A 57,671-nucleotide genomic window follows, 5' to 3' on the forward strand; every position below is an offset into this window, starting at 1 on the left:
TCAAAAGCCGTCTGCTTACCTGGCTTTACTTTGAAATGCCAAATGCCATCACTCTTTAAGTGATAAAAAGGATTAATAATATTATTGGCATCGTTACCTTTTTTAAGTCTATCGAAGTGAGCATTAAAAGCTTCTTTTAACTTATCATTAATAACAAATTCATTCTTGATAACCTGACCATTTTTTATCAGATCGATTACTGCAAACAGCAAGCACACCTTATGCGGCTTTGGATAACCACTGGATCGATCAACATTTAAACTACTGAGTTTATTCTGATAAAAAGCATTGATCACTTATTTATTACTCCAATAAATCCAGATGTACTTTTAAATTAATTTAACGATCAACCCGCTTCTAATTCCTTTAACTTCTTACCATCTTTTGTCTTCCAGGCAATGAGGCCATTTGCTGCCCCACCATGAATCATGGTTGCCGCCAGGCTTGGACTTGTAAACTCATGCTCTTTTGCAAAAAACAATCAGTCATCCTTTTGAACTAAAATTCCTTTTTTATCAACGCCTCTCTTTGCACCTTAGCTCTCACTGCTGATTTCCTATCTTCTAAAATTGCTTCTGAACCTTCATATACCACAAAACCATTTTCAGTACGGTTACCATAGGCCGTCACATTTTTTATCTTACACACCAAGCGATTCTTAGCTACCTTATTACTAACACTAGGTATCGAAAATAAGCTCGTTCCCATTACTGGTAACAACTTTAAGATACGATCTAAAAATATATCCATTTCTGCTTGATCAGCTTCTGGCAAACGTGCCCCACTACCCTGATTATTTTGAATAATACCTTTACCCGCCCTATTGCCAATCTCAATTAATTTACCTTCAAGATATTTAATATGTGCCTTAGTTAGATTTTCATCTTTACTAACAAAGGCAACAACCTGATTCCAGAATTCTTTATTTAAATGCTGTTTTAGTCGCTTCGTAACCTTCTCAGCTTCACCCACATAGACAGAGAGTTCGCCAGAATCAATATCATTACCTATTAGAAAATAAACACCAGGACCTTATTTACTATTTCTGCTGCACCAAAACCATACAACCCGTTGTTTTATTTAAAATCTTATAAACCGTACATATTAACACTATACATTAACACTTGATTTTATAGAGTTTAGGAGCCATGATGAACAATAGACGGGTAAATCCTGTTATGTGCCTAGCATGTTCCCTTCCAGCGGTTGGCAAGAGTGCTTAGATTATGACATAACAGGGGCCGTCTTTTTTATGCCTGTCTATTTCCCTAAATACTCCGTTTCAAAAGCTATCTTACCTGCATAAAATTGATACCATTCAGTATCACTATGCTCATACTTACGATAAATACCCCAACAAAAAGAATCTACTGCTTGCAACCCTGAACTTGCTTTAGAGTCTTCATGATGAATGTATAATGGAATATTTAATGGTAATCGTCCTTCCAACTGATTAGCTAAATATTTATTAAAATCTTCAATTTCAACCTTATTCTTGCACTTATCTACAATCATAGTTACCGCTGGATTAACTGAACTCAAATCAACCTTTTCTAATATAAAATTAGCAAGGTAATTATAAAGTTTCTTCCTACCAGCCTTATTAGTTAAATAGTCATAAACATTTCTTTTATTAAGCACAACTGTATAAATAGCCCAATCCTGATTTTTAATATGCCTGTAAAAATATTGTTTAGTCTTAATAGAATCACTCGTTGCATGCAATTCATCAACAACTCGCTTATTCTTCTTTTTATGGTTTACTTTATTTCTTAGCGTTTTACGAACAGATGTTTTAAAACTTATTACAGCATCTTTGTTATAACAAACAAGCAAGGTAATTACGAATTTTTGTGATGGTTTTTTATTTTTATAATCAAACCCTAAATCACCTGACTCATCTAGATAAATAAACATTTAACATCCTTGTTAATCACGGTTCTGGTTTGCCAACACCTTCACATGGAGAATGTTGCACCTCTTTTATCAGTTTTTTGCCAGTAGAGGTAATCATTCCAGGTGTGCTCTGAAAAATATGAGCTTCACTCGTCCAGGTACAGAATAGCGTACAATACAAACCCATGTGTAACAAGGAGTGATATGGAGGTACGGTATGCATTCCCACGCAGAGCATGGGAACGAGGACGGGGAATGCAGAGCGTGGGAACGAGGAACCTTATGCGCGTGAATTCTCCATGCCAGACTAGCCTAATACCGCCCCGCCGCCTCATAAAAAAGACGCTCCAGAGGCGCATAACAACCATGTTTCATTGCATGTTCCATTGCTGCGTAATACATTGCTCTATTCTTACCATCCAGTATTGGCGGCATTAATCGGGCGTTCAGGCACTGCACCATTACCAGGGCGCGACCCACACGTCCGTTACCATCGCCAAAGGGATGAATCAAAATAAAATATGCGTGTGCCCTGGCAATCGCCTCAAGCGTAACAGACTGTGCCTCTTTGTAGACCCACCGGTTTATTTCTTCTGCAATATCATCCGGCTCTGTGGTTTGTACACCAACTAGTTGCCCCATGACACGTATTTTTCTGGAATAGAAGCCAGCATCATCAAAAATACCTCGCATAAAATCAGCATGCAAGGTCTTGATGCCCTCCTCCGTGATTAACATCGGCTCACCGTTTTCCACAATCCGTTGCCAAAGCTGCCTGTGCGTTATAAAGGTATTGAAGCCTTCATGAAAGGTCTGCCTGCTCATATTACCGGGCAGTTTTTTCTCATCAATAATCTTGTCAAAATCAGCCTTGCTAATATCCGTTTCAATCTCAAGCGTGCCATAACTCAAGCGACGCAAAAAGGGGAGAAACAGCGCCTCATTGTGCGACATATCATCCGGTAACAAAACAGGCTCAAAGGATTGTCCGGGGTTATCCCACTCAGGAATCAACAAGTGCCTGCAATACAAAACATCAATATTCAGACGATTATCGGCAGAGATCGAATCAGGCCTGCTGCGCCAATTGAGAAGTGTCCTGCGAGAAATGCCTATTGCTTCCGATAGTTTTGTCGAATACTTAAAGACTACCTGTAGCTGGTCAAGCTTATCTATATAACTGAGTTTATTGTATTTCATTGAAATCACACCCAATATTCATTACCTTTTTACAAGATAACAAATATGGGAAGTTATATCAATATATTGCTAATGACTTCCCATTTACATTCCCATGTAGAGTATGCATTCCCACGCAGAGCATGGGAACGAGGAGGCTTATGCCTTAGAAGATTCTTCAATGTTTAGCTCTTCCTTAAGCGTATCTACTGTAACAGACTCCATGTTTTTTCCTGTACGGGTCTCTTGCATGGCAGTTTGGGTCTCATCATTTGGCAAAACCACATCAAAGGGTAAGCCTCGCCTGTAAACCACCATGCTGGTGAAGATATTTACTGCATCGGTAAAATTAAGCCCTAATTGCGTCAATATCACCTTGGCCTCACTCAACTTTTCTGCATCAAGGCGCAAACTGGTTTGTACTTTGTTCGACATAATTAAGGCTCCCGACTTACCATATACTCAATATTATATACCATTTGGTGTATAAATAAAGGGTGCGGTATGCATTCCCACGCGGGGCGTGGGAACGAGGAGACAAAGACCAAACAATGGTGCGCAGTGCGCACCCTACCCTCTGGCATTCAAATATGCTCGCTCCGATACATCATGCCACGCCATAACCTGCTTCCTGAATTTTCGGAAGCTGTCATAGACCTCTTTTGATAATGGGTCGTTATTGGCAACATCGGCGACAACCTCATCGGAGATCTGACGCAGGCGATTAAGGACATCATCGGGGAATTTTCTGAGATCAACCTTGTGCTTATTGACCAGGGTATCCAGGGCGGCGTTGTTGCGTGCGGTGTATTCGGCGAGCATATCCTGATTGGCAACACGACTGGCATTCTTTACGATGCTTTGCAGATCTTTGGGCAGGGCCTCGAAGGCTTCCTGGTTGATAAAGGCCTCGATGCTGCTGCCAGGCTCGTGCCAACCGGGGTAATAATAGTGTTTAGCCGCCTTGTATAGTCCAAATGCAAGATCATTATAAGGACCTACCCATTCGGTAGCATCAATGGTGCCGGATTGCAGGGCGGTAAATAACTCACCTCCGGGTAGGGAAACGGGGGTACCCCCGGCGCGGCGCAAGACCTCGCCGCCGAGTCCGGGGATGCGCATCTTCAACCCCTTGAGATCATCGATATTATTGATCTGTTTATTAAACCAGCCTCCCATCTGCACCCCGGTATTGCCCGCTGCGGTGGGGATCAGGCCGAAGGGTTTATAGACCTTTTCCCACAGCTCCATACCGCCACCATAATATAACCAGCTATTCATCTCCTGGGCGGTAAGACCAAAGGGAACCGAGGAAAAGAACTGTGCTGCCTCACTTTTGCCCTTCCAGTAATAGGCTCCACTATGCCCCATTTGTGCCGTTCCTCTGGAAACAGCGTCGAAAACCTCAAAAGCTGGCACTAACTCGTTGGCACCATAGACCTTAACCTGGATCCTGCCACCACTCATCTCAACAATCTTTTTAGCCAGATAATTAGCTCCAGTACCGAGCCCTGGAAAGTTTCTTGGCCAACTGGTGACCATCTTCCAGCGGATCTTTTTGGCGGCATGGACAGCGGGGGCGGCGAGTATGCCACTCACTGCAAGGGCGCTGCCGCTGGCCTTCTGGATAAAGTCACGTCTTTTCATTAGATCTCCGTTGTATGGATCCCCGCATACGCGAGGATGACAAGTTCCTGGGGGTTCCGTTATTAAGGTTCGTCTGGTGCGTAGTACTCACCCTACATAAATACGCTACGCTAACCCGACCTACATGTAAATATTATCTACAAAATATAGATATTACCTCTTGCGTCGCAGTTAAATTGTGGCATTATAGTAAAAAATTAGGTTTAGCTCTTAATGCTATGATTAATAGGATAAAAAGGATTTTGCGAATTATATGCATGAGAATCCCTGGTCTTCATTATCACTGAGCAAAAATTAACTGAGCACACGCCTATGTTAACAAATAATCTCGACGGACTTCGCGGTCGCTTTACTCTTTCTATTATTGCGGGTTTTGGGCTATCAATGGCGGCGGGTATTGCTGCTGCTATCCTGTTTAAAGCTCTCTCGCTGCCGGTTTTAATGGCATCATTACAAAGCTCGATATTTCCGCTCTATGTTATTGCGACCGTGGGCTGGGCGGCTATCCACTTCTCACGCTACCTAGGGCCTTTTATCTCCTGGTTACACCGTCACCCCGAAGGCGGTACAGCACCAAATAACCTGCACCGCCACCTTGATCGCTTCGGGCGTGATTACTGGGGATTATTTCTGTTTTCCTCACTAGCAACACCGCTGGCCTGTTTGTTATCCGGGGGGGTCAGCCTGGCTGATATTGAGGTGACGAATATCATCTATTTCACCCTGCTACAATTAACGGCGGCGGTACTCATCGGGCTACCTGCCTATCTCGCAGCACAAGATCGCCTTGGTCAGATTGTGGCTCACATGGGTCTGCACAAGGTACAACTCAGCATCAAATCCAAGATCATGTTACTCGGCGGCTTTGTCCCTCTGCTCTCATATTCCCTGTTATTGAACTACCACTGGACTCAAACCGGTACCCTGGACAGTTCGCTACTTTATATATGGGCAACACTGGCTATCACCACCCTCATTATTACTGGTCTGTCGATTCAAGGCATGGCACAGGCTCTACGCCCGGTACAGATGATGCTCAGTCGTCATGGCGCATCAACGCGTAATGAACTGGCTCAACTACGTGCCCAGTCAACCGATGAGATTGGTTACATGACACAAACCCTGGGCAAACTATTTCGTCGCCTGGGCGATCAGGAGTCTCATATCCGCACCGTAATTGATGGTGCTGCCGAGGGTATTATCGTCATTGATAGCAAGGGTGTGATTGATAATTTCAACCCGGCTGCCGAACAACTGTTCGGTTATCTCTCACATGAGATTGGTGGTCGCACCCTGTCCTGGTTACTACCCGACATCTTCGGTAAGGATAACCAAAAACCCAGGGGCATTACTCAAGCCATCGAGACCGCCGGACATCATCGTAATGGTGATGCACTCTCAGTATCGGTGCGCGTTAGTGAAATGATGATTAGTGGCAAGCATATGTATACCTGCCTGGTCGCCGATATCTCCAAACGCAAAAGTGCCGAGAATCAATTAATGGATGCCGAAGCACGTTATCGGGATCTGGTGGAGACCGCACACGATCTGGTATGGAGTGCCGATGTGGATGGTAACTGGACTTATCTTAATCGTGCCAGTTATGCCATCTATGGTCTGGAGCCAGGACAAATGCTGGGTCGCCCGATGTCTGATTTTTATTCTCTGGATCATGCCGATGAAAACAATAAGGTGTTTGAAAGAATTACCCAGGGACATGAACTGGTGCAATATGAAACCGTGCATACCGATGCTAATGGCAAGCCTCATCACCTGAGTTTTAACGCCAAGGCACACTATGACAATGAAGGTAACATCATCCATATCAGTGGTACTGCACGAGACATCTCGGAACAAAAGGCCTTCCAGAAACAACTCGAATTCCAGGCCGAGCATGATGCCTTAACCGGTCTGTTTAATCGACGTTATTTTCAACAGGAACTGGAACGCACCGTATCACGCGTTGCCCGTAGTGGTAATCCTTGCGCCCTGTGTTATATCGATCTTGATCAGTTCAAATATATTAATGATACCCTTGGTCATGCCGCCGGTGATCAACTGCTGATTGAGATTAGTAAGCTACTAATATCTTATGTTAGAGAAGGCGATCTACTGTCCCGTTTTGGTGGCGATGAATTTACCCTGTTACTGTATAACATCAATGCCGATGATCTCATGCTGGCCGCAGAAAACTTCCGTAGCCGTTTTGAAAAATATAAATTCTTCTACGACAGCAAGAGTTTTAACATTACCTGTAGCATCGGCATGGCGGTCATCGACGGACAGACTAATTCCGCTGATGAGGTGCTTTCTCATGCCGACCTCGCCTGTAACATGGCCAAGACACAAGGGCGTAATTGCACCAATCTCTATAACCCCAGTCTGCGAGATAAAGACGGCATGGCTGAAGACATGGGCTGGGCTGCCAGAGTTCGTGAGATGTTGGAACATGATCGCTTCCAACTGGTTTACCAACCCATTTTTTCGACTGATGATGGTCAGGTGCAGGACTATGAGGTACTGGTGCGCATGGTCTGCGAGGATGGTGGCGTTATTCTGCCCGGTGGCTTCATGCCTGCTGCCGAACGCTTTGGTTTAATCCACGCAGTGGATCGCTGGATTGTAAAACACGCCATACTAAAACTATCCGAACTACATAACAGTGGTCGCCAGGTCGCCTTCTCAATTAACCTTTCGGGTAAAGCCTTTGAGGATGAAACCCTGTTACCGATGATTCGTGATCTGATTACAGAGACACGCCTCGATCCCAAATGGATTACCTTCGAGGTAACCGAGACCGCAGCGATTGCTAACATTAATGCCGCCACGACATTTATTCATGCACTCAAGGATATTGGTTGTCAGTTTGCGCTGGATGATTTTGGTTCTGGTTTCTCATCCTTTGCCTACCTCAAACATCTCCCTGTCGACAGGCTCAAGATTGATGGCGCCTTTGTCCATGCTATGGCGAATGCACCGGTTGATCAAGCCATGGTTCAATCCATGAATCAGGTCGCCCATGCGCTGGGCAAGAAGACCGTTGCCGAACATGTTGAGGATGAAGCCACACTCAATCTATTAAAAGAGTATGGTATCGACTTCGTGCAGGGTAATCATATCGGTATACCACAGAATTCACCCGAGGTGATCTCACTCGCCGGGTATAAAGAAAAAAGCCCGCTGGCTACGGTAGTAGCGTTACCATCCTCACGTTGAACTCTGTCGGGTTACGCTGCGCTCAGCGTAACCCGACAAAAACTACATCGGGGTAAGCTTGGCGTAGGATAAGACTAACCACTTGGCACCCGCATGAGCAAAATTGACCTGGGCACGGGCATGACTGCCTTGCCCTTCTAAACCGAGGATGACACCTTCACCAAATTTTTCATGATGCACACCCTGACCGATGCGTAAACCAGTCCCGGTATCCTCCAATGGAAAAGGAATGCTGGGCTGTGCCAGCACCTTGGCGGAATATTGAGCGGCCTTATTCTGCACCCGAATATTCTCCAATAAATCCTGTGGGATCTCGCGTAAAAATTGTGAGGGTCGCGAAAAAGATTCCATACCATGTAAACGTCTACGCTCAGCATGGCACAAGATGAGTACCTTACAGGCACGGGTCATGCCAACATAACAAAGCCGTCGTTCTTCTTCTAATCGAGCCGGATCATCCATCGACATACGATGAGGAAACAAGCCATCCTCCAGACCACACAAAAATACTAGCGGAAATTCCAGACCCTTGGCGGAGTGCAAGGTCATCAACTGCACACATTCTTCATTGGCTGAACCTTGTCCCTCACCGGCCTCAAGCACCGCGTAGGCAAGAAAAGCCAGTAGCGGAGTCAGGCCTTCAATATCTTCATTCGGTTCAAACTGTCTGGCGGCACTAATTAACTCATCCAGGTTTTCAATGCGCGACTGACCCTTTTCACCCTTCTCCTTACCATAATGTTCACGTAGGCGACTGATCTCCAGCACATGCTCCATCTGTTCATCAAGCTGCAGTTCATCAATACCTTGTTTCATCTGCTGCAAAATATTGAGGAAACCTGTCAGAGCCTTACAAGCACGCCCATTCAATATCTTATTTTCAATAATTGACTGTACGGCCTGCATCAACGAGACCTCATGTTGTCTGGCATAATCTCGAACAGTTGCCACACTGCGTTCACCAATACCTCGCGGCGGATGATTGACTACCCGTTCAAAGGCAGCATCATCATTATCATTCGCCACCAGGCGCAGATAAGCCAGTGCGTCCTTGATTTCTGCCCGCTCGAAGAAACGCTGACCACCATAAACCCGATAAGGGGTGCCAGCCTGTAATAATTTTTCTTCAAACACCCGCGACTGTGCATTAGAACGATAAAGGATAGCGACATCACTACGCACATTGCCCTGTTCCAGCCAGGCCTGTATGCGTCCGATCACATAGATCGCCTCATCATATTCATTAAAGGCCGCGTACACTTGTACTGGATCACCCTGTTCACCATCGGTCCACAGGTTCTTGCCCAGACGACCTTCATTGTGTGTAATCAGCCCATTGGCAGCCGCAAGGATAGCTGCGGTAGAACGATAATTCTGTTCCAGACGAACGGTCTCGACGGCAGGAAAATCTTTGGAGAAACGATGGATATTTTCAATCTTTGCACCACGCCAACCATAGATCGACTGATCATCATCACCCACCACAAATAGATAGGATTGCTTACCGGCCAACAACTGTAGCCAGGCATACTGTATGGTGTTGGTATCCTGAAACTCATCGACCAGAATATGCTGAAAACGTGACTGATAATGCGCTAACAAATCCGGGTGGTTCAACCAGATTTCATGCGCACGCAATAACATCTCGGCAAAATCAACCAGGCCACCACGATTACACAACGCCTCGTATTCCTCGTAGATGCGTACCTGTTGTTTCAGGAAAAGGTCTTCATGGTGATTAATGTGTGCCGGGCGTATGCCTTCATCCTTACGGCCATTAATAAAATGCTGCACCTGCCGCGCTGGCCACTTTTCTTCATCCAGCTCCATCGCCTTTAACAAGCGCCGAATCAATCGATATTGATCATCCGAATCCAGGATCTGAAAGGTCTGCGGCAACCCGGCCTCTTTCCAATGGGCGCGTAACAGGCGATGTGCCAGACCATGAAAAGTCCCCACCCACATACCACCCACGGGGATACCAAGAATTTTTTCGATACGACCACGCATCTCGGCAGCCGCCTTGTTGGTAAAGGTCACAGCCAACACACCATAAGGTGAAACATGCTCAACTTGTATCAACCAGGCGATACGATGTACCAGCACCCGGGTCTTGCCACTACCGGCACCCGCCAACACCAGCCGATGTGCCGGGGGCGCACTAACGGCCTCACGTTGAGCATCGTTCAGGGAGTCGAGTAGGTATGAAACATCCATCCATGTATCTTACCAGAATACACCGCCCGGAATGCAGGGAACCCGGCTTCTATGCTAAAATGCCTACAATAAAATGACTTTTAGCAGGATTTATAGACACCATGCCGTCACAAGCCCCTCACTCTATGCAAATATTTTCCCGACTCATCTTCTGGAGTCGCTGGTTACAAGCCCCTCTCTATCTTGGTCTCATCATGGCTCAGGGGGTTTACGTCTATCACTTCTTTATTGAACTCTTTCATCTGGTAGCTGGTGCTGCAAGCCTGACCGAATCAGAGATTATGCTCATCGTGCTGGCATTGATTGATGTCGTGATGATCGCTAATTTGTTAATTATGGTCATCATCGGTGGTTATGAAACCTTTGTCTCCCGGCTCAACCTGGAGGAACACCCGGATCACCCACAATGGCTTTCACATGTAAATGCCACCACCATGAAGATCAAGCTCTCCATGGCGTTAATTGGTATCTCCTCTATTCATCTGCTACAAACCTTTATTAATGCCGAAAAGATGGCCTATGAAACTATCATGTGGCAAGTGGTTATTCATATCACCTTCTTGTTATCGGCCATCGCCATTGCCTATACTGATCACATTATGACACGCACCATGATTGAATCCGGTAATGCCACACACTAATATAGTATGGGTGCCAACCTATGCATGCCTTATATTATTCATACTATCTGCAAACAACGCTTATAGTGCTGAAGCCAGTGACATTCTTGAACAAGAGGTCATTAATGAATCCACTGGAATAGCGGGCTGGATCATCAAGGATGACACTTTCTTCCTGGAACTCAATCAGCGCGCGCCTCAACCCATGCGTGGTTTTTTTGAGGGTCGTGGTTTTAATAGCAAGATCGCCGATCAACTGGCTCGACACTGCACCTTTCAAGTTCATATACGCAATATTGCCGAGACCAGCAGCAATAATGAAATCATTTCCGATATGGCGGATTGGCGTGTTATTCATAACAATCAGAGCCAACCCCCCATCCTCAAACAGGAATGGTTAAGCCGCTGGCAGTCTGCATCTGAAGAGATTAGCACCGCCGCACGCATCGCCTTTCGCTGGGCAACCTTTCCCAGCCCACAGGCCTTTTCTGCGGGTGATTTTAACTGGGGGCTGGCCACCTTTGGGCCGGCACCCGGTGAGCCCTTTGACCTTGAGATTCACTGGACGCTTAATGGTAATAAGCAACACTATCGAATCAACAACATGAGCTGTCCAATTGATCCTGCTGTGGAGTAACACCATGAAACGACATTTCTTATTATTGCTGTGTCTGATGATAGCCTCTTTATCCGTCTATGCCCGAGGCTATATTAAGAAGATTGATCCACCACAAACACCCCCTGGTTTCACCTTAATGGATCTTGATGGTGAGCCACACCAGCTCTCGGACTACCTCGGCAGTACGGTTATTGTCAGCTTCTGGGCGAGCTGGTGTCCCCCTTGTCGCAAAGAGATGCCTTCAATGGAACGGGCATGGCAACGACTCAAGGGTCAGGGGGTTCAATTCCTTGCCGTGAATGTGGGCGAGAATGAAGAAACCGTCTTTTTATTTACCGCCGACTACGACATCAGCTTTCCATTATTACTCGATCTTGATGGCAAAATTACTGAACAATGGCCAGTGCAAGGACTACCGACCACCTTTGTGCTTAATCCCGCAGGCAAGATTGTCTACCAGGCAGTGGGTGGACGCGAGTGGGATGAGCCTGAATTACTAAAACTGATTAGATCCTTAAAACCTTAAATCATAGAACGCAATGTATCAAGAATCTCTTCCGGCTCCATCCGCAGGGTGTAATTCTTTTCAACATACGCGGCTTTGATACTACCATCCGTTGCAATCACATAGCTGGCAGGTATCGGCAGGGTATAGGAATCATCACCATTAGCCGCAGGCACATTAATACCCCAATCAGCATACAGAGGACGCATCGCCTCATCCAGGCTAAATACCAAGCCATACTCTGTTGCCACCCGATTAGCTGGATCGGCTAATACCGTAATGGCAGGATCCATGTCCGTCAGATGATCGACTGTAACCTGAGCCTGTTCCGGTGAGATAAACACCAGACCGGCACCCAGATTTTTAATATCGCTCAAGGCCTCACGCAAAAACTGGAATTCAAGATTGCAAAAGGGACACCAACTGCCTCGATAAAAACTCAGCACCACCGGCCCTTTTGCCAATAGCTGTGACAAACTTACGCTGCCACCACGTATATCTTGCAAGGTGAATTCAGGTGCCTGTTCACCCTTACCCGGTGCCTGACTACCCACATCCGATGACAGCAAACGCTCCATACTTGCACCGACGATCTGCTTGACTTCATCCGGCAACCCACCCATAAAATCATTCATCAAGGCGGCACTTGCATCCGCATAGTTTTTGTTAAAGGTCATGATTATCGACTCTCTCTGAAAAAATGTGTTTTCCCATACTACAATCTTGTCAGGCAAATAAAAACCCTATATGCCATATTAAAATACGTTAAAATCAACGCATGACTCAAGCTCAAGATAATTTAGCTCAAGATAATTTTTTCAACAAAATTGAAAAGCTTAATGCGATTGGTATTGCCCTCTCTTCTGAAAAAGACCTGAAGAAACTAATGGAAAATATCTTGGTCGCCGCCAAGAGCATTACCAATGCAGATGGTGGCACCCTGTATTCAATGACCGAGGATAAAACCCTGAAGTTTGAGATCATCCATACCGATTCCCTGCAATTCAGTATGGGTGGAACCAGCGACAATCCCATTCCTTTTGCCGATCTTGAGACCCATAACGAGGAAAATCGGCCCAATAACCACCTTATTGCCTGTTGCTGTGCAAACAACAATACAATAATCAATATTACCGATGCCTATGATGAAGAGGACTTTGACTTCTCCGGTACGCGTGCCTTCGACAAAAAAACAGGTTATCGCTCCAAGTCATTTCTCACCATCCCGATGCAGAATCACCATCAGGAAATCATCGGGGTACTACAGCTCATAAACAAGCTGGATAACGATGGCAATATCATCAACTTTAATAAAGAGGATCAAAAATTAGCAGAGTCATTGACCTCTCAGGCCGCTATTGCCCTAACCAATAACAAGCTCATTGAAGAGCTCAAGATGCTGTTCGAGTCCTTTATCCAGTTAATTGCTACCGCCATTGATGAAAAATCCCCCTATACCGGGAAGCATTGCCGCCGTGTGCCTATCCTTACCATGATGTTAGCCGAAGAGGCTGATCAATCTGACAAGGACTACCTCAAAGACTTTCAACTATGCAAAAAAGAGCACTATGCCCTTGAGATTGCCGCCTGGCTGCATGACTGTGGCAAGATTGTAACCCCGGAGTATGTGGTTGATAAGGCTCAAAAACTGGAGACCATCTTTGATCGCATAGAGCTAGTCGATGCACGCTTTGATAATCTACGACAAATCAACGAAAACAAGCACTTAAAGAAGCAAATAGAGCATCTTGAAGGCAAAATCACGGAAGATCAATACCAATCATTCAAGCTTGAGCAGCAACAGCAATGTCAACAACTGGATTCAGACCAGGCCTTTGTCAGGGCATGCAATACAGGTGGGGAATTCATGTCAGCAGATGATCAGGCAAGGATTCAAGCCATTGGTCAATACACACTAACGGATGACTCTAATTTGCTGACCGAGAACGAGATTAAAAACCTTAATATCACCAAGGGCACCTTAAATAATCAGGAACGCGAGATCATCAATAATCACATGGCAATGACCATCAAGATGCTAGAAGCACTGCCTTTTCCGGCGCACCTGCAGAATGTCCCCGAATATGCTGGCGGGCATCACGAACAAATGAATGGTAAAGGTTATCCCAAAGGACTGCACCGGGAACAGATGTCGATACCCGCCCGAGTCATGGCTATTGCCGACATCTTTGAGGCTCTAACCGCTAAAGATCGCCCCTATAAAGATGGCAAACCACTGTCCGTGGCCTTAACAATTTTAGGGAAAATGAAGCAGGAAGGGCATATCGACCCTGATTTATTCGATTTATTCATCGAAAACAAAGTCTATCTACGTTATGCCGAAGAGCATGTCGACCCATCACAGATTGATATCAGCGAACCATCCGAGATTCCCGGGTACCCCTTCAACATGCCTGATCAGGCATGAAATGGTGCTTATAATGCAAGAATCTCTGGCTTCTTGCCAGAAAGGTAATCATTCAGACTAACGGTTGGCAGCTTAAGGCTATCCACCAGGGGATACATCTCACACTTCTCACAGGCGCGTAACATAGGCTGTGAACCCGCTGGCACCTTCCCTACGGGGCGATTTCTTAACTTTTGGCAATTTCCGGTTTGCATATAAGCCTGTTGCGGCACACAGTAAAACATCAAATCCTGGCTCAAGGTTCTCTCCCCATTATAAACTTGGTCATTATTCTTTAATTGCCAGCCTTAAAACGACTTTACTAGCAAAAAGCTTACCAAGTATACCATATTTTTGTGAAGATTATAATTCCATTTTATTTTCAGTGGGTTAGTACCCTATAATTAACACTTAATGGCTGAATATTGTGCAATTACAGAAAAATTGATCACAGGCAGCATATAAGTCACTTGCTATTTCAATATGTTATTAACAAGCAGGGCAGCAATCCCTTGTTTATAGGTGGTTTTTGCTATACTTTAGTTGTGAGGATTATGGATAGTCGGAAAATGGTCGTGTTAGCACTGGGTTCTTCGCCGTTCATACAATGTTAGCCATCTAATGATATAGCATTCACTTTTACTGGCGTACTTTCAATACGAGATTCCTTTAAGCGTTATGGCATGGATGGTAAAGAGAATTTTTGAAGGTTACTTTGACAATTTCACAATAGAACGCAATGGCTAATCGGGTAAAGTATATAGCCCCTGGGGTTTTAAGTAGTCGAGCCACGGAGCTATTGGCTGATTCTGAAGACAGGTCAAAGAACTTCGACAGATCAATATCAACAGCAAAACATCAGCCTTGCTTAATGATGCCTTGTAGTTTCAAGGCGCGAAGGTATTTTTGATACAGGTCGTCAAATCGTTTTTGTTCAGCAGGTTTCATGCTAAACTCCCCTATAATCATTAAACTCGGATAGGTAACAGGGGCTCAGTACGGAATGTGGAGTCTTACTACCGCGTAACGGCTTCGTGCAAAAAGCCGTGCGCTGGTTATTAAAAACGTTATGTGTTTTCGAAGAACAATTTCATTTTCGAACCGGTGAATTCGAATGTGTAAAGTTTAATATTTCACCAATTAACTTGAGAATATATTATGAGTAAAGGTACAGTAAAGTGGTTCGATGCAGGAAAAGGTTTTGGTTTTATTACTCCTGAAGATGGCGGTAAAGATCTTTTCGTTCATCATTCAGAAATTCAAAGTGGTGGAGATTATGCATCCCTTAATGACGGACAAGCAGTAGAATTTGAAGTAGGCCAAGGTCAGAAAGGACCTTGTGCTAACAAAGTTGTAGCAATTTAGTAATAAAAGCATAGCTTGGCCGGCGCAAACGATGCGTCGTCAAGCTGGCTTCCAATTATGTGTCCGAGTTACCCACAATTGGTATATATTTAGTATCTTATCAATAAAGTCAAAGGAGAGATTTATGGCTAAAGGTCAAGATTCAAAAAAGGCAGTTAAAAAGAAACCTGAAAAAACGTTGAAAGAAAAACGCGCAGAGAAAAAGGAAAAAAAGGTGAATAATCGATAGCCGTTACACGTAAAGGGATAGTTAGTAGTGGTATCGGAGCTGAGAAATGAATTCAAATAACCGTTTAACGTGTTTCTAAGGGCGGTATAGCTGAGAGCTTTCATGGCAATAAACATCATTAACGTACAGGTACGCAATAGTGTACAAGAGAAACTCATCCAGCAAATTAGTATGTAATTAGCAGTAAAAAACCTATTCCACCGTCACCGACTTCGCCAGGTTGCGCGGCTGATCGACATCGGTCCCTTTCAGCACAGCCACATGGTAGGAAAGCAGTTGTAACGGGACGGTATAGACTATCGGTGCCACGGCATCTGTCTCATCGACATCATCCACTTCAATAACATGAACGTAATCCTCTTCACTGATACCGGCATTTTGATCGGCAAAGACATAAAGCTCTCCACCACGGGCACGCACCTCTTGCAGGTTGGATTTCAGTTTTTCCAGTAGTGCATTATTGGGGGCGACGGCAATGACCGGCATATCGGCATCCACCAATGCCAATGGCCCATGCTTTAATTCACCGGCAGCATAGGCCTCGGCATGAATATAGGAGATTTCCTTCAACTTCAGCGCACCCTCCATAGCCACCGGATATTGCACCCCACGGCCAAGAAAAAGGGCATCCTGTTTATCGGCAAATCGTTCTGACAGGCGCTTGATCTGATCACTCAAAGTCAAGGTGTGTTCAATACGCGCAGGCAGGGCGATTAATTGCTGCACAATCTGTTTTTCTTTCTCCTGATCCAGACCATGATGCTTGCCAATCGCCACCACCATTAATAATAAAACCGTTAACTGTGTAGTAAATGCCTTGGTCGATGCCACGCCAATCTCGGGGCCGGCACGGGTCATCATTACTAACTCGGATTCGCGTACCAGTGAACTCTCAGGCACATTGCAGATTGCCAGGGTATGTTGAAAACCCAGTTTTTTTGCCTCACGCAAAGCGGCCAGGGTATCTGCAGTCTCACCCGACTGCGATATGGTAACGAACAGGGTGTTGGGGCGAACGACATGGCTACGATAACGAAATTCACTCGCCACCTCAATCTCACAAGGGACACCTGCCAACGCCTCAAGCCAATATTTTGTCACCAGACCCGCGTGATAACTGGTGCCACAGGCAACAATTTGTACCTGCTGTATTTTTGCCAGAATCTCGCTGGCCCCTGGGCCAAAGGATTCACTGAGTACACAGCCATTGCCGAGTCGCCCTTCCAAGGCATCGGCAATCACCCTGGGTTGTTCATGAATCTCCTTCATCATATAGTGGCGATATTGACCACGCTCAACCGAATCCATGGATAGCTCGGATACCTTTTCCTGACGCTCTACCTTCGATCCGGTAACATCAAAGACCTGCATGCCCTCAGGTGTAAGATCAACGATATCCCCTTCTTCCAGAAAGACAAAACGCTGGGTAACCGGGAGCAAGGCCGGAACATCCGAAGCTATAAACATTTCACCAATACCCACACCGACGACCAGAGGGCTGCCACTGCGTGCCGCAATCAGACGACCGGGTTCTGCATTACTGATGACACCGAGACCATAGGCACCCTTCAAATCCTTAATAGTAGCCTGCACAGCCGCGAGTAAATCCATTCCCTGTTGCTGATGATAATGAATCTGATGGACAATCACCTCCGTATCGGTCTCCGAGGTAAACTCATAACCCTGCTTGAGCTGTTGCTCACGCAACTCATCATGGTTCTCAATGATACCGTTATGCACCACAGCCACATTATTACGACAGACATGGGGATGAGCATTAGCATCAGAGGGTTTACCATGGGTTGCCCAGCGGGTATGAGCAATACCGGTCACACCTTGCACCGGATTCTGCTCAATCGCAGCCTCCAATTGTGATACCTTACCCGTTGCACGAACACGCTGAATAGCCTGCGCATTATTAATTAATGCCACACCCGCAGAGTCATAGCCGCGATACTCCAGCCGCCGCAGACCTTCCAATAATATCGGTGTTACATCACGCTGTGCTACTGCTCCAACAATCCCACACATAAACTTTACCTTTTTACCGTAAATTCGTCATTCCCGCGCAGGCGGGAATCCATTACAACCGTGGTGCGTGGTACGCACCCTACCCCTTGTTTCTACTTCAAGAGACAGGGATTACTCTTCTCTAACAGAGACCGTTGCCCGCAGGGATGCGGGCATCGAGCCTCGAACTCACCAAGCACAATCACTTCTTCTTAACCGGCCGCTTCCACCCAATAATATTCTTCTGCGATACCCGGCTAATACTCAACGTGCCCTCCGGCACATCACCCGTAATCGTCGCACCCGCACCCACGGTCGCCTTATCACCCACCGTCACCGGTGCCACCAACTGAGTATCCGAACCAATAAAGACATCATCACCGATAATGGTACGATGTTTATTAGCCCCATCATAATTACAGGTAATTGTACCCGCCCCAATATTCACCCGCTGGCCTATCGTAGTATCACCAATATAACTCAGATGATTAACCTTACTGCCACTACCAACATCAGATTTTTTAATCTCAACAAAATTACCCACATGGACATGATCAGCCAGATTCGCCTCCGGACGCAGACGCGCAAAAGGCCCGACCTTTGATGAGTGCCCCACCTTGGCATCCTCAATCACACAATTCTCCAGAATAATTACATCATCCTCAATGACTGAATTACGAATAACACAATTGGCACCAATACGAACATTGTTACCAATAACAACATTGCCCTCCAGAATGACATTGATATCAATCTCGACATCCTGACCGGCACTCACAATGCCTCGAACATCAATCCGTGCAGGATCACGCAAGGCAACCCCTGCCATCATCAATTCAAGTGCCTGCTGCTTCTGATAATAACGTTCCAGATGTGCCAATTGTCTGCGATCATTCACACCAAAGATCTCTTCCGGGTAATTCGGGTGTTCGGTAGACACCTCAATACCATCCGCCACTGCCATAGCAATGACATCCGTCAGATAATATTCACCTTGTGAATTGTTACTACTCAAGGCAGATACCCAGCGCTTCATATGCTTTGCCGGTGCCGCCATAAAACCAGTATTCACCTCGCTAATCTGCCGCTGCTCATCGCTGGCATCCTTATGCTCAATAATAGCCGTAACCTGCCCCTGTTCATTCCTGACAATACGACCATAACCAGTGGCATCATCCAGCCTGGCAGTTAATAGACCCATCGTCTTATCGTTACAGAGAGAATAGAGACGAGTAAGGGTGGCGTGACCAATCAATGGCACATCACCATAAAGAATCAACAGAGTATCCTCATCCGAGATGCCATCCAGCGCCTGTGCCACCGCATGCCCCGTACCCAATTGTTCCTTCTGTTCAAACCACTCCACCTCACGATGAGAGCTTGTATTAATAACCTGCTCCCCACCGTGACCATAGACCACACGAATTTGATGCGCACCCACCGACTCGGCACAATCAATAACATGTTCCAGCATGGGGCGATCCGCCAGTTTATGCAGTACCTTGGGAAGAGAAGAACGCATACGCGTACCCTGACCAGCGGCCAGTATAATAATGCTTAAACCCATAACGTCTGAATATTCCTCATTAATTGTATTATTTTATCAGCCTTGTAGCGACCAAGCATATACTATCTTAAGGAGGATTATCTATATTGGTGCGTGGTACGCACCCTACCGGGTGACACCAATCCTGGGTAGGGTGCGCACCGCGCACCATTAATCTGCGGTTAAAGGTTTTTTACCAAAACATAGATCCCCGCATTCGTGAGGATGACAAAGATGAATGCCTGTAAGCAGCCAGCCGATTTCGACACACAGAGATAATATGGGTTCGTGAAACGCTTCGAGGGGACACAGCAGATAAAGCCTGCTATGTCCCCGGTCTGTGCCAGCCTAAAAGCATACAAATAAAAAATTGCATATTTTCACAATAGTAATACTATAATGGTATTACATTTCTATTGGGTGGTAATAATTATGCGAGTCACGACAAAAGGGCAAGTTACAATCCCTAGAAATATAAGAGAAGTTTTAGGTATCAGCCCTGAAACAGAAATAGACTTCATTGAAGAAAATGGAAAGTTTTTTTTAGTAAAAACGGATGCTCCAGTGGTTAAAAGAAAATTTAAAAAATTTAGGGGTATAGCCACGGCAAAAATGTCAACCAATGAAATAATGGATTTGACAAGAGAATAATAATGAATGGCGTTTTTGTAGATTCATGTGTTCTACTCGATTTATTTACTGATGATCCAAGCTGGGGAGAGTGGTCAGAAAATATACTTGAACAGTATAGTCAGACAAACACTTTATACATTAACTCAATTGTTTATACAGAAGTTTCTATCGGTTTTAATAAAATTGAAGAAGTAGAAAAAGCAATTTCAAATCTTGGTATAAAAGTTTTAGAAATTCCCAGGGAAGCATTATTTCTCACGGGTAAGGTGTTTTTAAAATATAGAAAAAACAAAGGAACAAAAAATGCACCATTGCCAGATTTTTTTATTGGCGCACATGTTTCTGTAGAAAAGTTTAATTTAATAACAAGAGATATAAACAAATACAAAACATATTTTCCGCAGGTTAATCTTATTCATCCAGAGCATTAACTATGAGTGAATTATCAAAAAGATCGACGGTTTACTTTAAAGCTTGGGGGAAATTACCATTCGTATCGTAATACCTCAGATTACCAAGTACCTTATAATACAGGTTAGCCATCGATGAAACCGTTATAGTGGTAATTAATATGGCCGCACTTACCAATGTCTTTAATGTCTTCATTTTATTGACTTAAGAGATGGACTTAAACTGATTCCCTAACCATCAATATTATTATTTATTCCCAAGGCTGAAACACGCAATAATCATACCGATAATAATTATACTAGCAATATCAAGAAGTTACCAGTTATTTGAATTTAACAGATAAATCAAAGTGTAAAGTGAATCGACGATATTACACTATCCGAGGCTGGGTGGTTACAGACAGACAGCAGGGTGTTGGCCGCAGGGATGCGGCCATCAAGCCCCCAGGGATGGGTTCACGGCGGCCCTGATGAATGTCTGTAAGTAGCCAGCCGGTTTCGACGCACAGAGCATTAATGAGGTTCGTGGAACTCTTCGAGGGGACATAAGCAAGGCTTTATCTGCTGTGTCCCCTTAAGCACGTACCACAGGCTCAGAAATGTTGGCATGCGGGGATAACCCTGATGAATGCCTGTAAGCAGCCAGCCGGTTTCATCACACCGGGGGGTTAATGCAAACCAGGATTAGTAACAACGCCACTCTTTAGCTCTTGTTCGGTTGCCTCTCGAATGGACCCAACCTTGACATGAAAGTTTACTGTCTTGCCGGCAAAGATATGATTACCATCAACCGTCAGTGTATCATCATCAATCTTGCTAACATAAAAGGTGCGGCTTTCACCGTCCTCATTCTGCATCTCAACCTCGGCACCAATCTTACGGAACTCCTCGGGTACATTTTCAAGATCATCGGTAAAGGTTAAACCGGGATCATATTCCCCAAAACCATCTTCTGGAGCAAGACGCACATCAACACTATCACCTTCCTTACAGCCTTGTAAGGCAAGATCAACCTTGGCGAACAAACGGGTCTGTCCACCTTGCAGGTAGCTCACGGGTAGATCACTCTGTTCAAGGATCTCGCCATCCTCAGCACGAATGCTATAGGTGACGGAGATAATTCGATTTTTTGCTACACGTAGATTTGACATAAATTTAATACTATCTCATTAACTCAAGAGACAGGGATTGCTCCTCTTTAGCAGAGACCCTTGCCCGCAGGGATGCGGGCATGGAGCCTACATGGATGTATTCACGGCGTGTCTCTGATAAACAGGAGTGATTCATGTCTCGAACTTACCAGGACAGCCGTGGTTAATTATACTTTTGCTTTCTCTTTTGCCCGACGAATCGCATGCAGTTGTGCCGCAGCTTGAATCAGATCTGACTTCGCCTTGGCGTAATCAAAGTCTTCCTGCTTATCCGCCAGAATTTTTTCAGCCCTTTCCTTCGCCTCCAGTGCCGCCGCTTCATCAATATCCTTGGCACGCAAAGCGGTATCGGCTAACACCGTAACGACATGCGGTTGCACCTCAAGCAGACCACCCGAGACATAGAAAAACTGTTCCTCGCCATTCTCGGTTTGCACACGAACCTCACCCGGCTTCAAACGAGTCAACATCGGTGTGTGTCTGGGTGCAATACCCACCTCACCCATCTCGGCAGGTGCAAATACCATCGTTGCCAGGCCAGAAAAAATACCCGCCTCGGCACTTACAATATCAACATGTATGGTCATTGGCATCTTTACAACTCCATTACCCACTGCTTACAGGGTCTTTGCCTTCTCGGCAACTTCTTCGATAGAACCTACCATGTAGAAGGCCTGCTCAGGTAAATCATCATATTCACCCTCAACAATACCCTTAAAGCCACGAATGGTCTCTTTCAACGAAACATATTTACCCGCACTACCGGTAAACTGCTCAGCAACAAAGAAAGGTTGTGACAAGAAGCGCTGGATCTTACGAGCACGTGTGACCACCTGCCTGTCTTCTTCCGACAACTCATCCATACCCAGAATAGCAATAATATCCTTCAATTCTTTATAACGCTGCAAGGTACCCTGTACCGCACGTGCTACATCGTAGTGCTCTTGACCAACCACTAGAGGATCAAGCTGACGACTGGTTGAATCCAGTGGATCCACAGCAGGATAAATACCCAGCTCGGCAATATTACGCGATAACACCAGGGTGGCATCGAGATGAGCAAAGGTGGTCGCTGGAGACGGATCGGTTAAATCATCCGCCGGCACATAAACCGCCTGAATCGATGTGATCGAACCGGTACGGGTTGAGGTAATACGTTCCTGCAAAACACCCATCTCTTCTGCCAGGGTCGGCTGATAACCCACGGCTGAAGGCATACGACCCAACAGTGCGGATACCTCGGTTCCTGCCAGGGTGTAACGATAGATATTATCAACAAAGAATAATACATCACGACCTTCATCACGGAAGAATTCAGCCATGGTCAAACCGGTTAGCGCAACGCGTAGACGATTACCCGGTGGCTCATTCATCTGACCATAGACCAGTGATACCTTATCCAGCACACCACCTTCGGTCATTTCGTGGTAGAAATCATTACCTTCTCGAGTACGCTCACCAACACCGGCAAACACCGAATAACCACTATGCTCAACCGCAATATTACGAATCAGCTCCATCAGGGTTACGGTCTTGCCCACACCCGCACCACCAAACAGACCGACCTTACCACCCTTGGCGAATGGACAGATCAGATCAATCACCTTAATACCGGTCTCCAGCAATTCAAGACTACTGGCCTGATCAGCAAAACTTGGTGGGCTACGATGAATCGGCCATGCCTCAGCAGCACCAATATCACCCTTCTCATCAATCGGCTCACCCAATACATTCATGATACGACCCAGGGTCTTTTCACCCACAGGAACCGTAATCGCAGCACCGGTGTTGGTTGTCGTCAAACCACGACGCAGACCATCGGTTGAACCCATCGCAATGGTACGCACGATGCCATCACCTAACTGCTGCTGCACCTCAAGGGTCAGACCGGCCTCTTCAACCATTAGCCCATCATAAATATTCGGTACACTGTCGCGCGGAAACTCCACATCAACAACAGCACCAATAATTTCCACGACGTTTCCAGAACTCATGCGTGATTCCTCTTTCCTAAAATTTAATCTGTGTAAGCAACAACATTACTGCTTACCTGCGACTATACTGCCGCTGCCCCACTGACAATCTCAGAGATTTCCTGAGTAATCGCAGCCTGTCGAGCCTTGTTATAAACCAGTTGTAATTCATCGATCATATCACCGGCATTATCTGATGCCGCCTTCATGGCAACCATACGCGCGGATTGCTCACTGGCCTGATTCTCAACCACGCCCTGATACACCAGTGATTCGATATAGCGCATCATCAACGCATCCATCACCTCTTTGGAATCGGGTTCGTAGATATAATCCCAGTGATGCTTGAGATTTTCATCCTCTACTCGCTGTATCGGTATCAACTGCTTAACCGTGGGCGACTGCGTCATAGTATTAACAAAATCATTATGTGCAATATACAAGGCATCAATCCGACCCTCGTTATGTGCATCCAGCATCACCTTCACACTACCAATCAAGTCCTGAATACTGACCTGATCCTTAATCTGTGTCACCTTGGCAACAATATTGCCACCGTAACGCTTGAAGAACTGTGCCGCCTTGGAGCCGAATACAGTTAGATCAACCTCATAACCCTTAGCATTCCATTCTGCCATGGATCTGGCCACGGTCTTGAACAAATTGGTATTCAAACCACCACACAGGCCACGATCGGTCGAGACCACGATCAAACCCACGCGCTTGATCTCTCGTTCCTGTAAATAAGGATGATGATATTCCGGGTGCGCCAGTGACAGATGCGCCAATACATTGCTCATCTTTTCCGCATAAGGTCGGGAGGCCTGCATGCGTTCCTGTGCCTTACGCATCTTGCTTGCGGCAACCATCTCCATCGCCTTGGTGATCTTCTGAGTATTCTTGATACTCTTGATCTGGGTGCGTATTTCTTTTGCGCCAGCCATTATCTACCAGGCTCCATTGGCCATAAAATCATCCATCAAGGCGGTTAAACCGGTCTTCACTTCATCGGTGTAATCCGCTTCTGAATTGATCTTGTCCATCAAGGCTGAGTGATTGCTGGCCGCATAACTGTGTAGCGCAGCTTCATAGTCAACCACCTTGGTGGGTTCGACCTTATCAATATAACCCTCATTGACAGCAAACAGAGACAGTGACATCTCGGCTACACTCAAAGGCGCATACTGTTTCTGCTTCATCAGTTCGGTTACTCGCTGACCACGTTCCAACTGGGCACGGGTAATATCATCCAGATCCGAGGCAAACTGTGCAAAGGCTGCCAGCTCACGATACTGCGCCAGTGCCAGACGCACACCACCACCTAGCTTCTTAACAATCTTGGTCTGTGCTGCACCACCCACACGAGACACAGAAAGACCGGCATCAATCGCTGGACGAATACCGGCATTAAACAGATCACTCTCCAGGAAGATCTGACCATCGGTAATTGAGATCACATTGGTAGGAACGAAGGCAGATACGTCACCCGCCTGGGTCTCAATAATAGGCAGCGCGGTTAGTGAACCGGTCTTGCCCTTGACCTCACCATTGGTGAGCTTTTCAACCTCTTCCGCATTAATCCGTGCCGCACGTTCCAGCAGACGTGAATGAAGATAGAACACATCACCCGGATAGGCCTCACGACCGGGTGGACGACGTAACAATAGAGAAACCTGACGATAGGCCCACGCCTGTTTAGTCAGATCATCATAAACAATCAGCGCATCTTCACCACGATCACGGAAATATTCACCCATGGTACAACCGGCGTAAGGCGCGATAAACTGCAAGGCAGCCGATTCAGCTGCAGCCGCAGCCACCACAATGGTATGCTCCATCGCACCGTGTTCTTCCAGCTTTCTAACCACCGCAGAGATAGAAGAATTCTTCTGACCAATCGCCACGTAGATACACTTAATGCCGGTACCCTTCTGATTGATGATGGCATCAAGTGCCACCGCCGTCTTACCCGTCTGGCGATCACCAATAATTAATTCACGCTGACCACGACCTACCGGCACCATCGCATCAATGGCCTTCAGCCCGGTTTGTACCGGCTGATCAACTGACTTACGACTAATTACACCCGGTGCAATCTTTTCAATCGGTGCCGTCATTGTGGTCGCAATATCACCCTTACCATCAATCGGATTACCCAGCGCATCTACCACGCGACCCAGCAAGGCCTCACCCACTGGCACCTCCAGGATATTGCCGGTACAACGCACCGTATCACCTTCCGAGATATGCTTGTAATCACCCAGTACCACCGCACCGACTGAATCACGTTCCAGGTTCAGTGCCATACCAATGGTATTACCCGGCATTTCAATCATCTCGCCTGACATCACATCAGACAGACCATGGATACGTGCGATACCGTCGGTTAAACTAATGACCGTACCTTCTGTACGCGCTTCTGAACCGATATCAAAGTTTTCAATTCGACTTTTAATCAGTTCACTAATTTCAGATGGTTTGAGTTGCATTTACTATTTTCCTCTAATGGATCAGGGCGCTTGCCAAGCGATTAAGCTTGCCCTGTGCCGAACCGTCAATTACTAAATCACCTGCCTGTATAATGGCACCGCCGATCAATGTTTCATCGGTCTTACATTCCAGGTGTATCTCTCGTCCTAATTTAACCTTTAAGGCATTACATATACTCGTCTTCTGCTGTTCCGTTGCTGGACGTGCGGTAATCAATTGAGCATCAATAGAACCCGCTGCACGGTTACGCTCAACCTCATACAAATGAGCCATATCCGGTAACAATGCAATTCGTTGATTAAGCAACAATAACCGCACCAGGTTTAACCCCGCTTCAGGGAGATCATCACCCAATATACCACTGAACAATTCGAGCTTTTGCTCATTGCTCACCCGGGGATTACCCAGAAAGCTAACCGCCTCTGCATCGGCAGCAATCAGAGCCAGCCCCTGCAATATATCCGACCATGAGTCCAAGCTATCCGTAGACTGTGCCAGATCAAAGATGGCCTGCACATAAGGACGCGCAATGGTTGTATTTTCAGCCATAAACTTTTAAACCCTTACAGTTCCGCAACCAGCTTGGTTAACATGGCATCATGAGCGGCATCATCAATCTCACGCTCTAATACCCGGGTCGCACCAATAACAGCAAGACTGGCAACCTGACCACGTAACTCTTCACGCGCACGATGGACTTCCTGATCAATCTCGCCACGCGCCGCCTGCACAATGCGCTGACCCTCTACGCGGGCATCATCCTTGGATGCCTCAACAAGCTCAGCAGCACGTTTTTCAGCACGGGCAATAATCTCATTCGCCTGCTGCTTGGCCTCATGAATGGTACCGATTGCCTTCTTCTGTGCCAACTCATGCTCATGCATGCCACGCTCAGCCGCTGCCAAACCATCAGCAATCGTCTTCTTGCGTTCGTCCATCGCCTGCATAATGGGTGGCCACACAAACTTCATGCAGAACCACACAAAGAATACAAACGATATTGCCTGGCCGATTAAGGTTGCATTAATATTCATTCTATTACCTCATAACCCTTTCTGATAAACCACACATCAGGATTAATAAATGGTTTTAACCACCTACCACTGCAAACAGAATATACAGTGCAATACCCACTGCAATCATTGGTACGGCATCAACCAGACCCATAACAATAAAAAATTGGGTACGTAACATCGGGATCAGTTCCGGCTGACGTGCAGCACCTTCAAGGAATCTACCACCGAGGATACCAATACCTACTGCGGCACCCAGAGCACCCAGACCCATCATTAAAGCGCCTGCAACATAAAGTAACGCATCTGCCATTTCCATGTTTATCTCCTACTTGGATAAAATTATAAATTAAAGTTAAAAATTAAAAACTAATGGTGTTCCTGATGTGCCATATCCAGATATACGATTGTCAGGGTCATAAAGATAAACGCCTGCAAGGTAATAATCAGGATATGGAATATCGCCCAACCCAATTGCAACAATCCACCAAAGGATCCAACCACCAGACTGCCACTACTGTACATAATCGCAATCAGAATAAAGATCATCTCACCGGCATACATATTACCAAACAAACGCAGCGCCAAAGACACCGGCTTGGAGAGCAGATTAACCAGCTCTAGAAACAGATTAGCAGGCAGCCCCCATTTACCAAAGGGTTGCAGCGTTAACTCACCAATAAAACCACCCAGCCCCTTCATCTTGACACTATAGAAGAGCACCAGCACAAATACGGCCAGCGACATGCCAAAGGTAATATTAGGATCGGTGGTCGGCACCACCTTCATATAAGGTATACCCACGCCCTGCGCCAGCAGCGGGATAAAATCAACCGGGATCAGATCCATCAGGTTCATCAAAAAGACCCAGACAAAGATGGTCAACGATAAAGGCGCAACCATGTCATTTTTTGCACTAAAGGAACCGCGCACACTGGTCTCAATAAAATCGACCATGACCTCAACAAAGTTCTGCACACCCGATGGCACACCCGCACTGGCCTTCTTGCCAACACTATAAAATAGCGCCAGAAACAATACACCCAAACCAATTGAAAAACCCAGGCTATCCAGATTAATCGCCCAAAAACCCATCGCCTTGGCCTGCTCAGGCGAGTGCGCAATACCCCAGCTACCATCCGGCAACGAACCATAGGTCAGGTTCTGCAAATGATGCTTGATATATTCAGACGAAGTTAGCGTCTCGGAAGCCGACATAAACTATTTTTTCCTGTCAAAAAAACCTGCAAGAATCAGGGCAACCTGACCCACTACAAAACCTGTTAATAAACCTGTTGGCTCAAGCGCTAAAGGCCCAAACCCCAATATCAGTAGCCCGATTATAGCGACCATACGCTCAATAAATGAGAGATAAAAGTTGCGCAGGTGACGTTGAGCATCCTGTGGATCCAACTGTTTACATCGCGCCGACCGCCAGACCATCAATAAGATACTGGTGATCGCAATCAATCCCCCAAACAATACGGCTTGAGCCAGCGACAACCCTCTGTACCAGAGCGAAAACATAACCGCTGTAGCAATAAAAATTATCTGTAATCTTAATATGTTACGCATGAAATACCCGTTATTGCGCAACGCTTGTTTGTACTTAAGGCGCAAAAAACCACGCCTTAAACCTACAAGACGGCGCAAGTATAAAGAGTTACGAAACCAAGGTCAATGATAGGCTAATAAAAAAATTTTATGAGGTATAAGCTAAATTATAGTTTGCTAATATAGGTGACAGGATTTTGTTGGGTTACGGCTGCGCCTCAGCGTGCCCTTTGGGTAAACCCAACCTACAAGTCTTAACGAATGCGTTCCAATACACCGTCTAGCTCTTCCAGGCTATTATAACTAATCGTTAATTTCCCTTTACCTTTACGGCTGTGCTGAATCTTCACCATAGCACCCAGCTTTTCTGATAATTCCTGTTCCAGATGCAGGGTATTGGTATCCCCAGCGGGCTTCTTCGCTGGCTTACTCTCTTTATTCAAGCGATTCTTTACTAAGGCCTCGGTCTGTCTAACGGATAAACCCTTAGCAACAATATCAATCGCCAGCTCTCTTTGCCCCTGGGCATCGAGCGGCAACAAGGCACGAGCATGACCCATCTCCAGCTCACCTCGGTCAATATGCTGTTTCACCTGACCATCCAGATCCAACAAACGCAACAAATTACTAACCGTGGTACGGGAACGACCTACCGCAGCCGCAGCCTCTTTATGAGTCATATCAAATTCTTCAATCAGACGTTGCAGTGCACGCGCCTCTTCCAGTGGATTCAAATCCTCACGCTGGATGTTCTCAATCAGCGCCATGGCAATGGCAGCCTTGTCCTCAACCTGCCGAATCACAACCGGGATCTCATCCAAACCAGCAATCTGAGCTGCACGCCAACGCCGCTCACCGGCAATAATCTCGTAACGCCCCTTATCAATCAAACGTACAACAATAGGCTGCACCACACCCTGGGCGCGAATCGAATCCGCCAGATCATCCAGTGACTCAGTATGCATATTATGGCGTGGCTGATAGACCCCGCGTTGAATCACATCCAGCGGCAAGGCGCGTAATTCACCCTCGACTCGAGACTGTTCAACCGGAACATTCGGTGACGAACCACTCAGCAAGGCATCCAACCCACGCCCTAAACCTCTTTTTTTAACTGCCATAGATTCTATACCACCATCCTGTTAACCACTTAACTGCTACCCACCAACCGCTCACATAACGACTAGAGACAGGGATTGCCTATCTTTATCAGAGACCGTTGGCCGCATGGACGCGGCCATCGAGCCACCATGGATGGTTTCACGGCGTGTCTCTGATAAAGATAGGCAATTCATGTCTCGGATTTAACGTCCTCTTCACGCCGCAAAACCTCTCCCGCCAACGCCAGATAAGCCACCGCCCCACGCGAACTCTTGTCATAATCCAACACCGGCACACCATGACTCGGTGCCTCCGCCAGACGCACATTACGCGGAATAATTGTACGATAAACGGTATCACCAAAGTGTTGCAACAGTTGATCCGATACCTCATTGGCAAGATTATTCCGCGCATCAAACATCGTGCGTAACAAACCTTGTAGACGTAAACCAGGATTAATACTGGAACGCACCTGTTCAATAGTGTCCAATAATGAGGTTAACCCCTCCAGCGCATAATATTCACACTGTATAGGAACCAACACACCATGTGCAGCGGTTAATGCGTTCAAGGTCAACAGGCTTAATGAGGGCGGGCAATCAATGACAATATAATCATATTCATCCTGCACCTCAGCCAGTGCTGATTTAAGGCGTAATTCACGACCCGGCTCATTCATCAAACGGACTTCAGCGGCGGTAAGATCTCCACTACCCGCCAACAGATGATAATCAACCGCCTCATTAACCACCCGAGCCTTACGAATACTGGTCTCGTTCAATAAGACCTCATAACCGGTTAACTCGACCTCGTACTTATCGGTACCACTACCCATAGTCGCATTACCTTGCGGATCCAGATCAACCAATAACACCCTGCGCTTGGTTAAAGCCAGGGCAGCTGCCAGATTAACACTGGTGGTGGTCTTACCCACACCGCCTTTTTGATTCACTACTGCAATGATCTTTGCCATCTTATTCAGCAGCCTTCTTCATCGGTATAGCGCATGATAACAAGATGTCTCTCTGCATCCAGGAAGGGAACATCCAGCGTGACAACCTCTTCCACTACACTTTGATCTTCCAGCGCCTCAATCTCGGTCATTGGATAGACACCCTTCATCGCCAACAGTTGCACGTCACTATTACAAACACGCGCTGCCAATTGAACCATCGTGTCCAGGGACAAAAGTGCTCGGCTGATAATAACGTCTACCTTTTCCTCTGGCTTATATTCCTCATCACGCGCACTCACCACAGTCACATTATCCAGTTCCAGCTCAGCCACCACCTGTTTGACAAAGCGCAGCTTTTTGTCACTGGAATCGAGTAAAATCAAGTGGTTATCTGGACATGCCAGTGCCAGAACAATACCCGGCAGACCCGCACCTGTACCCACATCCAGCACGCGGCCAGAATCCAGATAAGGCACCACCGCCAGACTATCGAGGATATGCCGAATCACCATATCATAAGGCTTTCTAACCGCCGTCAGGTTATAAATACGATTCCACTTGACCAGCATATCCACATAGGCCAACAGCTTTTTCTGTGCCTCATCGCTGACCACCAGGTTTGAAAATTCAATTCCTTTACGCAACAAAGAGGCATAATTGCCTTCACTACTACGGCCTGACGACCTTTTTCTCATCGATGGATGCAAGACTGACCTCTTTTACGCACTCTTACGCAGTGCAATACCATTTTTCTTAAGGTGAACCAGCAGCAAAGAAATAGCCGCTGGTGTGACACCCGGAATACGCCCCGCCTGACCAACAGTCAACGGACGGTGCGCCTGAAACTTTTCCTCTACCTCGGAAGACAGCCCCTTGATTAACGTATAATCCAGATCATCGGGTAGAACATACTCTTCATATTTCTGCAGACGTTTAATCTCGGCATCCTGACGCTGAATATAACCCGCATACCGAGCCTGAATCTCAACCTGTTCTGCAACCTGCCTATCATCAACGCCTGGGCCCACATCGTCAAGTGCCATTAGCTGTTGATAATCAATCTCTGGACGCGCCAATAACTCAGCAATGCGCTGCACCGATGATATCGGTGTCGCAAACCACTGTTGAATCTGTTGTGCCTGTTGGGTTCCCGGATGGACCAGAATACCCTGCAAACGCTGTTGTTCATTATCAATGGCTTCACGTTTAAGTTCAAAGGATTTCCAGTGAACATCATCAACAAGACCCAGTGCCTTTGCCTGCGATGTTAAACGCAGGTCCGCATTATCCTCACGTAAACGCAAGCGGTACTCCGCACGACTGGTAAACATACGGTACGGCTCACTAGTACCACAGGTAATTAAATCATCAATCAAAACACCGAGATAGGCCTCGTCCCGGCGTGGATACCAGGCCTCTTGTTGCTGCACCTGACGTGCCGCATTCAGACCGGCCAACAGGCCTTGAGCTGCCGCCTCTTCATAACCTGTGGTGCCATTAATCTGCCCGGCAAAATAGAGCCCCTTAATAAAACGGGTTTCTAGCGAATATTGCAGGTCACGCGGATCAAAGAAATCATACTCAATAGCATAACCCGGACGCGTGATATGTGCCTGTTCCAGACCGGGGATAGAACGTACCAGATCACACTGTACATCAAAGGGCAGACTGGTCGAGATCCCGTTAGGATAAACCTCATGGGTCGTCAGCCCCTCCGGTTCAAGAAAGATCTGATGCGAATCACGCCCGGAAAAACGTACCACCTTATCCTCAATCGAGGGACAATAACGCGGCCCAACCCCTTCAATCACACCGCTATACATCGGTGAACGTGGCAGACCATTACGGATAATCGCATGGGTCTGTTCCGTGGTTGCAGTAATAAAACAGGACAGCTGTTGCGGGTGATCTTGCGGCTTACCGCGAAAAGAAAATAATGGTACCGGCTGATCCCCTGGCTGCTCTTGCAGGCCCGAATAATCAATCGTACGCCCATCAATCCTTGGCGGTGTACCGGTCTTTAAACGTCCCACCCGAAACGGCAACTCACGCAGACGTTGAGACAAGGCATTAGCCGGTGGATCACCGGCACGTCCACCTTCCGCATTTGACTCACCAATATGGATGCGCCCGCCTAAAAAAGTACCTACCGTCAAGACCACAGCCGGAGCCATAAAGCGCAAGCCCATGCTGGTTATCACACCACAAACTCGTTCACCCTCAACGATCAGATCATCCACGGATTGTTGAAATAGGGTTAGATTGGGCTGATTTTCCAGCGTGGAACGAACAATATTCCGATACAAGATGCGATCTGCCTGAGCACGGGTTGCCCGCACCGCCGGGCCCTTAGTGGCATTTAATATACGAAACTGAATACCCGCCACATCCGCCGCATGTGCCATCAGACCACCCATAGCATCAATCTCGCGCACTAGATGTCCCTTGCCAATACCACCGATAGCCGGATTACAGCTCATCTGCCCCAGGGTATCAATATTGTGGGTTAATAATAACGTGCGCGCACCCATACGCGCAGCCGCCAACGCCGCCTCGGTACCCGCATGACCGCCACCCACAATAATGACCTCAAAGGAATCTTGATAACGCACTTGAATCTTTCCTAACTATAGAACAGATGTATTTTATACTAATTCATAGGCTTATAACCAAAATAGTTGTTGGTGCGTGGTACGCACCCTACCAAAACCATAACACTTCCGTAGGGTGCGCACTGCGCACCACATGCCTAAACCGGAATAGAGTCAAGACTTGACCTCATCCACACTTTGCATAAAACTAGAACGATGCTAAAAGAAAAGATTGATGAAGGTATCCGCCAAGCCAGTGAGATTATCCTCGGCAAAGAAAAAAAGATTCGCCTGGCACTCGCTTGTCTACTGGCTCGGGGCCACCTGCTGATTGAGGATCTACCCGGCATTGGTAAGACCACCTTGTCGCATGTACTGGCGAGTATCCTCGGTCTGAAATATCAACGTATCCAATTCACCAGCGACTTATTACCCGCTGACATCCTCGGCGTATCCATCTACGAAGCCGAGAATCAATCCTTCCGTTTTCACCCTGGGCCCATCTTTGCCCAAATGATTCTCGCCGATGAGATCAACCGTGCCACACCCAAGGCACAAAGTGCTCTACTTGAGGCGATGGAGGAACAGCAAGTATCAATTGAAGGTAGTAGCTATCCTCTGCCACAACCCTTTTTTATTATTGCCACCCAAAATCCAAACGATCAGGTCGGTACCTTTCCGCTACCCGAGTCACAACTGGATCGCTTTATGATGCGTATTGAACTCGGTTATCCGGATGCCAATGCAGAACGAGCCTTGCTCAATGGCCATCAACATCGTGATCTCATACCGCAACTGAAGGCTGTCATTAACACCGCTGAGTTACTACAGATTCAAGCCGAAATTCGAAATATTACAGTTAGCCCAGCTATTATCGAATATCTGCAAGTCATCCTCGATTTTAGTCGCAACAGTCCGCTGTATCTACATGGCCTGTCACCACGTGCCGGGCTTGCAATCTTACACTGTGCCCAGTCCTGGGCCTGGCTCCATAAACGAGGGTATGTGTTGCCTGAAGATATCCAGCAAGTGCTCCCTTATATCAGCCAGCATCGATTGCAGGCAACAGACCCCTCGACCCAACAAGGTGATACCCTGATCAATCCCTTACTGGAACTGCCTGTTCCCTAACCGACTATTGAAATTCTATGCCAAGCCCTATCAGGAATACCTTGTCCCGAATGATGAAGAAACGACAAGCCAATAGTCACCATGGCCCTGTCACCCTCCACGGTCGACAAATATTTATCCTGCCAACCCGAGCAGGTCTTGGCTTTGGTCTACTCATCACCCTGTTACTCATTGGTGCCATTAATTACAACAACAACCTGATCTATATACTCACCTTCACCCTGTCTGGCCTATTTTTTATCGCCATGTTACACACCTATCGCAACCTGCTTGGCCTGCAACTTACCGTGCAACAAACCGAACATTGTTTTAGCGGTGCCCAGGTTGCCTTTCATCTACAGATACAACACCCGAATAACCGGATACTGCACAGCTCTATTGAACTAAATAACCCACAGAGTAATTCTCTTATTACCCAGGTCATAGCAAACCAACCCAGCCACTTGATTATCTATCTACCCGGAACCCAAAGAGGACAAGTGACACTGGGAATAATAACTCTATCGACACAATTCCCACTGGGTATTTTTCGTGCCTGGTCCAATATTTATTTTACTATCAATGCCTATGTCTACCCGAAACCAGCACCCCTCAATACCCCTTATCCCTACATGAGTGGAGGTCAATCCAGCGGTCTCACCAACACCAACGGAGGTGATGATTTTTACGGTCTACGTCCACATCAAGCAAGCGACTCTCTACATCACATACACTGGAAGATTGCAGCCCGCAGTGGCAAACTGATGACCAAGATTTTTTCCGAAGATCAATCCCATATCCTATTACTGGATTGGGATCATATTGCAGAAACAAATCTGGAGAAAAAACTCAGTCTGTTATGTCGCTGGATACTGGATGCCCATCAGCAGGCTATTCCCTTTGGTCTAAATATACCTGGACACCGAATAAAACCGGATAGCGGAATTAACCATCGTGATCAGTGCCTACGCGCACTGGCCTGTTATGACACAACATCAGTTAACTCAAGAGATATGAGGGGCTCTTCTTGAACAGAGACCGTTGCCCGCATGGACGCGGGCATCGAGCCTACACGGATGTATTCACGGCGTGTCTCTGATCAAGAGGAGCCACTCATGTCTCAAACCTGCATGATACGATATAACAAATGAAAACACTGAACCTGATTCTATTACCAAAAACCTGGTATACCTTCATCGGCATATCGACCCTAAGTGTTCTACCCCATCTTCTTCAATTCCCTGTTTATTTAATCATTGCCTGGTTAGGGATTACCGCAGCGACCCTTTACCTTGCACAAAATAAAAAACAAAAGGTCGCCGGCATTATCAAACTGCTGCTACTTATTCTTATCACCGTACTATTATATAAAACCTTCGGCACCCTGATCGGAGCAACAGCAGGAACCGCGCTATTATTATTTGCCCTTGCGCTAAAGCTCATTGAATCAACTACAAAACGTGATTTACTTATTCTTATTTTCCTCAATTATTTTATAATCGCCACCGAATTTATTCTATATCAACAATTATTCACCAGCCTGTACCTGTTTTTGTGTGTCGTTTTACTCACCGCATTCTGGGTCTACAGTAACGAACGCGTCGCCCTGCAACCTTATCCATATTATCTACGCTACGCAGTAAAATTATTATTACAGACCTTACCTATTATCATCATCCTGTTTGTCTTCTTTCCAAGATTACCCACACCCCTGTGGAGCCTGCCGAAAGATCCCTACAAAGGAATCAGTGGCTTTGAAGAAAACATGAAACCAGGTAGTCTGCAATCTATCGCACAATCACCCGCTATTGCCTTTTATGTTGAATTCACTGATCAAACCCCAATACCGAGTATGCGTTACTGGCGTGGCTCGGTTCTTGATCACATCGCACACGGTGAATGGTCATCATCCATCAAGGTTAATGAACAAAAATTTCCTGATGAAATGCAGGCTATGATTCAACCACACGGTGTGGAGATTAATTACCATATTACCCTGCAACCCCATAACCAATACTGGATATTTGCTCTCGATATGCCAACAAGCATCCCGGTTAATGCACTCTATCGACAAGGCTTTCAGGTTCGAAGTATTGATCCTTTACGATCCGTACAACGATTCAAACTATCATCCTCACCTTTTTATCGGACTAAAAACAAAGATCCCTGGTTAATCAAACAGGCGCTACAACTACCCAAAGATTTTAGTCCACGAATAAATACATTAGCCCTGCAACTAAAACAGGGTACGCAAACAAAATTAGAGAGGATTAATTCTGTCCTTACCTGGTTTCGTGATAATGATTTTGCCTACACGCTTGAACCACCCATTACCCAGGAACATGCTATTGAGGAATTTTTATTTGAACATCAGCAGGGATATTGTGAATACTATGCTTCCGCCTTTACTCTGTTAATGCGTGCGATGGGTGTACCCACACGGATAGTGACCGGTTATCAAGGGGGTGAGTTTAATCCGGTCGCCAGCCACTTTATTGTTCGCCAATGGGATGCACATGCGTGGACTGAGGTTTGGATGGATAGTATGGGTTGGGTGCGTATTGACCCCACCGCAAATATTGCACCCAACCGTATTCAATTTCCTGTATCAAAATTACGCAACAATAATTTTTATGGTCAGGATAATAATTTCACTTATACCCTGCTGGAAAAGATTAATTTTATTCGGGATAAACTTAACTTTCAGTGGGATCAATGGATTGTTGGCTACAATCAAAAACAGCAAAATAATCTATTATCAAAATTCGGTATTGATCAACCTTCATGGCAATATCTTTCCCAAATACTGACTGTCGGATTTATCCTGAGTCTGTTATTAAGCAGTTTATTTATACTCTATCAACGTATGGAAAAACAGGATGTCATTCAGCAAGATTATAAAAAATTCTGTAAAAAATTATCCGCAAAAGGACTGGTTCTATTTAAAAATGAGGGGCCTCAGGATCTTTGTCAACGTGCGGCAATTAAATTCACCGATCAACAACAACGTATAAAAATAATTATTAAACTGTATATACAGCTACGCTATCAACTAACAAAAAATAGTGATGTTATTTCAAGATTTCATAAAGAGGTTAATAATTTTTCCTGATAGGAAGCTATTTTATTTAACCCGTAATAACACCTTAACGGAATCATCGATACTACTGCTATCAATATAACCCAGACTCCCGATAGTCGACGAGACATAGGCCTTGACCTCCTTATCATCCCCTACAATACGCGGCGGTTTTTTCTTACCCGAAAATATCATCTTGCCCCAATAGGCTCTAATCTGACTCTCACTTCTACCCAGGATCTGTTTATTAAAGTGTATTCTAATCAAATTCTTCGCATTCTGATCAACGGGTATCACACTATTACCATCTGGAAATTTTTTGTTTCTTACCATAAATATTGATTTAATCTGTTTGACGGTAAGACTATCAATCTCTGTCGCTGGATTTGTAATGACAGCAATATCGGCTAATACCAATGAATGAAAAAACAGTCCTATGGCAAGAATAAAACCAGGCCATATAAAACAAGATCCTTTTCTATTATGTATCATTGCCCCCTGCTCCATCAAAACAATACATCTACGGCAATACCCACCATCTTGACATCCTTACCCGGTGCATTCTTAAACAAACCTGTACCCTGATCTGTTCTTATCTTGCTCAACTCAAACTTGATATCCATATTTGGCATCCAGTCATAACGCAAACCTAGCGTTGTCATTGATTGCTCAACGGGACTGGCTGTACCCAAACCCTTCTCATAATACTGGTAGGATATATGCGGCATAATATCACCGAATTGATAACCCAGAGTGCCATACCAGGATCGCGCCTTACCCTGACGAAAAGCTCCCATACCCACATCAGCCCATTCCAGGTAACCAATAAAATTATCGATATGGATACGCGTACCCAAAGTTTTTACTGAATGTAGCTGGCCTGTCACTAATGGCAGGCTACCGGAGGTATCATCCATGGTACCCCTGTACCAGGAGCCCTGTAACAAGATCTGATCATTCCACTCACCATTAACGGTTAAACCAACGACATTATTAACATCCATAAACTCCAGGCTATTACGACCCACATACAGATCTGCACTTAATAGCCAGTCCTCCGTCGGTACCTCCCAGTATAAACTGGCACCGGAATAAGCCTCTCGCGTCACCGTTGCCCCAATCATCTCCTCACCATAATAAAGCTGTGGTACTACAATCCACGGATAGGTATAACCAACACTACGGTATTCATTAACAATACCGATAGGGTTTTTGAGTTTACCCGCACGCAGGGTCAGTTCATCAGTTGCCCGTATTGCAATAAAACCCCAATCAAGATGAACCGAATAATTCTCCTCTGACCGGGAAGAAAGAAACTGAGTAGCCAAACTTATCCTGTTATTAATCTGCGCATTAATATTCAAACCAATACGATTACCATACCAGCTACCCTTATCGGTAACACCCGCCCCACTATCATTGTAAAAAGGTTCTGTTGAGTTACTCTTTTGAAAGGCAGCACTGGCAAAGCCCGTTATACTAAACTTATCAGCCCAGTCTTCCGCATAAAGGGATGGTGATAACATCAGGACACCCATCATTGCAGAAACAAGTGTCGCTCTTCTTAAATACATACTATGACCATCTCCTTTTACTGCACGAGGATGACTCGTGAAGTCTTATTTTTTAACAAAACAGGTCAAAATAACAATCTTTTGTCCATTCACTCGCCCCTCAATATGCTCCGGGTTATCCGCCACTAGAGAGATCCCGCGTACCGCTGTACCGCGCTTGGCAGTGAAGCCTGCCCCTTTCACATTTAAATCCTTAATCAATGTAACCGTATCACCCGCAGAAAGCACCACACCATTACTATCGATATGCCTGACCTCATCTTCAGGGGGCTGTCCTTCAACAACATCCTGTGCCCATATCATTGTTTCATCATCCAGATACAACGTATCCAACAGATCCTGCGGCCAACCCTCTGCGCTTAAACGAGTCAGCATTCGCCATGCCATCACCTGCACCGCCGACACTTGAGTCCACATACTATCACTAAGACAACGCCAGTGATTAACATCAACCTTTTCCGGTGCTTCGATTTGTTCATAACAGGTATTACAAATCAATATACATTGATCCACTGTAGCCGTATCAACCGGAGGCACCTCATACACACGGAGGTCATCGGTAGCACCACACAATTCACATTTTGATTCACTACGATTTTTTAATTCTGTTTCTATACCCATACTTTATCCAACTATTTAAATAAGCTAAATTATTTCCCTATACAAAAACTGGAAAAGATCCTACCCAATAAGTCATCACTACTAAATTCACCTGTAATCTCATTCAAGGCATGTTGCGCCTGATGTAGCTCTTCTGCCAACAGTTCACCAGCACGCTGTTGCGTGAGCTGTTGATGCCCGGATTGTACTGATAACTGTGCTCGACGTAAGGCATCCAAGTGTCTGCGCCGAGCAATAAATTCACCCTCATGCCGTCCTTCATAACCCACTAACTGCTCCAGATGTTGCCGTAACAAATCAACACCCTGCCCTGTTTTTGCCGATAAAAAAATACTGGTTTCATTATCGCCTTCCAGTATCTCCGCCTTCTTTCCCGTCTGATCAATCTTGTTAAGTACACGAGTATAGGGGATATGCTGAGGAAAACGATCAACAATCCCTTTATCTTCCTCACTAAACCCCTTGTTATCATCTATCAGCAATAATATTCTGTCGGCGCTTTCAATCTCAGACCAGGCACGGCGCACACCCTCCTGCTCAACAATATCATCGCTCTCACGCAGACCTGCCGTATCAATAATATGCAAGGGCAAGCCATTAATATTAATCGCCTCACGCAATATATCCCGGGTTGTCCCTGCCTGCTCAGTAACAATCGCGCTATCCCGACCACTCAAACAATTAAGCAAACTGGACTTACCCGCATTCGGACAGCCCGCAATAACAACCGTCATGCCTTCCCGTAGCAAACAACCCTGCCCGGTTCGACTAATCAATTCATCAAGCGCCTGCTCCAGTGCGTTCAGTTGCTTGACAATACCCTCATCCGCCAGGAAATCAATCTCCTCCTCAGGAAAATCAATCGCTGCCTCAACATACATGCGTAACTCCACCAGTTTTGCTAACAAATCATGTATATAACTAGAAAATTCACCCTTGAGGGAACGCAAGGCCGCCCTTGCCGCCTGCACACTACCCGCCTCAATCAGGTCTGAAATTGCCTCAGCCTGAGCCAGATCCAATTTATCATTAATAAATGCACGTTCTGAAAACTCACCGGGCCGCGCCATACGCACACCCAATGAAAGCACGCGTTCCAGCAACATATCCATGATGACAGGACCACCATGTCCCTGTAGTTCCAGGACAGATTCTCCGGTAAAAGAGTGGGGTGCAGGAAAATAAAGCGCAATACCTCGATCCAGGGGATCACCTTGTTGATCTAGAAAATCAACAAGATCAGCATATCGGGGAGACAATATTTTACCCAGCAACAGCTGTTGAATATCAGGAACCCTGGGGCCAGAGACACGAATAATTGAAACCCCACCTCGACCTGGCGGGGTTGCTAATGCAGCAATAGTATCTGTAGTGTTACTCATAGCACGTATTCTATCGGGCTATGAGAGAAAAACGAATAATTAATTAAGTCTCGCTTCTTCCATGGATAATGGAAAAGCCTTTATAAACTCCATACCCAGGGTAAAGGTACCCTCTCCGATTGACCGATGCCAAAGTATCCTGGCAAGAGCCCCAAAACCAGGGCCATCAAAACGAACGACAGAAAGCTTATCCTTGCTTGGCAAGGTATCGGTTTCAATAACAAGCTGGGTTCCACCTGCCGAAAGATCACAGGTCTTTACAAAATAATACAGGCCGTCACAATTCAAGGTACCTTCTGCGCCCAAACTGATACGATCATAAATTCTTCGGTTAATGCTTTCTTGTTGTAAATTACTCATAACCACCACCCTTTATTCAAACGAACATCGCCTTTTTTCTACGCCCTTAGTATACATACTAGATCATCGAAGAAAAAAATCAAACGCATAAACCATATTACGATGTTAACGAATGACTACCCGTCCCCACCTTGCGGGTAATAACCCACTGTTGTGAGATTGATAAAACATTATTCACGACCCAGTACAATACCAGACCCGATGGGAAGAAGGCAAAGAAAACGGTAAAGATAAAGGGCAACAACATCATCACCTTAGCCTGAATCGGATCCATCGGTGGTGGATTCAGCTTCTGCTGAATAAACATCGAGATACCCATAAGCAATGGCAACACATAATAAGGGTCTTTTGTTGCTAAATCACTGATCCAGAAGATAAAAGGTGCCTGCCTTAACTCGACTGCCTCCAGTAAAACCCAGTATAAAGAGATAAATACCGGAATCTGTACCAAAATAGGTAAACAACCACCAAGAGGGTTAATCTTCTCGGTCTTGTAGATATCCATCATCGCCTTATGCATACCCTGCTTGTCATCGCCAAAACGATCCTTCAGAGCCTTCAAGCGTGGGGTAATACGACGCATATTCGCCATCGAACGATAACTGGTCTCAGATAGTTTATAAAAGATCCCCTTGATCAATACTGTCAAAAGGATAATAGACCAACCCCAATTACCGACCATGGAATGAATATTCTTTAACAACCAGAAGATCGGCTGGGCAATCACAGTAAATACCCCGTAATCCACGGTCAACTCCAGACCCTCTGCAATTGTTACCAGCTTATCCTGATCCTTTGGCCCAATATACAGTTTACGTTTAAAAGAAAACTCACCACCATCTTCAATCTTCTGACTTGGGCCAACACTACCAATAATATAGCGTGGATTGTTTAACGCCTTGGTATAAAAAAGGTTTTTTTCATTTTTATCGGGTATCCAGGCACTAAAAAAGTAATGCTGGACCATCGCAACCCAGCCATTTGCAACCGTTTTACTCAGATTTTTCTCAACCATGTCATCAAAGGCTATTTTTTCATATTTATCCTCAGGGCTATAAATAACCCCACCGGTATAGATATAAATAAATCTGGAGTCTGCAGAAGTATCGGGCTCAGAGCGCTGTAATTGGCTGTATTGATTACCCTTCCATGTCGTACCCGTTTCATTTAGAACCCGATGCTCCACATCAATCAAGTATTCGCCTTCATAAAAGGTGTAGGTCTTGATGACCTCCAGACCTTCTGGACTCGTCCAGTATAATGGGACCTTTAATGTACCCGCACCCGCTGTTAACTGATATTGATCCTGCCGAGATTGATAACGAATATGATGACTGGGCTTTATTTTTCCAGCAGAATTAAGCCCGGATTGAGCAACAAACAGCCCTGGTAAGGTTTCCCTCATTAAGGAAAAAGGTTCGCTTTCGCCATTAACCTCAACCGTATAATCTCTTAGTCCCGCATAACGAATATCGCCACCTAAGGTATCGATCTCTATATCCAGCACATCAGTAACAACATGGATACGCGATAAGCTATTTAACTCACTTCTAAGAGGTGCCACATCGACCGATGGTGCGCCATCCAGTAACGCAATATCGTCACCCCCAACACCCGGCAGATCATCAATCTGTATGGGACTACCCCGCTCTACCGCATCCTGTACCACAACAATCTCAGGTGGCGGTGCATAATCCTTCTGCCAGGCATCCCATAACATCAAGCTAACAAAAGAAAGGGCAATAAATAAGATTAATCGTTGATTTTCCATAGGCCTACTAATGAGAATGAGTCTGTTTTTCCGGGACGGGATCGATGCCCCCTTCATGCCACGGGTGACAACGACCGATACGTCGTATCATCAACCATGAGCCGCGCAACACACCGTAACGCTGAATAGAGGTTATCGCATAACTGGAACACGTTGGATAAAAACGACAGTTTGATCCCAGTAATGGGCTAAATAAATAACGGTATATCTTGATCAGAAATATTAAAATTGTTTGCATGATTGAATACGCACCCAGTTCCTCTCCAATATTTTCTGCAATACCTGATTGTTATTGCTAGCCATATTTGCTCGAGCAACAACAATAATGTCGATGCCCTTCAATATGGATTGATTATGACGGAAGCTTTCCCTCGCTACACGCTTGATCCGATTACGATCGACCGCCTTTTTTACATTTTTTTTGGCTATAGCCAAACCTAAACGAGATATCCCATATGTATTTTTTGTCGCAATAATCAGCATTGTTTTTTCATGAAAACGAATGCCTGTGTTAAATACATTGCGGTATTCAGAGGGCTTCAATAAACGCTGGCATCTGGAAAAATGAAAACGATGTGCTACTAACAAAGGTCTTCAGCCCGCGCTATCAATGACTCTAGGCAGATAAACGTGCGCGGCCTTTTGCCCGACGAGCCTTGATTATAAGACGTCCATTTTTTGTGCTCATACGAGCACGAAAACCATGATTGCGTTTACGCTTAAGGTTACTAGGTTGAAATGTTCTTTTCATCGTGTTGACTGCCAATAGCTAAAAATTAATAAGGTTGAAGCATACCACCCCATCCAGAGTGGTGCCGGAGACGCGCAATTCTAGTGTGTATGCTCACGGGAGTCAAGGGGATTACCCGCATCGGGGAAGAGCAGACTTTGGGTTAACAGGATATGTAATATATTAATTCTGGATTACTCACCGTAACAGGTTTAGACTTTCTCTCCTTGCCATTAATAATTATTATCTGGGGTTTTGCGTGCCTGTCATGTTGTGGAATAAAAGCCTGAAATGTCTGGAAAATGAATTACCTGAACAGGAATTCAACACCTGGATAAGACCATTACATGCCATCGAAGAACAAACATCCATTCGTTTATTAGCACCCAATCGTTTTGTCCTGGATTATGTCAATAATAATTTTATTGATATTATTCAAAAGGTTATTAAAGATCTTTGTACTGATTTTGTGCCTGATATCCAGCTTGAAATTGGCACACGTCAAGTTGAGAAAAAAACTAATCTAGTTACACCGATACAATCCGGAAACACAATAACTAATATTTCATCACTCAATAACGGCCTGAATTCAAGCTATACTTTCAATAATTTTGTTGAGGGAAAATCCAACCAGATGGCGCGTGCCGCTGCCTTACAGATATCAGAAAATCCTGGTAAGGCCTTCAATCCCTTGTATCTTTATGGCGGTGTTGGTTTAGGAAAAACTCATTTAATGCACGCCGTTGGCAATTTTTTAATTGAAAAAAACCCGAATATTCGAGTTAAATATCTGCATTCTGAAAAATTTGTTGGTGATATGGTCAAGGCCTTACAACATAACACCATTAATGAATTTAAGCGTTTATATCGATCCGTTGATGCCTTGCTCATTGATGACATTCAGTTTTTTGCTGGAAAAGAACGGTCACAAGAAGAATTTTTCCATACTTTCAATGCCTTACTAGAAGGTAATCAACAAATCATTCTTACTTGTGATCGTTATCCTAAAGAAGTTAATGGCCTGGAAGAACGTCTGAAATCACGTTTTGGCTGGGGACTGACCCAGGCCATTGAACCCCCTGAACTTGAAACACGTGTGGCTATCTTGATGAATAAAGCTCACCAGGCCAATATTGATCTACCTTCGGATGTTGCTTTTTTCATCGCTGAACGTATTCAATCCAATATTCGTGAATTAGAAGGGGCCTTACGTCGAGTTATCGCTAATTCCCGTTTCACCAATCAAGCCATTAATCTAAGTTTTACCAAAGAGGCCTTGAGGGACCTTTTGGCGATACGCGATCGATTAATATCCATTGAAAACATACAAAAAATCGTTGTTGATTATTATAAAATCCGTATCTCAGATATGTTATCGCCTAAACGTAGCCGATCCATTGCCCGACCTCGACAGATTGCAATGGCATTAGCAAAAGAACTGACAACCCATAGCCTACCAGAAATTGGTAATGCCTTTGGTGGTAGAGATCATTCAACCGTTATTCATGCATGCAAGAAAGTAGTTGAATTACGAGGAAGTGATTCCAGAGTAATGGACGACTATAACAACCTATTAAGAACACTATCAACATGATGTGGATAACTTGTGGGTAATATTTTCATTCAAACATTAAGCAAATTTGTTAACATTTTATCAACATATTATAATGGTGCTTATGATAGGGGTTATTACTATATGCAACCAATTGAAAATAATGGTGTTTTTGTGGTTATCAACAGAAAACGGCGAGACTAATAATAGTAATAGGTTTTATATAATATACTTATATTAATATATAGAGATCAGGAAAGAATATGAAATTTACAATTCAACGAGAAACCTTTTTAAAACCTTTACAACATGTAACAGGTGTAGTTGAACGTAGATCGACTATGCCTATATTGGCAAATATATTAATTAAGGCCAAAGGTAATAAATTAAATTTAACAGCAACCGATCTGGAGGTTGAACTTTCTTCCGAGGTAGAAACAGAGATTAAGGAAGAAGGGGAGATTACGGTACCAGCACGTAAATTACTGGATATTTGTCGAACTTTACCAGAAGGGGCTAATCTTAATGTTAGTCAAAAAGACGATCATATTATTATTCGTTCAGCTAAGAGTCGTTTTTCCTTATCCTGTTTACCGGCAACTGATTTTCCAATTGTAGAAAATATTGTGAGTGCAAAATCCTTTGTTATTGCACAAGAAGATTTAAAAAGTGTAATAGAATCAACGCACTTCTCTATGGCTCAACAAGATGTTCGTTATTATCTGAATGGTTTAATGTTTGAATTATCCAGTGAAAGATTACGTACAGTGGCTACTGATGGACATCGTTTAGCATTGGGTGATTTTGAAATTGCGATAGATGATGTTGAAGAACCTTACCAGGTTATTGTTCCTCGTAAGGGTATTCAGGAATTATTACGTTTATTAGAAGAGGGTGAGGCAAAGGTAGAGATTGGTAGTAATCATATTCGTATTTATTCAGAAAACACACGTTTTACCTCTAAATTGATTGATGGGCGTTTTCCAGATTACCAGCGAGTTGTTCCTAAAGGCGGTGATAAAAATGTGATTGTTGAGCGTGATATTTTGCGTCAGGCTTTGACTAGAACCTCTATTCTTTCTAATGAAAAATATAAGGGAATCAGGTTCTTACTGGAATCCGGGTTATTAAAAATACAGGCGCATAATCCTGAGCAGGAAGAGGCTGAAGAGGAGATAGAAATTGATTATCAGGGAGAATCTTTAGAGATTGGTTTTAACGTAACCTATTTGTTAGATGCTTTATCAGCGGTAACCTCAGATCAAGTTCAGATGATATTAAGTGATACTAATAGCAGTTGTTTGGTTAAATCACCGGTTACAGAGGCTTATAAATACGTTGTTATGCCGATGAGACTTTAGTTTGTTCTTTGTTATATGGCATTAAAATATCTATCTATTCAAAATTTCCGTAATTTCAAAACCCTGAATCTGGAATTATCCGAGGGATTTAATTATTTTGTAGGGGCGAATGGGGCAGGGAAGACCAGTATTCTAGAATCAATTTATTATTTAGGCCACGCCCGATCCTTTCGTACACGTAAATTTGAAAAAATAGTACAACATGAGACAAGTAGTTTTATTGTGCATGGAAAAATCGATGATCCAAACAAAGGCGTTTTTTCGGTTGGCATAGAGAGTAAGAAAGGGAAACAAAAAATCCACATCAATGGTCAGTCGGTACAACAGGTAGCGAGTCTTGCCAGCAAAATACCCATTCAGTTAATTGACCCTGATAGTCATAATCTATTGCAGGGGGGCCCTAAATTCAGGCGACGCTTCCTGGATTGGGGAGTGTTTCACGTGGAACCCTCCTTTTTTTTGGTTTGGCAACGCTTTATGCGGGCATTACGACAAAGGAATGCGGTTTTAAGAACCAGGGCAGGGCAGGCGCAGATTTCTGCTTGGGATAATGAGATATCTGAATCAGCAGAAAAATTACATCAATTAAGATCATCCTATATTAATAACTTCTCTAATTTATTGATATGTAATATAAAAAAAATATTTGATTGTGATAGTGTCGATATTCAGTATCGCTCTGGATGGGCAGAATCAAGTGATTATCAAGCCTATTTACAAGATAATATAGATAAGGATATGGATAAGGGTTTTACCCGATACGGCCCCCATCGTGCCGATCTTGTGCTTACAATCAATGATAGACCGGTACAAGAATATATTTCACGGGGGCAGCAGAAGTTATTAACAATTGCGATGTTAATCACCCAGGCGGTATTGTTTTCAAATGTAACCAACAAACAGTGTTTGTTTTTGGTTGATGATTTATCCGCTGAATTGGATGAGGAGCATCGTCGTAGGGTTTTAAGTGAGTTAGCTGAATTAAATGCCCAGGTTTTTATTACGACTGTTAATGAAGAGGATGTTGTTTTATTAGATCTTCCACAGAAAAAAGTGTTTCACGTGAAACATGGAATAGTTGTTTGATTTTAGATCTGAGCGTTCTTAGGTTAAACCGGCGTAAGCAGGGTATAAGTGTTACAATGACCGGAGAATCTTTGGTCAATTATATATTTTAGGTAGGCATAATCCATGAGTGATAATACGTCTTACGATTCATCCAGTATTAAGGTATTGCGGGGCTTAGATGCGGTTCGTAAGCGCCCCGGTATGTATATTGGTGATACCGATGATGGCACAGGTCTTCACCACATGGTATTCGAGGTAGTCGATAACTCGATTGATGAGGCGCTTGCGGGTCATTGTTCTCAGATTGATGTCACGATACATACTAATAATTCGGTTTCGGTTTCTGATGATGGTCGAGGTATTCCGGTTGATATTCACCCGGAAGAGGGCTGTTCAGCTGCTGAGGTTATTATGACCGTGCTTCATGCAGGGGGTAAGTTTGATGATAATTCCTATAAGGTATCGGGTGGTTTGCATGGTGTGGGTGTCTCGGTTGTTAATGCTCTATCAGAGTCATTAAATCTTGTTATTAATCGAGGCGGTAAGGTTTATGAGCAGGAATATTCTTATGGAGAACCAGTAAAGCCTTTAGAATCAACGGGTTCAACAAATAAAACGGGTACAGGTATTCGTTTTAAGCCTAGCTCTAACACCTTTACTAATATTGAATTTCATTATGATATTCTTGCTAAGCGTTTAAGAGAGCTTTCTTTTTTAAATTCCGGTGTCTGTATTCGTTTAAATGATGAACGCAGTGATAAGACGGATACCTTCGAATATAAAGGCGGAATTCAGGCCTTTGTTGAACATCTTAATCGTAATAAAACGCCTCTACATCCCAGTGTATTTTATTTTGATACGATGAAAGAGGATGTAGGGGTTGAGGTTGCCTTTCAATGGAACGATTCTTATCAGGAAAATATCTTTTGTTTTACCAATAATATTCCACAAAAGGATGGCGGTACTCATTTAGCGGGTTTTCGTTCGGCACTCACTCGAACCTTGAATCAGTATATTGAAAAAGAAGGTCTGGCGAAGAAGGCTAAGGTCTCTTTAACCGGTGAAGATGCCAGAGAAGGGCTTACAGCGGTTTTATCGGTAAAGGTTCCAGATCCTAAGTTTTCTTCACAAACGAAGGATAAGTTGGTCTCTTCTGAGATAAAAAGCATAGTAGAATCAACGATGTCTGCGCAGTTACAGGCGTTTTTACTAGAACAACCAGCAGAGGCAAAGGGGATTACCTCAAAGATTGTTGATGCTGCCAGGGCTAGAGAGGCGGCCAGAAAAGCACGTGAGATGACACGCCGTAAGGGTGCTCTGGATATTGCAGGTTTACCCGGAAAACTGGCTGATTGTCAGGAGAAAGATCCGGCTCTGTCTGAATTATATCTGGTGGAGGGTGATTCCGCTGGTGGTTCTGCTAAACAGGGCAGGGATCGTAGACATCAGGCGATTTTGCCATTAAAGGGTAAGATCCTGAATGTTGAAAAGGCACGCTTTGACAAGATGATATCCTCAGCGGAGGTGGGTACCCTGATTACTGCCTTAGGCTGTGGTATTGGTCATGAGGAGTTCAATATTGATAAACTGCGTTATCATCATATTATTATTATGACCGATGCTGATGTTGATGGATCACATATTCGTACCTTGCTGCTGACCTTTTTCTATCGTCAGATGCCTGAATTAGTCGAAAGAGGGTATATCTATATTGCCCAGCCCCCTTTGTATAAAGTAAAAAAAGGCAAGCAAGAACAATATGTTAAGGATGATCAGTCATTAAATAATCTGTTGTTACAGACAGCACTTGATGGGGCGCAATTGTTTGTTAATGCCGATGCCCCCAGTATTGCTGGAGAGGCGTTGGAGGACCTTGCCAAGGCCTATATGGCGGTTGAGGCGATGATTAAGCGCTTAAGTCTTCGATATGATGCAATGCTATTAGAGAGAATAGTTTATCTCCCTGTTTTAAAAGAAGAAAATCTATCTGATAAAGCCTTTATGACGGATTGGTGTAAAAACCTGGGGGATTGGGTTAATAGCGATCAACAAGCAGGTAGAAGTTATCGTTTTGCCCTTAATATGCAGGCATCGGAGGATGAAGCTTTTAATATCAGCATCGAGCGTTTAACTTATGGCATTGTAAGCGCAGAACAAAATCTTTCATCCGGTTTCTTTAAGAGCTCGGAATATGAACGTATGATGAGCCTGGGTTCGCGTCTGGAAGGTTTGCTGGGGCAGGGTGCTTATATTCAGCGTGGAGAAAAAGAATTACAAATCAATAACTTCAAGCAAGTGATCGAGTGGTTATTGCAACAGGCAAAACGTGGACAGCATATTCAGCGTTATAAAGGCTTAGGTGAGATGAATCCCGATCAGCTATGGGATACGACAATGAACCCTGAGACACGGCGTTTATTACAGGTTCGTATTGAGGATGCCGTGGCAGCTGACGAGGTGTTTACTACCTTAATGGGTGATAACGTTGAACCACGTCGAGAATTTATTGAAGAGAATGCCTTGAGGGTGTCTAACCTGGATGTGTAGATTGCATATTTAAGGTAAATATTATTTCGTTCCCATGCTCTGCGTGGGAATGCAGATGGTGGTATACAAGTATCGAGTGAGGTATGAGTTCCCACGGAGGACCATGGGAACTAGATACAATGCGCACCCTACCATTAAGAGAGCTCTATCACCTTATTCTCAATCCACTCCTCTGCCATTTTAACAATTTCCTTTGCTTTCATGCCGGTGGTTGGCATACAGGGTCCAATCACAACCCGGATGGTTCCCGGATGTTTGATAAAACCACGGCGTGGCCAGTATAGACCGGCGTTGTGTGCAATGGGGACAATCGGAGAGTGGGTCTTTTGTGCCAAGAGTCCAGCACCGGGGTGGTAGATGGCTTTTTTACCCGGTGCGGTGCGTGTGCCTTCCGGAAAAATCATGAGCCAACGGCCTTGTTTGAGTCGGGTTGAGCCTTGTTTAATCATGTGGTTTAGTGCCTGGCGACCAGCTTTACGATCGATTGCAACCGGTTCCATACAGGCGAGCCCCCAACCAAAGAAGGGGATTCGTAGTAGTTCCTGTTTTAACACCCAAGACAAGGGAGGCAGGAAGGCTTGAAAGGCAATGGTTTCCCAGGCAGATTGGTGTTTGGCGAGAAAGATGGCGTTTTTTTCCGGTAGGTTTTCCAGCCCTTCAACCTGATAATCCAGTTTACAGAGATATTTCAGTGCCGACAGGTTGATATGTATCCAGGCTCTGTCCATACGAATACGCACATAAAAAGGCATCAGGTAGAGGGGTATCAGAAGGATTGAAAACAGGATGGTGGATATAACAAGAACCAGCCAGTAGAGCAGGGAGCGTACAAATAACATGGATTCAAACAACCATTACTGGTTAATTAAAAAATTAGTGTAACTGGCGAGATCATCAAACACAGGATAGTGGTCAGGATTTTCCAGTTTGTTCAGGGTGCGTTTTCCTTTTCCTGTGCGCACCAGAATGGCTTGTGCATCAGCGGCTTCAGCGGCTTGTAAATCACGTAATGAATCACCAATGACAGGGGTTTGATGCAAATCAACGTGCAGGCGATTGGCAATATTATGCAGCAGTCCCGGTTTAGGTTTACGGCAATCACAGTGATCTTTTGGCCCGTGTGGACAAAAGAATATCGCCTCGATTTTACCGCCGAGCCCGGCAAGCGCACAATGCATCTTTTCATGGATTCGCATGAGGGTATCAAGGGTAAAAAGTTCTCTGGCAATACCGGATTGATTGGTGGCGATCACAACACGATAACCGGCGTGGTTTAGGCGTGCAATGGCTTCGAGGCTACCATCAATGGGTATCCATTCTGACGGGGATTTGATGAAGTCATCTGAATCCTGATTGATAACACCATCCCGATCCAGAATTATCAGTTTTTTTGCCATTAGCAATCCCTGAATTCCGATACTCGAATGCGACCATCAATCATGCGTGATTCTCGTTGCATAATTTTTTCCATCTTGTTCCAGAAGGCCTGGTTCAAATCAAAGTTGGCAGCGATGGCGGTACCCATAATTAGGATTAACAGGTCGGCACATTCCTCCGAGAGTTCATCAATGCCTTTTCCCTTTGTCACACAGGCGGCAATCTCACCGAGTTCCTCTGACATCAAGGCAATGCGGTAGGGCATATCTTCACCACCCTTTTCCTTGAACTGATGTTTGTCATGGAATGCCTGTACCGCCTCCAGCATGGAAGAGTAATTGTTTTTATGGTTTGTCTCATTCATATTTTAAGGTTCCTTAATCACTGATTGATTGTAGGACAGAGATATCAGAAACTTGTAGAAACAGGTCTGCCAGTTGATTTAATAGTGCCAGGCGATTGCCGCGTAGGGCATCATCTTTATCCATCACCATGACCTGATCAAAGAATTGGTCAACAGGGTCACGCAACTCAGCTAAGGTAGTGAGTGCACGGGTATAATCACCTTGTTCCAGCATCGGTGTGACCTGAGGATAAAGTGCCTCCAGGGCTGCGAATAATCTTTGTTCAGCGGCTTCCTTTAATAAGTCACTATTAACCTGAGCGGGTATGGCTTCATCGGTTTTGCGCAGGATATTACGAATTCTTTTGTTGGCGGCAGCCAGGGTCTCGGCCTCAGGTAATTTAATAAATTCATTACAAGCCAGGATGCGTTGATTAAAATCCAGAGGGCGTACGGGTTTAAGTTGATAGACCGATTCAAAGATATCCGGGCGTGTTCCCTTTTCTGCATACCAGGCACGTAGACGTTCCAGCATAAAATCAAAAACGCTGACCACTAATTGATCATCGTGTAAATCAGCATCCAGTTGATCGGCGGCTTGTTGTAATAATACCTGTAGATCCAGATCCAGTTCACACTCGATAATAATACGCAATACACTCAGTGCTGCACGGCGTAATGCAAACGGATCTTTATCTCCCGTGGGTGCCTGACCTAAGGAAAATATCCCGATCAAGGTATCAATACGATCTGCCAGGGCAAGGGTCTGACCAATCGCGGATACGGGTAATTCACCACCGGCATTGCGTGGCATATATTGCTCGTTCAGTGCATTAGCAACCTCGGTATTCTCACCATCTTCCAGCGCATAGTAGCGTCCCATCGTGCCTTGCAGGTCAGGGAACTCACCCACCATATCGGTTAAAAGATCACATTTTGCTAACTGTGCTGCACGTTGAGCATGTTCTGTATTGGCACCGATATGACTAGCAATGGTCTGTGCCAGTTTAGCGACACGTTTTTGTTTGGCACCAATACTACCTAGCTTTTTCTGGAAGATAATATTATCCAGGGCAGCAACGCGCTGTGCCAGACTTTGTTTTTTATCTTGCTGCCAGAAGAAGACGGCATCGGCGAGGCGAGGTCGAATAACACGTTCATTACCGGATTGTATCTGTGCCGGATCTTTACTCTCAATATTGGCAATGGTAATAAAGTGAGGCAATAGTTTTCCATCCTGATCCAGTAGAGGAAAATATTTTTGATGATCTTGCATGGATGAGATTAGTGCTTCCGCCGGGATCTCAAGAAAGGCCTCGTCAAAACTGCCATGTATGGCTACCGGCCATTCAACCAGAGCTGTAACCTCATTCAATAAATCTGGGTCAATATGGGCTGTGCCCTTCAGTTCATTTGCGGTGGCATTAATCTGTTGCAGAATATTTGCTTTGCGCTTATCCATATCAGCAATAACCCATGCCTGTTCAGCCAGTATGGATTCATAGTTGGCTGGCTGATCAATACGAATAGGTGCAGGGTGATGAAAGCGATGACCGTGGGTTTCACGAGCGGAGTCAATACCAAGAATATTGGTCTCGATGACCTCATCGCCGAACAGTATCAGAACCCAGTGTACCGGACGCACAAACTCATCTTTTTTATCAGCCCAGCGCATACGCTTGGGAATAGGGAGTTTGTTTAATGCATTTTTAATAATATCAGGTATGAGTGCTGTTGTAGTCTGTCCTTGTTCGGTATTACGATAAACTAGCCAGGTCCCTTTTTTTTCGGTTTGCTGTTCTAGTTGTTCAACCTCAACACCACAGGATTTTGCAAACCCAAGAGCCGCCCGGGTTGGGCAACCCTCGTCATCAAAGGCAGCCGCAAGCGCAGGGCCCTTGCGTAAAACCTCCTGACTTTCTTGTGCCGATTGCAGGCCTGAAACCAGAATGGCAAGTCGTCTGGGTGTGGCAAAACTTTTGCTGGTGCTATACCTCAGTTTTGCTTTATCCAGTGCTTGACAGATTTCATTGGCAAAGACAGTGGATAACCGTTGCAGTGCCTTGGGAGGAAGTTCCTCGGTACCAATCTCTATGAGTAAATCATTATTCTCGTTGGTCATTTTAATGCTCGGTTTATGACGATTTTAACATCGGGAAGCCTTTTTCTTCACGGCTTTCATAATAGGTTTGGGCGACGGCTCGGGACAGGGAGCGAACGCGTAATATATAACGTTGTCGTTCGGTCACAGAAATGGCCTTGCGTGTATCCAGCAGGTTAAAGGTGTGTGAGGCCTTGAGTACCATTTCATAGGCCGGTAGCGGTAAACCTTGTTCAATGAGTGACTGGCTTTCACTTTCACAGGTATCAAACCACTGAAACAGCGATTCAATATTGGCGTGTTCAAAGTTGTAGGTCGACATCTCGACTTCATTTTGATGAAAGACATCATGGTAGGTCACAGGGCCATCCGGGCCATGAGTCCAGATCAGATCATAGACACTTTCTACACCTTGCAGATACATGGCGATACGTTCCAGCCCGTAGGTGATTTCACCGGTTACGGGACGACAGTCCAGTCCACCGACTTGTTGGAAATAGGTGAATTGGGTGACCTCCATACCATTGAGCCATACCTCCCAGCCCAGACCCCAGGCACCCAGTGTAGGGGATTCCCAGTTATCTTCAACAAAACGGATATCGTGAACAAGAGGATCAATGCCCAGTTGCTTTAATGATTCCAGGTAATACTCCTGGATCTTTAACGGGGAGGGTTTGAGGATAACCTGAAATTGATAATAGTGTTGCAGCCGGTTAGGGTTTTCGCCATAGCGCCCATCGGTGGGTCGTCGGGAGGGTTGCACATAGGCAGCACGCCAGGGTTCAGGGCCAATCGAGCGCAGAAAAGTGGAGGGATGAAAGGTACCGGCACCCACTTCCATATCAAGCGGTTGTATCAGTGTACAACCTTGTTTGGCCCAGTATTGCTGCAGTGCCATTATCAGGCCCTGAAAGGTTTTTACATCGGGATTAGTCATTGAGTATGCAGTACAAAAAGGTTATCAGTGATAACCGGTGCCGCCGGGAGCGGCACCGGGCAAGCAAGGTTTTTAGAATTTGAGAGCAATACCGACATTAAACATGCTGACAGGAATAGCCGTGTTGTAACGTTCCCATTCTGCTCGTAGTTGAAGGACAGAGTTGATGCCGTATTGCATGCCAATACCAAAGGCAAGGTCGGTGCCATCGTTGGAATCATTACGTGTGGTGAGAGTATCACGCAGATCCTGATCCCAGAAAATGACACCACCCTTGGCAAAGACACTGACGTCTTTGTTGAAGTAATGGCTGGCAGTCCCCATAAAGTAAAAACCTTCGGTTTCCATGTCGATTGCCTTAGTAGCGCTTCTTTCATTTTGATCACCAAGATCAACCCAACCAGTATCAAAACCAAAGATTTCAGAAAATAGCTGGTCGTGACCACCGGAAAATTTCCAGCCGGTACCACTTTCTTTTACCGGACCGGCAACCGTATTATCATCAACGTTCGCCTGCCCATAAGACAGACCAACGTAAATACCAGCATTAGCGGTAGTTGCACCTAGGGCGGTCGCTAAAATCATGCCTTGTATGGCTATTTTATAATTTTTCATTGTTTCCTCCATCAGATATACACTGAGATTTTTTGTAAAATTATGCACTGTACCCGCTCTAAAACAGCGGACACAGATTTACTTGTGACGTGATTGTAACAGCATTAATCCAATAACCCTACTTTAGTATGAGGGAAAATTAGGTGGATTTTGTTAGAATAGTCGAATTACATGAAAATATCAGCTTTTGAGTTGTCATCCTCGCGCCTGCGCGGGAATGACAACAAATAGCAAATGACGAGTTAACGAGGCAGTAATGGTATGACAAAAAAACGTAAGGCAGTTGCCTTGATATCCGGGGGACTGGATTCATTGTTGGCGGCAAGGGTAATGCAGGAACAAGGCATTCATGTGGAGGGGATTAACTTCTACACGGGGTTTTGTGTTGAGGGGCATACTCATGCTATCCGCAAAAAGGATAAGAATAAGCCAAAACGTAATAATGCCCTGTGGTCAGCCGAGCAGTTGGGTATTAAACTACATATCGTTGATATTATCGAAGAGTACAAGGATGTATTGATCAATCCCAAGCATGGTTATGGTGCTAATCTAAATCCTTGTTTAGATTGTAAAATATTCATGGTTAAGAAGGCTCAGGAGTGGATTGAAGAGCATGATTTTGATTTTATTATTACCGGAGAGGTGGTTGGTCAACGACCTAAATCACAACGTAAGGACACCATGCCGGTGATTGCCGCTCAATCCGGTGCTGAGGACAGGTTGTTACGACCCTTATGTGCAAAAAATCTCCCGGAAACCTTGCCAGAACGAGAGGGTTGGGTAAAAAGGGAGGAATTACTCGGTTTTAGTGGTCGAACGCGTAAGCCACAAATAGCCTTAGCCAAGCACTTTGGTTTTGAGGACTATGCCCAGCCAGCGGGGGGCTGTTGTTTTCTGACGGATGAAAAATACAGTAATAAGCTGGTTGATTTATGGCAAAACCGGGGCTGTAAGGAATATGAGATTGATGACATTATGATGCTTAAAGTGGGGAGACATATCAGGCCTGCGGCTAATTTTAAGCTGATTGTAGGAAGAGAAGAGGGTGAAAACCGATTCTTAGAGGGATATAAGAAGAGTTTTACCTATTTTCATGTGATAGATTTTAATGGCCCATTGGTTCTGCTTGATGGTTCAGCGAGTGAGGAGGATCTGATCCTGGCAGCCAGAATTATTGGTCGCTTTAGTCAGGGTAAAGATGCCGAACAGATACAGGTTAAGATGGTGCAAGTGGACGGGCTGGAACGGGTGTTCGAGGTCAAACCCTTGCCGGCATCCGAATTTCCGCAGGCGTGGTATCTATGATAACTCATCAGATTGATGCGCGTTTTATGCTTTGTCCACTGCCCGTCATCAGAACGCAGGATATGATTAAGGATTTGCCTACGGGGGATTTACTGGAAATCACCTGTACTGATCCTGGTGCCTTGCATGATATCCCGGCCTGGTGCCGAGTGCATGGTCATGAAGTTGTTGATACTCTGGAACAGGATAACGAGATTATTATTACCGTCAGGGCGATACAGGAAGAGGTTCCTGAAAAATAATGAACAGGATGACCAAACATTACCCGGAGGTACGCAAGGTAACCATTGTTGGTTTGTTGGTTAATTTGGTTTTGAGCGTTATCAAAGTAATGGGTGGCTGGTTGTTACATTCCCAGGCGTTGGTTGCCGATGGTATTCATTCGCTCTCTGATCTGATTACTGATTTTATGGTGCTCTATGCGGCAAAGCACTCGCATCGTGAAGCGGATGAAAATCACCCTTATGGGCATGGTCGTATTGAGACCCTGGCAACCGTTGCCCTGGGTATT

Annotated in this window: 59 protein-coding genes and 1 pseudogene (1 of these 60 running past the window's edge); 18 read left to right on the top strand and 42 right to left on the bottom strand. The window is 45.1% G+C overall.

Annotated elements, in window-relative coordinates; genetic code table 11:
- The 8 genes and pseudogenes from GXP22_07460 to GXP22_07495 form a co-directional block, all read right to left on the bottom strand.
- Positions 1-296 (bottom strand): HNH endonuclease (locus GXP22_07460; protein ID NOX09305.1); only part of this gene is annotated, 296 nt, incomplete at its 3' end.
- 50 nt (positions 297-346) lie between these two features.
- On the bottom strand, positions 347-481 hold the full coding sequence (locus GXP22_07465; GenBank protein ID NOX09306.1) for a DUF4357 domain-containing protein: 135 nt from the start codon (positions 479-481) through the stop codon (positions 347-349).
- A 17-nt stretch (positions 482-498) separates the two neighbouring features.
- Positions 499-972, bottom strand: coding sequence for a GIY-YIG nuclease family protein (locus GXP22_07470; GenBank protein NOX09307.1), 474 nt, complete (start codon positions 970-972; stop codon positions 499-501).
- A gap of 288 nt (positions 973-1,260) precedes the next feature.
- Positions 1,261-1,917 carry a DUF3800 domain-containing protein gene (locus GXP22_07475; GenBank protein NOX09308.1) on the bottom strand — a complete coding sequence of 219 codons (657 nt, stop codon included), beginning with the start codon at positions 1,915-1,917 and terminating at the stop codon, positions 1,261-1,263.
- 16 nt (positions 1,918-1,933) lie between these two features.
- A pseudogene (locus GXP22_07480) lies at positions 1,934-2,033 on the bottom strand (type II toxin-antitoxin system YoeB family toxin).
- A gap of 175 nt (positions 2,034-2,208) precedes the next feature.
- The gene (locus tag GXP22_07485) at positions 2,209-3,096 is read right to left on the bottom strand and encodes a hypothetical protein (GenBank protein NOX09309.1); all 888 of its coding nucleotides are present in this window, start codon (positions 3,094-3,096) and stop codon (positions 2,209-2,211) included.
- A gap of 138 nt (positions 3,097-3,234) precedes the next feature.
- A complete protein-coding gene (locus GXP22_07490) occupies positions 3,235-3,510 on the bottom strand; it encodes a type II toxin-antitoxin system RelB/DinJ family antitoxin (protein ID NOX09310.1) in 276 nt (91 codons plus the stop codon).
- Positions 3,511-3,645: 135 nt separating this feature from the next.
- Positions 3,646-4,722, bottom strand: coding sequence for a TRAP transporter substrate-binding protein (locus GXP22_07495; GenBank protein NOX09311.1), 1,077 nt, complete (start codon positions 4,720-4,722; stop codon positions 3,646-3,648).
- A 312-nt stretch (positions 4,723-5,034) separates the two neighbouring features.
- Between GXP22_07495 and GXP22_07500 the strand changes: the two genes are divergently transcribed.
- Complete coding sequence (locus tag GXP22_07500; protein ID NOX09312.1) at positions 5,035-7,938, top strand: EAL domain-containing protein; 2,904 nt, start codon at positions 5,035-5,037, stop codon at positions 7,936-7,938.
- A 42-nt stretch (positions 7,939-7,980) separates the two neighbouring features.
- Here GXP22_07500 and uvrD read toward each other — a convergent pair whose 3' ends face one another.
- Positions 7,981-10,155, bottom strand: coding sequence for a DNA helicase II (gene uvrD / locus GXP22_07505; GenBank protein NOX09313.1), 2,175 nt, complete (start codon positions 10,153-10,155; stop codon positions 7,981-7,983).
- A gap of 125 nt (positions 10,156-10,280) precedes the next feature.
- On the opposite strand from uvrD, the gene GXP22_07510 reads away from it, so the two are divergent.
- The 3 genes from GXP22_07510 to GXP22_07520 are packed head-to-tail and all read left to right on the top strand — an operon-like array spanning position 10,281 to position 11,920.
- Complete coding sequence (locus GXP22_07510; GenBank protein ID NOX09314.1) at positions 10,281-10,796, top strand: TIGR00645 family protein; 516 nt, start codon at positions 10,281-10,283, stop codon at positions 10,794-10,796.
- Entirely contained in the window at positions 10,783-11,412 is a 630-nt protein-coding gene (locus tag GXP22_07515; protein ID NOX09315.1) for a hypothetical protein, read from the top strand. The genes GXP22_07510 and GXP22_07515 overlap by 14 nt, the downstream gene beginning before the upstream one ends.
- A 4-nt stretch (positions 11,413-11,416) precedes the next feature.
- On the top strand, positions 11,417-11,920 hold the full coding sequence (locus tag GXP22_07520; protein ID NOX09316.1) for a TlpA family protein disulfide reductase: 504 nt from the start codon (positions 11,417-11,419) through the stop codon (positions 11,918-11,920).
- Here GXP22_07520 and GXP22_07525 read toward each other — a convergent pair.
- Positions 11,917-12,576 (bottom strand): AhpC/TSA family protein, encoded by a 660-nt coding sequence (locus GXP22_07525; protein NOX09317.1) that lies wholly within the window; start codon positions 12,574-12,576, stop codon positions 11,917-11,919. The two genes, GXP22_07520 and GXP22_07525, sit on opposite strands and share 4 nt — an antisense overlap.
- A 101-nt stretch (positions 12,577-12,677) precedes the next feature.
- Between GXP22_07525 and GXP22_07530 the strand changes: the two genes are divergently transcribed.
- Positions 12,678-14,327 carry a GAF domain-containing protein gene (locus GXP22_07530; GenBank protein NOX09318.1) on the top strand — a complete coding sequence of 550 codons (1,650 nt, stop codon included), beginning with the start codon at positions 12,678-12,680 and terminating at the stop codon, positions 14,325-14,327.
- 8 nt (positions 14,328-14,335) lie between these two features.
- On the opposite strand, the gene GXP22_07535 is transcribed toward GXP22_07530, so the two are convergent.
- The gene (locus GXP22_07535; protein NOX09319.1) at positions 14,336-14,566 is read right to left on the bottom strand and encodes a hypothetical protein; all 231 of its coding nucleotides are present in this window, start codon (positions 14,564-14,566) and stop codon (positions 14,336-14,338) included.
- A gap of 898 nt (positions 14,567-15,464) precedes the next feature.
- On the opposite strand from GXP22_07535, the gene GXP22_07540 reads away from it, so the two are divergent.
- Positions 15,465-15,671: a cold-shock protein gene (locus GXP22_07540; GenBank protein ID NOX09320.1), complete on the top strand. Its 207-nt coding sequence runs from the start codon at positions 15,465-15,467 to the stop codon at positions 15,669-15,671.
- Positions 15,672-16,092: 421 nt separating this feature from the next.
- Here the strand turns inward: GXP22_07540 and glmS are convergent, their stop codons facing one another.
- Together glmS and glmU are read right to left on the bottom strand one after the other, a co-directional pair.
- A complete protein-coding gene (gene glmS, locus GXP22_07545; protein ID NOX09321.1) occupies positions 16,093-17,931 on the bottom strand; it encodes a glutamine--fructose-6-phosphate transaminase (isomerizing) in 1,839 nt (612 codons plus the stop codon).
- A 181-nt stretch (positions 17,932-18,112) separates the two neighbouring features.
- Positions 18,113-19,477, bottom strand: a complete 1,365-nt coding sequence (glmU, locus tag GXP22_07550) for a UDP-N-acetylglucosamine diphosphorylase/glucosamine-1-phosphate N-acetyltransferase (protein ID NOX09322.1) — start codon at positions 19,475-19,477, stop codon at positions 18,113-18,115.
- A 411-nt stretch (positions 19,478-19,888) separates the two neighbouring features.
- Between glmU and GXP22_07555 the strand changes: the two genes are divergently transcribed.
- Together GXP22_07555 and GXP22_07560 are read left to right on the top strand one after the other, a co-directional pair.
- Positions 19,889-20,107, top strand: coding sequence for an AbrB/MazE/SpoVT family DNA-binding domain-containing protein (locus GXP22_07555; protein NOX09323.1), 219 nt, complete (start codon positions 19,889-19,891; stop codon positions 20,105-20,107).
- Between the two features lie 2 nt (positions 20,108-20,109).
- Positions 20,110-20,520 (top strand): PIN domain-containing protein, encoded by a 411-nt coding sequence (locus tag GXP22_07560; GenBank protein ID NOX09324.1) that lies wholly within the window; start codon positions 20,110-20,112, stop codon positions 20,518-20,520.
- A 647-nt stretch (positions 20,521-21,167) separates the two neighbouring features.
- Here the strand turns inward: GXP22_07560 and GXP22_07565 are convergent.
- The 14 genes from GXP22_07565 to mnmG all read right to left on the bottom strand — a co-directional run bounded on the left by GXP22_07565 (position 21,168) and on the right by mnmG (position 33,348).
- On the bottom strand, positions 21,168-21,650 hold the full coding sequence (locus tag GXP22_07565; protein ID NOX09325.1) for a peptidylprolyl isomerase: 483 nt from the start codon (positions 21,648-21,650) through the stop codon (positions 21,168-21,170).
- 167 nt (positions 21,651-21,817) lie between these two features.
- A complete protein-coding gene (locus tag GXP22_07570) occupies positions 21,818-22,243 on the bottom strand; it encodes a F0F1 ATP synthase subunit epsilon (GenBank protein NOX09326.1) in 426 nt (141 codons plus the stop codon).
- Between the two features lie 24 nt (positions 22,244-22,267).
- A complete protein-coding gene (atpD, locus tag GXP22_07575) occupies positions 22,268-23,644 on the bottom strand; it encodes a F0F1 ATP synthase subunit beta (protein ID NOX09327.1) in 1,377 nt (458 codons plus the stop codon).
- Between the two features lie 62 nt (positions 23,645-23,706).
- A complete protein-coding gene (atpG, locus tag GXP22_07580; protein NOX09328.1) occupies positions 23,707-24,567 on the bottom strand; it encodes a F0F1 ATP synthase subunit gamma in 861 nt (286 codons plus the stop codon).
- A gap of 3 nt (positions 24,568-24,570) precedes the next feature.
- Positions 24,571-26,112 carry a F0F1 ATP synthase subunit alpha gene (locus GXP22_07585; protein ID NOX09329.1) on the bottom strand — a complete coding sequence of 514 codons (1,542 nt, stop codon included), beginning with the start codon at positions 26,110-26,112 and terminating at the stop codon, positions 24,571-24,573.
- A gap of 13 nt (positions 26,113-26,125) precedes the next feature.
- The gene (locus GXP22_07590; protein ID NOX09330.1) at positions 26,126-26,662 is read right to left on the bottom strand and encodes a F0F1 ATP synthase subunit delta; all 537 of its coding nucleotides are present in this window, start codon (positions 26,660-26,662) and stop codon (positions 26,126-26,128) included.
- A gap of 14 nt (positions 26,663-26,676) precedes the next feature.
- The gene (locus GXP22_07595) at positions 26,677-27,147 is read right to left on the bottom strand and encodes a F0F1 ATP synthase subunit B (GenBank protein ID NOX09331.1); all 471 of its coding nucleotides are present in this window, start codon (positions 27,145-27,147) and stop codon (positions 26,677-26,679) included.
- Positions 27,148-27,202: 55 nt separating this feature from the next.
- Positions 27,203-27,439 (bottom strand): F0F1 ATP synthase subunit C, encoded by a 237-nt coding sequence (gene atpE / locus GXP22_07600; GenBank protein NOX09332.1) that lies wholly within the window; start codon positions 27,437-27,439, stop codon positions 27,203-27,205.
- A gap of 56 nt (positions 27,440-27,495) precedes the next feature.
- On the bottom strand, positions 27,496-28,344 hold the full coding sequence (gene atpB / locus GXP22_07605) for a F0F1 ATP synthase subunit A (GenBank protein ID NOX09333.1): 849 nt from the start codon (positions 28,342-28,344) through the stop codon (positions 27,496-27,498).
- A 3-nt stretch (positions 28,345-28,347) separates the two neighbouring features.
- Positions 28,348-28,701 carry an ATP synthase subunit I gene (locus GXP22_07610; GenBank protein ID NOX09334.1) on the bottom strand — a complete coding sequence of 118 codons (354 nt, stop codon included), beginning with the start codon at positions 28,699-28,701 and terminating at the stop codon, positions 28,348-28,350.
- A 233-nt stretch (positions 28,702-28,934) separates the two neighbouring features.
- The gene (locus GXP22_07615; GenBank protein NOX09335.1) at positions 28,935-29,801 is read right to left on the bottom strand and encodes a ParB/RepB/Spo0J family partition protein; all 867 of its coding nucleotides are present in this window, start codon (positions 29,799-29,801) and stop codon (positions 28,935-28,937) included.
- 170 nt (positions 29,802-29,971) lie between these two features.
- The gene (locus GXP22_07620) at positions 29,972-30,754 is read right to left on the bottom strand and encodes a ParA family protein (protein NOX09336.1); all 783 of its coding nucleotides are present in this window, start codon (positions 30,752-30,754) and stop codon (positions 29,972-29,974) included.
- A gap of 5 nt (positions 30,755-30,759) precedes the next feature.
- Entirely contained in the window at positions 30,760-31,431 is a 672-nt protein-coding gene (gene rsmG / locus GXP22_07625; protein ID NOX09337.1) for a 16S rRNA (guanine(527)-N(7))-methyltransferase RsmG, read from the bottom strand.
- A 24-nt stretch (positions 31,432-31,455) separates the two neighbouring features.
- Positions 31,456-33,348 (bottom strand): tRNA uridine-5-carboxymethylaminomethyl(34) synthesis enzyme MnmG, encoded by a 1,893-nt coding sequence (gene mnmG, locus GXP22_07630; protein ID NOX09338.1) that lies wholly within the window; start codon positions 33,346-33,348, stop codon positions 31,456-31,458.
- A 195-nt stretch (positions 33,349-33,543) separates the two neighbouring features.
- Between mnmG and GXP22_07635 the strand changes: the two genes are divergently transcribed.
- The 3 genes from GXP22_07635 (at position 33,544) to GXP22_07645 (ending at position 37,549) form a co-directional block, all read left to right on the top strand.
- Positions 33,544-34,458 carry an AAA domain-containing protein gene (locus GXP22_07635; protein NOX09339.1) on the top strand — a complete coding sequence of 305 codons (915 nt, stop codon included), beginning with the start codon at positions 33,544-33,546 and terminating at the stop codon, positions 34,456-34,458.
- Positions 34,459-34,508: 50 nt separating this feature from the next.
- A complete protein-coding gene (locus GXP22_07640) occupies positions 34,509-35,468 on the top strand; it encodes a DUF58 domain-containing protein (GenBank protein ID NOX09340.1) in 960 nt (319 codons plus the stop codon).
- A 116-nt stretch (positions 35,469-35,584) separates the two neighbouring features.
- The gene (locus GXP22_07645) at positions 35,585-37,549 is read left to right on the top strand and encodes a DUF3488 domain-containing transglutaminase family protein (protein NOX09341.1); all 1,965 of its coding nucleotides are present in this window, start codon (positions 35,585-35,587) and stop codon (positions 37,547-37,549) included.
- 12 nt (positions 37,550-37,561) lie between these two features.
- Here GXP22_07645 and GXP22_07650 read toward each other — a convergent pair whose 3' ends face one another.
- From GXP22_07650 to rpmH, 9 genes are all read right to left on the bottom strand, one after another.
- The gene (locus tag GXP22_07650) at positions 37,562-38,008 is read right to left on the bottom strand and encodes a phosphate ABC transporter substrate-binding protein (protein NOX09342.1); all 447 of its coding nucleotides are present in this window, start codon (positions 38,006-38,008) and stop codon (positions 37,562-37,564) included.
- 14 nt (positions 38,009-38,022) lie between these two features.
- Positions 38,023-39,090 carry a hypothetical protein gene (locus GXP22_07655; GenBank protein NOX09343.1) on the bottom strand — a complete coding sequence of 356 codons (1,068 nt, stop codon included), beginning with the start codon at positions 39,088-39,090 and terminating at the stop codon, positions 38,023-38,025.
- A gap of 45 nt (positions 39,091-39,135) precedes the next feature.
- Positions 39,136-39,711, bottom strand: a complete 576-nt coding sequence (locus GXP22_07660; protein ID NOX09344.1) for a PhnA protein — start codon at positions 39,709-39,711, stop codon at positions 39,136-39,138.
- 29 nt (positions 39,712-39,740) lie between these two features.
- Positions 39,741-41,093, bottom strand: coding sequence for a tRNA uridine-5-carboxymethylaminomethyl(34) synthesis GTPase MnmE (gene mnmE / locus GXP22_07665; GenBank protein NOX09345.1), 1,353 nt, complete (start codon positions 41,091-41,093; stop codon positions 39,741-39,743).
- A 39-nt stretch (positions 41,094-41,132) separates the two neighbouring features.
- Positions 41,133-41,453, bottom strand: a complete 321-nt coding sequence (locus GXP22_07670) for a PilZ domain-containing protein (protein ID NOX09346.1) — start codon at positions 41,451-41,453, stop codon at positions 41,133-41,135.
- A 97-nt stretch (positions 41,454-41,550) separates the two neighbouring features.
- A complete protein-coding gene (gene yidC, locus GXP22_07675; protein ID NOX09347.1) occupies positions 41,551-43,224 on the bottom strand; it encodes a membrane protein insertase YidC in 1,674 nt (557 codons plus the stop codon).
- A gap of 7 nt (positions 43,225-43,231) precedes the next feature.
- On the bottom strand, positions 43,232-43,462 hold the full coding sequence (gene yidD / locus GXP22_07680; GenBank protein NOX09348.1) for a membrane protein insertion efficiency factor YidD: 231 nt from the start codon (positions 43,460-43,462) through the stop codon (positions 43,232-43,234).
- Positions 43,447-43,767: a ribonuclease P protein component gene (gene rnpA / locus GXP22_07685; protein NOX09349.1), complete on the bottom strand. Its 321-nt coding sequence runs from the start codon at positions 43,765-43,767 to the stop codon at positions 43,447-43,449. The genes yidD and rnpA overlap by 16 nt, the downstream gene beginning before the upstream one ends.
- Positions 43,768-43,840: 73 nt before the next feature.
- Complete coding sequence (rpmH, locus tag GXP22_07690) at positions 43,841-43,975, bottom strand: 50S ribosomal protein L34 (protein ID NOX09350.1); 135 nt, start codon at positions 43,973-43,975, stop codon at positions 43,841-43,843.
- Between the two features lie 247 nt (positions 43,976-44,222).
- Here rpmH and dnaA point away from each other — a divergent pair, with 247 nt between their 5' ends.
- The 4 genes from dnaA (at position 44,223) to gyrB (ending at position 50,482) form a co-directional block, all read left to right on the top strand.
- Positions 44,223-45,548 carry a chromosomal replication initiator protein DnaA gene (dnaA, locus tag GXP22_07695; protein NOX09351.1) on the top strand — a complete coding sequence of 442 codons (1,326 nt, stop codon included), beginning with the start codon at positions 44,223-44,225 and terminating at the stop codon, positions 45,546-45,548.
- Between the two features lie 221 nt (positions 45,549-45,769).
- Complete coding sequence (gene dnaN / locus GXP22_07700) at positions 45,770-46,867, top strand: DNA polymerase III subunit beta (GenBank protein ID NOX09352.1); 1,098 nt, start codon at positions 45,770-45,772, stop codon at positions 46,865-46,867.
- A gap of 15 nt (positions 46,868-46,882) precedes the next feature.
- Positions 46,883-47,953, top strand: coding sequence for a DNA replication/repair protein RecF (recF, locus tag GXP22_07705; GenBank protein NOX09353.1), 1,071 nt, complete (start codon positions 46,883-46,885; stop codon positions 47,951-47,953).
- A gap of 105 nt (positions 47,954-48,058) precedes the next feature.
- Complete coding sequence (gyrB, locus tag GXP22_07710) at positions 48,059-50,482, top strand: DNA topoisomerase (ATP-hydrolyzing) subunit B (protein NOX09354.1); 2,424 nt, start codon at positions 48,059-48,061, stop codon at positions 50,480-50,482.
- 134 nt (positions 50,483-50,616) lie between these two features.
- On the opposite strand, the gene GXP22_07715 is transcribed toward gyrB, so the two are convergent.
- The 6 genes from GXP22_07715 to GXP22_07740 form a co-directional block, all read right to left on the bottom strand.
- On the bottom strand, positions 50,617-51,321 hold the full coding sequence (locus GXP22_07715; GenBank protein ID NOX09355.1) for a 1-acyl-sn-glycerol-3-phosphate acyltransferase: 705 nt from the start codon (positions 51,319-51,321) through the stop codon (positions 50,617-50,619).
- Positions 51,322-51,336: 15 nt separating this feature from the next.
- On the bottom strand, positions 51,337-51,879 hold the full coding sequence (gene gmhB, locus GXP22_07720) for a D-glycero-beta-D-manno-heptose 1,7-bisphosphate 7-phosphatase (GenBank protein NOX09356.1): 543 nt from the start codon (positions 51,877-51,879) through the stop codon (positions 51,337-51,339).
- Positions 51,879-52,223: a nucleoside triphosphate pyrophosphohydrolase family protein gene (locus GXP22_07725; protein ID NOX09357.1), complete on the bottom strand. Its 345-nt coding sequence runs from the start codon at positions 52,221-52,223 to the stop codon at positions 51,879-51,881. The genes gmhB and GXP22_07725 overlap by 1 nt, the downstream gene beginning before the upstream one ends.
- Positions 52,224-52,236: 13 nt before the next feature.
- Positions 52,237-54,324, bottom strand: coding sequence for a glycine--tRNA ligase subunit beta (locus tag GXP22_07730; protein NOX09358.1), 2,088 nt, complete (start codon positions 54,322-54,324; stop codon positions 52,237-52,239).
- Positions 54,325-54,337: 13 nt separating this feature from the next.
- On the bottom strand, positions 54,338-55,240 hold the full coding sequence (glyQ, locus tag GXP22_07735) for a glycine--tRNA ligase subunit alpha (GenBank protein NOX09359.1): 903 nt from the start codon (positions 55,238-55,240) through the stop codon (positions 54,338-54,340).
- A 72-nt stretch (positions 55,241-55,312) separates the two neighbouring features.
- The gene (locus tag GXP22_07740) at positions 55,313-55,855 is read right to left on the bottom strand and encodes an outer membrane beta-barrel protein (GenBank protein ID NOX09360.1); all 543 of its coding nucleotides are present in this window, start codon (positions 55,853-55,855) and stop codon (positions 55,313-55,315) included.
- Positions 55,856-56,116: 261 nt separating this feature from the next.
- Between GXP22_07740 and GXP22_07745 the strand changes: the two genes are divergently transcribed.
- The 3 genes in view from GXP22_07745 to GXP22_07755 are tightly spaced (each overlapping or abutting the next) and all read left to right on the top strand, a layout consistent with a single transcriptional unit that may run on beyond the window.
- Positions 56,117-57,160, top strand: coding sequence for a tRNA (5-methylaminomethyl-2-thiouridylate)-methyltransferase (locus GXP22_07745; GenBank protein NOX09361.1), 1,044 nt, complete (start codon positions 56,117-56,119; stop codon positions 57,158-57,160).
- A complete protein-coding gene (locus tag GXP22_07750) occupies positions 57,157-57,402 on the top strand; it encodes a sulfurtransferase TusA family protein (GenBank protein NOX09362.1) in 246 nt (81 codons plus the stop codon). Before GXP22_07745 ends, GXP22_07750 begins: the two co-directional genes overlap by 4 nt.
- On the top strand, positions 57,402-57,671 hold the 5' portion of the coding sequence (locus tag GXP22_07755; protein ID NOX09363.1) for a cation transporter. Its footprint extends 870 nt past the window's final position; 270 of the gene's 1,140 nt are visible here — the first part of the coding sequence; its start codon is at positions 57,402-57,404; its stop codon lies beyond the right edge, outside the window. The genes GXP22_07750 and GXP22_07755 overlap by 1 nt, the downstream gene beginning before the upstream one ends.

This window comes from Gammaproteobacteria bacterium (assembly GCA_013151035.1).
Classification (GTDB): domain Bacteria; phylum Pseudomonadota; class Gammaproteobacteria; order JAADJB01; family JAADJB01; genus JAADJB01.

Coding starts and splice junctions, on each gene's coding strand:
- mnmE (NOX09345.1), bottom strand. CDS start 41,093: ATGAGTAACACTACAGATACTATTGCTGCATTAGCAACCCCGCCAGGT.
- GXP22_07590 (NOX09330.1), bottom strand. CDS start 26,662: ATGGCTGAAAATACAACCATTGCGCGTCCTTATGTGCAGGCCATCTTT.
- GXP22_07655 (NOX09343.1), bottom strand. CDS start 39,090: ATGTATTTAAGAAGAGCGACACTTGTTTCTGCAATGATGGGTGTCCTG.
- GXP22_07715 (NOX09355.1), bottom strand. CDS start 51,321: ATGTTATTTGTACGCTCCCTGCTCTACTGGCTGGTTCTTGTTATATCC.
- GXP22_07635 (NOX09339.1), top strand. CDS start 33,544: ATGCTAAAAGAAAAGATTGATGAAGGTATCCGCCAAGCCAGTGAGATT.
- GXP22_07670 (NOX09346.1), bottom strand. CDS start 41,453: ATGAGTAATTTACAACAAGAAAGCATTAACCGAAGAATTTATGATCGT.
- GXP22_07585 (NOX09329.1), bottom strand. CDS start 26,112: ATGCAACTCAAACCATCTGAAATTAGTGAACTGATTAAAAGTCGAATT.
- GXP22_07740 (NOX09360.1), bottom strand. CDS start 55,855: ATGAAAAATTATAAAATAGCCATACAAGGCATGATTTTAGCGACCGCC.
- GXP22_07555 (NOX09323.1), top strand. CDS start 19,889: ATGCGAGTCACGACAAAAGGGCAAGTTACAATCCCTAGAAATATAAGA.
- yidD (NOX09348.1), bottom strand. CDS start 43,462: ATGCAAACAATTTTAATATTTCTGATCAAGATATACCGTTATTTATTT.
- GXP22_07570 (NOX09326.1), bottom strand. CDS start 22,243: ATGCCAATGACCATACATGTTGATATTGTAAGTGCCGAGGCGGGTATT.
- GXP22_07525 (NOX09317.1), bottom strand. CDS start 12,576: ATGACCTTTAACAAAAACTATGCGGATGCAAGTGCCGCCTTGATGAAT.
- GXP22_07500 (NOX09312.1), top strand. CDS start 5,035: ATGTTAACAAATAATCTCGACGGACTTCGCGGTCGCTTTACTCTTTCT.
- GXP22_07645 (NOX09341.1), top strand. CDS start 35,585: ATGAAAACACTGAACCTGATTCTATTACCAAAAACCTGGTATACCTTC.
- GXP22_07475 (NOX09308.1), bottom strand. CDS start 1,917: ATGTTTATTTATCTAGATGAGTCAGGTGATTTAGGGTTTGATTATAAA.
- gyrB (NOX09354.1), top strand. CDS start 48,059: ATGAGTGATAATACGTCTTACGATTCATCCAGTATTAAGGTATTGCGG.
- atpG (NOX09328.1), bottom strand. CDS start 24,567: ATGGCTGGCGCAAAAGAAATACGCACCCAGATCAAGAGTATCAAGAAT.
- GXP22_07495 (NOX09311.1), bottom strand. CDS start 4,722: ATGAAAAGACGTGACTTTATCCAGAAGGCCAGCGGCAGCGCCCTTGCA.
- GXP22_07620 (NOX09336.1), bottom strand. CDS start 30,754: ATGGCAAAGATCATTGCAGTAGTGAATCAAAAAGGCGGTGTGGGTAAG.
- glmU (NOX09322.1), bottom strand. CDS start 19,477: ATGGGTTTAAGCATTATTATACTGGCCGCTGGTCAGGGTACGCGTATG.
- GXP22_07485 (NOX09309.1), bottom strand. CDS start 3,096: ATGAAATACAATAAACTCAGTTATATAGATAAGCTTGACCAGCTACAG.
- yidC (NOX09347.1), bottom strand. CDS start 43,224: ATGGAAAATCAACGATTAATCTTATTTATTGCCCTTTCTTTTGTTAGC.
- GXP22_07520 (NOX09316.1), top strand. CDS start 11,417: ATGAAACGACATTTCTTATTATTGCTGTGTCTGATGATAGCCTCTTTA.
- dnaA (NOX09351.1), top strand. CDS start 44,223: ATGTTGTGGAATAAAAGCCTGAAATGTCTGGAAAATGAATTACCTGAA.
- GXP22_07730 (NOX09358.1), bottom strand. CDS start 54,324: ATGACCAACGAGAATAATGATTTACTCATAGAGATTGGTACCGAGGAA.
- GXP22_07595 (NOX09331.1), bottom strand. CDS start 27,147: ATGAATATTAATGCAACCTTAATCGGCCAGGCAATATCGTTTGTATTC.
- rpmH (NOX09350.1), bottom strand. CDS start 43,975: ATGAAAAGAACATTTCAACCTAGTAACCTTAAGCGTAAACGCAATCAT.
- GXP22_07560 (NOX09324.1), top strand. CDS start 20,110: ATGAATGGCGTTTTTGTAGATTCATGTGTTCTACTCGATTTATTTACT.
- GXP22_07725 (NOX09357.1), bottom strand. CDS start 52,223: ATGAATGAGACAAACCATAAAAACAATTACTCTTCCATGCTGGAGGCG.
- GXP22_07540 (NOX09320.1), top strand. CDS start 15,465: ATGAGTAAAGGTACAGTAAAGTGGTTCGATGCAGGAAAAGGTTTTGGT.
- GXP22_07615 (NOX09335.1), bottom strand. CDS start 29,801: ATGGCAGTTAAAAAAAGAGGTTTAGGGCGTGGGTTGGATGCCTTGCTG.
- dnaN (NOX09352.1), top strand. CDS start 45,770: ATGAAATTTACAATTCAACGAGAAACCTTTTTAAAACCTTTACAACAT.
- GXP22_07530 (NOX09318.1), top strand. CDS start 12,678: ATGACTCAAGCTCAAGATAATTTAGCTCAAGATAATTTTTTCAACAAA.
- GXP22_07640 (NOX09340.1), top strand. CDS start 34,509: ATGATGAAGAAACGACAAGCCAATAGTCACCATGGCCCTGTCACCCTC.
- GXP22_07650 (NOX09342.1), bottom strand. CDS start 38,008: ATGATACATAATAGAAAAGGATCTTGTTTTATATGGCCTGGTTTTATT.
- GXP22_07750 (NOX09362.1), top strand. CDS start 57,157: ATGATAACTCATCAGATTGATGCGCGTTTTATGCTTTGTCCACTGCCC.
- glyQ (NOX09359.1), bottom strand. CDS start 55,240: ATGACTAATCCCGATGTAAAAACCTTTCAGGGCCTGATAATGGCACTG.
- recF (NOX09353.1), top strand. CDS start 46,883: ATGGCATTAAAATATCTATCTATTCAAAATTTCCGTAATTTCAAAACC.
- GXP22_07745 (NOX09361.1), top strand. CDS start 56,117: ATGACAAAAAAACGTAAGGCAGTTGCCTTGATATCCGGGGGACTGGAT.
- atpE (NOX09332.1), bottom strand. CDS start 27,439: ATGGCAGATGCGTTACTTTATGTTGCAGGCGCTTTAATGATGGGTCTG.
- GXP22_07565 (NOX09325.1), bottom strand. CDS start 21,650: ATGTCAAATCTACGTGTAGCAAAAAATCGAATTATCTCCGTCACCTAT.
- gmhB (NOX09356.1), bottom strand. CDS start 51,879: ATGGCAAAAAAACTGATAATTCTGGATCGGGATGGTGTTATCAATCAG.
- atpD (NOX09327.1), bottom strand. CDS start 23,644: ATGAGTTCTGGAAACGTCGTGGAAATTATTGGTGCTGTTGTTGATGTG.
- rsmG (NOX09337.1), bottom strand. CDS start 31,431: ATGAGAAAAAGGTCGTCAGGCCGTAGTAGTGAAGGCAATTATGCCTCT.
- GXP22_07490 (NOX09310.1), bottom strand. CDS start 3,510: ATGTCGAACAAAGTACAAACCAGTTTGCGCCTTGATGCAGAAAAGTTG.
- GXP22_07515 (NOX09315.1), top strand. CDS start 10,783: ATGCCACACACTAATATAGTATGGGTGCCAACCTATGCATGCCTTATA.
- atpB (NOX09333.1), bottom strand. CDS start 28,344: ATGTCGGCTTCCGAGACGCTAACTTCGTCTGAATATATCAAGCATCAT.
- GXP22_07610 (NOX09334.1), bottom strand. CDS start 28,701: ATGCGTAACATATTAAGATTACAGATAATTTTTATTGCTACAGCGGTT.
- uvrD (NOX09313.1), bottom strand. CDS start 10,155: ATGGATGTTTCATACCTACTCGACTCCCTGAACGATGCTCAACGTGAG.
- glmS (NOX09321.1), bottom strand. CDS start 17,931: ATGTGTGGGATTGTTGGAGCAGTAGCACAGCGTGATGTAACACCGATA.
- GXP22_07510 (NOX09314.1), top strand. CDS start 10,281: ATGCAAATATTTTCCCGACTCATCTTCTGGAGTCGCTGGTTACAAGCC.
- GXP22_07660 (NOX09344.1), bottom strand. CDS start 39,711: ATGGGTATAGAAACAGAATTAAAAAATCGTAGTGAATCAAAATGTGAA.